69 protein-coding genes, 2 tRNA genes and 3 pseudogenes (1 of these 74 only partly in view) are annotated in these 56,451 nt (G+C 37.9%); 64 read left to right on the forward strand and 10 right to left on the reverse strand.

The features are described 5' to 3' along the window. Positions 1-158 precede the first annotated feature (158 nt). The 6 genes from CP368_RS00005 to rpoC all read left to right on the forward strand — a co-directional run bounded on the left by CP368_RS00005 (position 159) and on the right by rpoC (position 10,994). A tRNA-Gly gene (locus CP368_RS00005) sits at positions 159-233 on the forward strand. 35 nt (positions 234-268) lie between these two features. Beyond that, positions 269-342, forward strand: a tRNA-Pro gene (locus CP368_RS00010). 76 nt (positions 343-418) lie between these two features. Further along, a complete protein-coding gene (locus CP368_RS00015) occupies positions 419-874 on the forward strand; it encodes a GAF domain-containing protein (RefSeq protein ID WP_025005272.1) in 456 nt (151 codons plus the stop codon). A gap of 106 nt (positions 875-980) precedes the next feature. Beyond that, positions 981-3,461 carry an ATP-dependent Clp protease ATP-binding subunit gene (locus tag CP368_RS00020; RefSeq protein ID WP_098036400.1) on the forward strand — a complete coding sequence of 827 codons (2,481 nt, stop codon included), beginning with the start codon at positions 981-983 and terminating at the stop codon, positions 3,459-3,461. Between the two features lie 222 nt (positions 3,462-3,683). Next, positions 3,684-7,325: a DNA-directed RNA polymerase subunit beta gene (locus CP368_RS00025; protein ID WP_098043639.1), complete on the forward strand. Its 3,642-nt coding sequence runs from the start codon at positions 3,684-3,686 to the stop codon at positions 7,323-7,325. A gap of 15 nt (positions 7,326-7,340) precedes the next feature. Next, positions 7,341-10,994, forward strand: coding sequence for a DNA-directed RNA polymerase subunit beta' (rpoC, locus tag CP368_RS00030; RefSeq protein WP_025005269.1), 3,654 nt, complete (start codon positions 7,341-7,343; stop codon positions 10,992-10,994). A 52-nt stretch (positions 10,995-11,046) separates the two neighbouring features. On the opposite strand, the gene CP368_RS00035 is transcribed toward rpoC, so the two are convergent. Continuing rightward, positions 11,047-11,730, reverse strand: coding sequence for an A24 family peptidase (locus tag CP368_RS00035; RefSeq protein ID WP_087175957.1), 684 nt, complete (start codon positions 11,728-11,730; stop codon positions 11,047-11,049). A gap of 182 nt (positions 11,731-11,912) precedes the next feature. Between CP368_RS00035 and rpsL the strand changes: the two genes are divergently transcribed. The 38 genes from rpsL (at position 11,913) to rpsI (ending at position 33,228) form a co-directional block, all read left to right on the forward strand. Next, positions 11,913-12,320, forward strand: a complete 408-nt coding sequence (rpsL, locus tag CP368_RS00040) for a 30S ribosomal protein S12 (protein ID WP_025014719.1) — start codon at positions 11,913-11,915, stop codon at positions 12,318-12,320. 15 nt (positions 12,321-12,335) lie between these two features. Next, positions 12,336-12,806: a 30S ribosomal protein S7 gene (gene rpsG, locus CP368_RS00045; RefSeq protein ID WP_003549021.1), complete on the forward strand. Its 471-nt coding sequence runs from the start codon at positions 12,336-12,338 to the stop codon at positions 12,804-12,806. 33 nt (positions 12,807-12,839) lie between these two features. Further along, positions 12,840-14,933, forward strand: a complete 2,094-nt coding sequence (gene fusA / locus CP368_RS00050) for an elongation factor G (RefSeq protein WP_098043640.1) — start codon at positions 12,840-12,842, stop codon at positions 14,931-14,933. Positions 14,934-15,250: 317 nt separating this feature from the next. Continuing rightward, on the forward strand, positions 15,251-15,559 hold the full coding sequence (gene rpsJ, locus CP368_RS00055; RefSeq protein WP_013641475.1) for a 30S ribosomal protein S10: 309 nt from the start codon (positions 15,251-15,253) through the stop codon (positions 15,557-15,559). 23 nt (positions 15,560-15,582) lie between these two features. Beyond that, positions 15,583-16,221 carry a 50S ribosomal protein L3 gene (rplC, locus tag CP368_RS00060; protein WP_003625776.1) on the forward strand — a complete coding sequence of 213 codons (639 nt, stop codon included), beginning with the start codon at positions 15,583-15,585 and terminating at the stop codon, positions 16,219-16,221. 14 nt (positions 16,222-16,235) lie between these two features. Continuing rightward, positions 16,236-16,853, forward strand: coding sequence for a 50S ribosomal protein L4 (gene rplD, locus CP368_RS00065; protein WP_025005265.1), 618 nt, complete (start codon positions 16,236-16,238; stop codon positions 16,851-16,853). Next, on the forward strand, positions 16,853-17,158 hold the full coding sequence (rplW, locus tag CP368_RS00070; protein ID WP_025005264.1) for a 50S ribosomal protein L23: 306 nt from the start codon (positions 16,853-16,855) through the stop codon (positions 17,156-17,158). Before rplD ends, rplW begins: the two co-directional genes overlap by 1 nt. 15 nt (positions 17,159-17,173) lie before the next feature. Further along, positions 17,174-18,010, forward strand: coding sequence for a 50S ribosomal protein L2 (gene rplB, locus CP368_RS00075; RefSeq protein WP_025005263.1), 837 nt, complete (start codon positions 17,174-17,176; stop codon positions 18,008-18,010). Between the two features lie 18 nt (positions 18,011-18,028). Further along, complete coding sequence (gene rpsS, locus CP368_RS00080; RefSeq protein WP_025005262.1) at positions 18,029-18,310, forward strand: 30S ribosomal protein S19; 282 nt, start codon at positions 18,029-18,031, stop codon at positions 18,308-18,310. Positions 18,311-18,329: 19 nt separating this feature from the next. Then, positions 18,330-18,683: a 50S ribosomal protein L22 gene (gene rplV / locus CP368_RS00085; protein WP_003625788.1), complete on the forward strand. Its 354-nt coding sequence runs from the start codon at positions 18,330-18,332 to the stop codon at positions 18,681-18,683. Between the two features lie 13 nt (positions 18,684-18,696). Beyond that, the gene (rpsC, locus tag CP368_RS00090; RefSeq protein ID WP_057729734.1) at positions 18,697-19,371 is read left to right on the forward strand and encodes a 30S ribosomal protein S3; all 675 of its coding nucleotides are present in this window, start codon (positions 18,697-18,699) and stop codon (positions 19,369-19,371) included. Further along, positions 19,371-19,811, forward strand: coding sequence for a 50S ribosomal protein L16 (gene rplP, locus CP368_RS00095; RefSeq protein ID WP_003625792.1), 441 nt, complete (start codon positions 19,371-19,373; stop codon positions 19,809-19,811). The genes rpsC and rplP overlap by 1 nt, the downstream gene beginning before the upstream one ends. Continuing rightward, positions 19,801-19,998, forward strand: a complete 198-nt coding sequence (rpmC, locus tag CP368_RS00100; RefSeq protein WP_025005260.1) for a 50S ribosomal protein L29 — start codon at positions 19,801-19,803, stop codon at positions 19,996-19,998. Before rplP ends, rpmC begins: the two co-directional genes overlap by 11 nt. An 18-nt stretch (positions 19,999-20,016) precedes the next feature. Beyond that, on the forward strand, positions 20,017-20,283 hold the full coding sequence (gene rpsQ, locus CP368_RS00105; RefSeq protein WP_005721626.1) for a 30S ribosomal protein S17: 267 nt from the start codon (positions 20,017-20,019) through the stop codon (positions 20,281-20,283). A 31-nt stretch (positions 20,284-20,314) separates the two neighbouring features. Continuing rightward, on the forward strand, positions 20,315-20,683 hold the full coding sequence (gene rplN, locus CP368_RS00110) for a 50S ribosomal protein L14 (RefSeq protein ID WP_012211380.1): 369 nt from the start codon (positions 20,315-20,317) through the stop codon (positions 20,681-20,683). Between the two features lie 19 nt (positions 20,684-20,702). Then, entirely contained in the window at positions 20,703-20,936 is a 234-nt protein-coding gene (gene rplX / locus CP368_RS00115) for a 50S ribosomal protein L24 (protein WP_003549035.1), read from the forward strand. 14 nt (positions 20,937-20,950) lie between these two features. Then, the gene (gene rplE, locus CP368_RS00120) at positions 20,951-21,493 is read left to right on the forward strand and encodes a 50S ribosomal protein L5 (RefSeq protein ID WP_087175958.1); all 543 of its coding nucleotides are present in this window, start codon (positions 20,951-20,953) and stop codon (positions 21,491-21,493) included. Between the two features lie 12 nt (positions 21,494-21,505). Continuing rightward, positions 21,506-21,691, forward strand: coding sequence for a type Z 30S ribosomal protein S14 (locus CP368_RS00125; RefSeq protein ID WP_003549037.1), 186 nt, complete (start codon positions 21,506-21,508; stop codon positions 21,689-21,691). 24 nt (positions 21,692-21,715) lie between these two features. Next, on the forward strand, positions 21,716-22,114 hold the full coding sequence (gene rpsH, locus CP368_RS00130; RefSeq protein WP_003625802.1) for a 30S ribosomal protein S8: 399 nt from the start codon (positions 21,716-21,718) through the stop codon (positions 22,112-22,114). 24 nt (positions 22,115-22,138) lie between these two features. Continuing rightward, positions 22,139-22,669 (forward strand): 50S ribosomal protein L6, encoded by a 531-nt coding sequence (gene rplF, locus CP368_RS00135; protein ID WP_025005258.1) that lies wholly within the window; start codon positions 22,139-22,141, stop codon positions 22,667-22,669. 25 nt (positions 22,670-22,694) lie between these two features. Next, a complete protein-coding gene (rplR, locus tag CP368_RS00140; protein WP_007126808.1) occupies positions 22,695-23,054 on the forward strand; it encodes a 50S ribosomal protein L18 in 360 nt (119 codons plus the stop codon). A gap of 17 nt (positions 23,055-23,071) precedes the next feature. Continuing rightward, positions 23,072-23,578 (forward strand): 30S ribosomal protein S5, encoded by a 507-nt coding sequence (gene rpsE / locus CP368_RS00145; protein WP_003625807.1) that lies wholly within the window; start codon positions 23,072-23,074, stop codon positions 23,576-23,578. A gap of 16 nt (positions 23,579-23,594) precedes the next feature. Continuing rightward, positions 23,595-23,780 (forward strand): 50S ribosomal protein L30, encoded by a 186-nt coding sequence (rpmD, locus tag CP368_RS00150; RefSeq protein WP_025005257.1) that lies wholly within the window; start codon positions 23,595-23,597, stop codon positions 23,778-23,780. Positions 23,781-23,803: 23 nt separating this feature from the next. After that, the gene (rplO, locus tag CP368_RS00155; RefSeq protein ID WP_057729732.1) at positions 23,804-24,244 is read left to right on the forward strand and encodes a 50S ribosomal protein L15; all 441 of its coding nucleotides are present in this window, start codon (positions 23,804-23,806) and stop codon (positions 24,242-24,244) included. Next, positions 24,244-25,539 (forward strand): preprotein translocase subunit SecY, encoded by a 1,296-nt coding sequence (secY, locus tag CP368_RS00160; protein WP_025005256.1) that lies wholly within the window; start codon positions 24,244-24,246, stop codon positions 25,537-25,539. Before rplO ends, secY begins: the two co-directional genes overlap by 1 nt. 10 nt (positions 25,540-25,549) lie before the next feature. Beyond that, positions 25,550-26,206: an adenylate kinase gene (locus CP368_RS00165; RefSeq protein WP_025005255.1), complete on the forward strand. Its 657-nt coding sequence runs from the start codon at positions 25,550-25,552 to the stop codon at positions 26,204-26,206. Between the two features lie 71 nt (positions 26,207-26,277). Then, complete coding sequence (infA, locus tag CP368_RS00170) at positions 26,278-26,499, forward strand: translation initiation factor IF-1 (protein ID WP_002878178.1); 222 nt, start codon at positions 26,278-26,280, stop codon at positions 26,497-26,499. A gap of 16 nt (positions 26,500-26,515) precedes the next feature. Next, positions 26,516-26,632 (forward strand): 50S ribosomal protein L36, encoded by a 117-nt coding sequence (gene rpmJ, locus CP368_RS00175; protein ID WP_005721621.1) that lies wholly within the window; start codon positions 26,516-26,518, stop codon positions 26,630-26,632. Between the two features lie 28 nt (positions 26,633-26,660). After that, complete coding sequence (rpsM, locus tag CP368_RS00180; RefSeq protein ID WP_003625815.1) at positions 26,661-27,011, forward strand: 30S ribosomal protein S13; 351 nt, start codon at positions 26,661-26,663, stop codon at positions 27,009-27,011. Positions 27,012-27,035: 24 nt separating this feature from the next. Continuing rightward, positions 27,036-27,425 carry a 30S ribosomal protein S11 gene (gene rpsK, locus CP368_RS00185; RefSeq protein ID WP_003625817.1) on the forward strand — a complete coding sequence of 130 codons (390 nt, stop codon included), beginning with the start codon at positions 27,036-27,038 and terminating at the stop codon, positions 27,423-27,425. 45 nt (positions 27,426-27,470) lie between these two features. Beyond that, the gene (locus CP368_RS00190) at positions 27,471-28,409 is read left to right on the forward strand and encodes a DNA-directed RNA polymerase subunit alpha (protein WP_025005254.1); all 939 of its coding nucleotides are present in this window, start codon (positions 27,471-27,473) and stop codon (positions 28,407-28,409) included. Between the two features lie 26 nt (positions 28,410-28,435). Next, the gene (gene rplQ / locus CP368_RS00195) at positions 28,436-28,819 is read left to right on the forward strand and encodes a 50S ribosomal protein L17 (protein WP_003625821.1); all 384 of its coding nucleotides are present in this window, start codon (positions 28,436-28,438) and stop codon (positions 28,817-28,819) included. Positions 28,820-29,002: 183 nt separating this feature from the next. Beyond that, positions 29,003-29,854, forward strand: coding sequence for an energy-coupling factor transporter ATPase (locus CP368_RS00200; protein ID WP_098043641.1), 852 nt, complete (start codon positions 29,003-29,005; stop codon positions 29,852-29,854). Further along, the gene (locus CP368_RS00205; RefSeq protein WP_025005252.1) at positions 29,830-30,681 is read left to right on the forward strand and encodes an energy-coupling factor transporter ATPase; all 852 of its coding nucleotides are present in this window, start codon (positions 29,830-29,832) and stop codon (positions 30,679-30,681) included. The genes CP368_RS00200 and CP368_RS00205 overlap by 25 nt, the downstream gene beginning before the upstream one ends. Next, positions 30,681-31,478, forward strand: coding sequence for an energy-coupling factor transporter transmembrane protein EcfT (locus tag CP368_RS00210; protein WP_087175964.1), 798 nt, complete (start codon positions 30,681-30,683; stop codon positions 31,476-31,478). The genes CP368_RS00205 and CP368_RS00210 overlap by 1 nt, the downstream gene beginning before the upstream one ends. A gap of 2 nt (positions 31,479-31,480) precedes the next feature. After that, entirely contained in the window at positions 31,481-32,269 is a 789-nt protein-coding gene (gene truA, locus CP368_RS00215; protein ID WP_098045606.1) for a tRNA pseudouridine(38-40) synthase TruA, read from the forward strand. Positions 32,270-32,373: 104 nt separating this feature from the next. After that, positions 32,374-32,817 (forward strand): 50S ribosomal protein L13, encoded by a 444-nt coding sequence (rplM, locus tag CP368_RS00220; protein ID WP_025005250.1) that lies wholly within the window; start codon positions 32,374-32,376, stop codon positions 32,815-32,817. A 15-nt stretch (positions 32,818-32,832) separates the two neighbouring features. Further along, positions 32,833-33,228, forward strand: a complete 396-nt coding sequence (gene rpsI, locus CP368_RS00225) for a 30S ribosomal protein S9 (RefSeq protein WP_003625832.1) — start codon at positions 32,833-32,835, stop codon at positions 33,226-33,228. A gap of 98 nt (positions 33,229-33,326) precedes the next feature. Here the strand turns inward: rpsI and CP368_RS00230 are convergent, their stop codons facing one another. Beyond that, positions 33,327-33,911 (reverse strand): DJ-1 family glyoxalase III, encoded by a 585-nt coding sequence (locus CP368_RS00230; RefSeq protein ID WP_098045607.1) that lies wholly within the window; start codon positions 33,909-33,911, stop codon positions 33,327-33,329. A gap of 41 nt (positions 33,912-33,952) precedes the next feature. Then, entirely contained in the window at positions 33,953-34,612 is a 660-nt protein-coding gene (locus CP368_RS00235; RefSeq protein ID WP_025005248.1) for an HAD family hydrolase, read from the reverse strand. Positions 34,613-34,685: 73 nt separating this feature from the next. On the opposite strand from CP368_RS00235, the gene CP368_RS00240 reads away from it, so the two are divergent. The 6 genes from CP368_RS00240 to CP368_RS00265 all read left to right on the forward strand — a co-directional run bounded on the left by CP368_RS00240 (position 34,686) and on the right by CP368_RS00265 (position 39,049). Continuing rightward, a complete protein-coding gene (locus CP368_RS00240; protein WP_087175967.1) occupies positions 34,686-35,444 on the forward strand; it encodes a sulfite exporter TauE/SafE family protein in 759 nt (252 codons plus the stop codon). Positions 35,445-35,483: 39 nt separating this feature from the next. After that, positions 35,484-36,164: a histidine phosphatase family protein gene (locus CP368_RS00245; RefSeq protein ID WP_098045608.1), complete on the forward strand. Its 681-nt coding sequence runs from the start codon at positions 35,484-35,486 to the stop codon at positions 36,162-36,164. A gap of 62 nt (positions 36,165-36,226) precedes the next feature. Then, positions 36,227-37,126, forward strand: a complete 900-nt coding sequence (locus tag CP368_RS00250; protein WP_098045609.1) for a cation diffusion facilitator family transporter — start codon at positions 36,227-36,229, stop codon at positions 37,124-37,126. An 8-nt stretch (positions 37,127-37,134) separates the two neighbouring features. Further along, entirely contained in the window at positions 37,135-37,317 is a 183-nt protein-coding gene (locus CP368_RS00255) for a DUF308 domain-containing protein (RefSeq protein ID WP_025005245.1), read from the forward strand. Positions 37,318-37,329: 12 nt separating this feature from the next. Beyond that, positions 37,330-38,010 (forward strand): 2,3-diphosphoglycerate-dependent phosphoglycerate mutase, encoded by a 681-nt coding sequence (locus CP368_RS00260; protein WP_087175968.1) that lies wholly within the window; start codon positions 37,330-37,332, stop codon positions 38,008-38,010. 103 nt (positions 38,011-38,113) lie between these two features. Continuing rightward, positions 38,114-39,049: an AAA family ATPase gene (locus CP368_RS00265; protein WP_087175969.1), complete on the forward strand. Its 936-nt coding sequence runs from the start codon at positions 38,114-38,116 to the stop codon at positions 39,047-39,049. Between the two features lie 66 nt (positions 39,050-39,115). Here the strand turns inward: CP368_RS00265 and CP368_RS00270 are convergent. From CP368_RS00270 to CP368_RS00285, 4 genes and pseudogenes are all read right to left on the reverse strand, one after another. Next, positions 39,116-39,444, reverse strand: a pseudogene (locus tag CP368_RS00270) (hypothetical protein). A gap of 182 nt (positions 39,445-39,626) precedes the next feature. Then, a pseudogene (locus CP368_RS00275) lies at positions 39,627-40,462 on the reverse strand (RhaT/GlcU family sugar-proton symporter). 158 nt (positions 40,463-40,620) lie between these two features. After that, positions 40,621-41,970, reverse strand: coding sequence for an aminopeptidase C (gene pepC / locus CP368_RS00280; RefSeq protein WP_098045610.1), 1,350 nt, complete (start codon positions 41,968-41,970; stop codon positions 40,621-40,623). A gap of 330 nt (positions 41,971-42,300) precedes the next feature. Then, complete coding sequence (locus tag CP368_RS00285) at positions 42,301-42,603, reverse strand: hypothetical protein (protein WP_025005239.1); 303 nt, start codon at positions 42,601-42,603, stop codon at positions 42,301-42,303. A gap of 136 nt (positions 42,604-42,739) precedes the next feature. On the opposite strand from CP368_RS00285, the gene CP368_RS00290 reads away from it, so the two are divergent. From CP368_RS00290 to CP368_RS00330, 9 genes are all read left to right on the forward strand, one after another. Further along, positions 42,740-43,291: a dUTP diphosphatase gene (locus CP368_RS00290; protein ID WP_025005238.1), complete on the forward strand. Its 552-nt coding sequence runs from the start codon at positions 42,740-42,742 to the stop codon at positions 43,289-43,291. After that, positions 43,291-44,667 (forward strand): DNA repair protein RadA, encoded by a 1,377-nt coding sequence (radA, locus tag CP368_RS00295; protein ID WP_098045611.1) that lies wholly within the window; start codon positions 43,291-43,293, stop codon positions 44,665-44,667. Before CP368_RS00290 ends, radA begins: the two co-directional genes overlap by 1 nt. 75 nt (positions 44,668-44,742) lie before the next feature. Further along, on the forward strand, positions 44,743-46,242 hold the full coding sequence (gene gltX / locus CP368_RS00300; RefSeq protein WP_098036390.1) for a glutamate--tRNA ligase: 1,500 nt from the start codon (positions 44,743-44,745) through the stop codon (positions 46,240-46,242). A 91-nt stretch (positions 46,243-46,333) separates the two neighbouring features. Further along, the gene (cysS, locus tag CP368_RS00305; protein WP_098045612.1) at positions 46,334-47,767 is read left to right on the forward strand and encodes a cysteine--tRNA ligase; all 1,434 of its coding nucleotides are present in this window, start codon (positions 46,334-46,336) and stop codon (positions 47,765-47,767) included. Further along, complete coding sequence (locus tag CP368_RS00310) at positions 47,760-48,203, forward strand: Mini-ribonuclease 3 (protein ID WP_025005235.1); 444 nt, start codon at positions 47,760-47,762, stop codon at positions 48,201-48,203. The genes cysS and CP368_RS00310 overlap by 8 nt, the downstream gene beginning before the upstream one ends. Continuing rightward, positions 48,190-48,942: a 23S rRNA (guanosine(2251)-2'-O)-methyltransferase RlmB gene (gene rlmB / locus CP368_RS00315; protein ID WP_087175974.1), complete on the forward strand. Its 753-nt coding sequence runs from the start codon at positions 48,190-48,192 to the stop codon at positions 48,940-48,942. The genes CP368_RS00310 and rlmB overlap by 14 nt, the downstream gene beginning before the upstream one ends. Positions 48,943-49,084: 142 nt before the next feature. Continuing rightward, entirely contained in the window at positions 49,085-49,630 is a 546-nt protein-coding gene (locus tag CP368_RS00320) for a sigma-70 family RNA polymerase sigma factor (protein WP_025005233.1), read from the forward strand. A gap of 75 nt (positions 49,631-49,705) precedes the next feature. Beyond that, positions 49,706-49,924 (forward strand): hypothetical protein, encoded by a 219-nt coding sequence (locus CP368_RS00325; protein ID WP_098045613.1) that lies wholly within the window; start codon positions 49,706-49,708, stop codon positions 49,922-49,924. A 113-nt stretch (positions 49,925-50,037) separates the two neighbouring features. Then, a complete protein-coding gene (locus CP368_RS00330; RefSeq protein WP_098045614.1) occupies positions 50,038-51,540 on the forward strand; it encodes a gluconokinase in 1,503 nt (500 codons plus the stop codon). Between the two features lie 9 nt (positions 51,541-51,549). Here CP368_RS00330 and CP368_RS10660 read toward each other — a convergent pair whose 3' ends face one another. The 3 genes and pseudogenes from CP368_RS10660 to CP368_RS00340 form a co-directional block, all read right to left on the reverse strand. After that, on the reverse strand, positions 51,550-52,041 hold the full coding sequence (locus tag CP368_RS10660) for a hypothetical protein (protein WP_233185773.1): 492 nt from the start codon (positions 52,039-52,041) through the stop codon (positions 51,550-51,552). Positions 52,042-52,122: 81 nt separating this feature from the next. Next, positions 52,123-52,314: pseudogene (locus tag CP368_RS10665) on the reverse strand (helix-turn-helix transcriptional regulator); the annotation flags it as partial. A gap of 240 nt (positions 52,315-52,554) precedes the next feature. Next, positions 52,555-54,297: a 1-deoxy-D-xylulose-5-phosphate synthase gene (locus CP368_RS00340; RefSeq protein WP_098043652.1), complete on the reverse strand. Its 1,743-nt coding sequence runs from the start codon at positions 54,295-54,297 to the stop codon at positions 52,555-52,557. 197 nt (positions 54,298-54,494) lie between these two features. On the opposite strand from CP368_RS00340, the gene rpmG reads away from it, so the two are divergent. The 5 genes from rpmG to rplA form a co-directional block, all read left to right on the forward strand. Beyond that, entirely contained in the window at positions 54,495-54,644 is a 150-nt protein-coding gene (gene rpmG / locus CP368_RS00345; RefSeq protein ID WP_003549092.1) for a 50S ribosomal protein L33, read from the forward strand. A gap of 8 nt (positions 54,645-54,652) precedes the next feature. Continuing rightward, positions 54,653-54,820: a preprotein translocase subunit SecE gene (gene secE, locus CP368_RS00350; RefSeq protein WP_087175978.1), complete on the forward strand. Its 168-nt coding sequence runs from the start codon at positions 54,653-54,655 to the stop codon at positions 54,818-54,820. Positions 54,821-54,920: 100 nt separating this feature from the next. After that, positions 54,921-55,478, forward strand: a complete 558-nt coding sequence (gene nusG / locus CP368_RS00355; protein WP_087175979.1) for a transcription termination/antitermination protein NusG — start codon at positions 54,921-54,923, stop codon at positions 55,476-55,478. Positions 55,479-55,605: 127 nt separating this feature from the next. After that, a complete protein-coding gene (gene rplK / locus CP368_RS00360) occupies positions 55,606-56,031 on the forward strand; it encodes a 50S ribosomal protein L11 (protein WP_013853556.1) in 426 nt (141 codons plus the stop codon). Between the two features lie 82 nt (positions 56,032-56,113). Next, positions 56,114-56,451, forward strand: partial view of a 50S ribosomal protein L1 gene (rplA, locus tag CP368_RS00365; protein WP_056945458.1) — the beginning only. It continues 355 nt past the right edge of the window; 338 of the gene's 693 nt are visible here — the first part of the coding sequence; its start codon is at positions 56,114-56,116; its stop codon lies beyond the right edge, outside the window.

Genomic DNA, 56,451 nt, shown 5'->3' on the forward strand with positions numbered 1-56,451 from the left:
TCACCTTGCCATGGTGGGGGTCGCGGGTTCGAATCCCGTCTTCCGCTCCAAGATAAAAGCTCACGGAAGTGAGCTTTTTTTGTGCCTAAAATAAATTTATCTTTTTTGGCAAAATACCTTGCAATGAAAAATGCATTTGCTATAATAATAACTGTTGTGCGGAAGTAGTTCAGTGGTAGAACATCACCTTGCCATGGTGGGGGTCGCGGGTTCGAATCCCGTCTTCCGCTCCAAGATAGAAGGCTCACCGAATGGTGAGTCTTTTTTTCGGGAAATAGCTCAGTTTGGTAGAGCGCTACGTTCGGGACGTAGAGGTCGCGCGTTCAAATCGCGTTTTCCCGATTATATTTAAGCTGTCTTAATAGACAGCTTTTTTCTTTTTGCTATAATACACACTAAAACTATAGGAGACATGAGAATGACAGCTACTACGAAAGAAAATTATGAATTGTTAGTGCAGCAGGCAAAGGCACTAGTTGATGGCGAAGATGACTGGATTGCCAATACTGCTAATTTATCTGCGCTTTTGTTTAATTCGCTTAATAATGTTAATTTTGCTGGTGTTTATCGCTTTGAAAACGGCGAGTTGATTTTAGGCCCATTCCAAGGGATGCCAGCTTGTGTGCATATTCAAATGGGTAAAGGCGTTTGCGGAACAGCAGCTAAGGAAGAAAAAACGCAAATTGTGCCCAACGTCCATGAATTTGCTGGTCACATCGCTTGCGACAGTGCTTCGAATTCTGAAATCGTCGTGCCTATTTTTAAGGATGAAAAATTATGGGGCGTTTTCGATTTTGATTCTACTAAGCTAAACAATTTTGATGAAACAGATCAAAAATATTTAACTGAAATTGCCGCCGCAATTTTTGATTAATTGCGCGTTTTTGATCATAATGATCACGGAGATAAGTTAAATTATTTTACTTACTGACAAAATAAAAGTAAAATACCATAACGTATTTTAAAGGGGTGGTGTTTGTATGGAAAACTCATATAGTAAAAGCGTTAATCAAGTATTGGAAATTGCACGTGAACAAGCACAGAATTTCCATCATCGCTTAATCGGAACAGAACACGTTTTATTGGCTTTAGTAATTGAAACAGACGGTGAAGCAGGGAAGATACTTCGTTCATGGGGCTTAACTCCTACTGCTGTGCGTGAAGAAATTGAGCGCTACACCGGCTACGGTTCAGCACCTAAAACTAGTTATATGGAAATGTCACCTCGTTTAAGCTTGGCACTAGATTATGCAAAAAGACAAGCCGATCAAGGTGGATATAAAGAAATTGAAACTAATCATGTTTTGCTTGGAATAACAGCTAGTGAACAAGTCTTGTCGGCCATGATTCTCAAGAATTTAAATGTGGATATTGGTCGCTTACGTCAAGATGTTAATGATAGCTTAGATCAGGAACAAGATTTTGGCGACTCAGCAAGCTGGTTAGGTAATAGCAATACAGCTACAGGGCAAAAGAAACGTAAAAATAGTACTACACCAACTCTAGATAAAGTAGCTGTTAATTTGAATCAACGTACTCGTGAAGGCGGTATTGATCCAGTTATTGGCCGCGAAAAGGAAATTAAGCGAGTTATTCAAATTTTGTCTCGTCGTACTAAGAATAATCCAGTTTTAGTAGGTGAACCTGGTGTAGGTAAGACTGCAGTCGCTGAAGCAATTGCTACAGAAATTGTTAATAAAAGAGTGCCAGAGGATTTACTCAATAAACGAGTAATGGCTCTTAACATGGGCAGTTTAGTAGCAGGTACCAAGTATCGTGGCGAGTTTGAAGATAGAATGAAGAAGATTTTGGATGAAATTGCTAAAGATGGCAAGGTCATTCTGTTTGTTGATGAAATGCATACTTTGATTGGTGCTGGTGGTGCTGAAGGAGCAATCGATGCTTCTAATATCTTGAAGCCATCACTTGCTCGTGGCGATATTCAAATGATTGGTGCTACTACATTTGATGAATATCAAAAGTATATTGAAAAAGATCAAGCATTAGCCCGGCGTTTTCAACAAGTACGTTTGAATGAACCTACTAAGAAAGATACATTGGCTATATTGAATGGACTTAGACCTAAATATGAGAAGTTCCATCATGTAACTATTTCAGATGCCAGTCTTGAGGATGCTGTTGATCTATCTAGCCGTTACATTACCAATCGTTTCTTACCCGATAAGGCAATTGATCTGGTAGATGAAGCCAGTGCAGCTGTTAAAATTAAGACTAATGTTGGTTCAAATAAAGATTTAGTTCAAATTAATGAAAAAATAAAGAGTATTATTGAGCAAAAAAATGAGGCTGCTGCAAGTCAAAACTTTGTTCAGGCTGCGCAACTTCAAGAAGCACAAAATAACTTGCAAATGCAACGAGAAAAAATGGAAAATGCGCTGCAAGTTAAAGTTAGTGCTGAGGCTATTGTTGAACCAGAAGATATTGCCAAGGTAGTGTCTGATTGGACAGGCGTACCAGTTACTCAAATGAAGAGGGATGAGAGTCGCCAATTAGCTAACCTCGAAAGTATTTTGCACAAACGAGTTATTGGACAAGATAAAGCTGTCTCCGCTGTAGCTCGTGCAATTCGTCGTAGTAGAAGTGGTATTAAAGATGAACGACGCCCAATTGGATCATTCTTATTCTTGGGCCCAACTGGTGTAGGTAAAACGGAACTTGCTAAGTCAGTTGCAGCCGCAATGTTTGGCTCAGAAGATAATTTGATCAGATTAGATATGTCAGAATATATGGATCAAATCGCTTCCAGCAAGTTAATCGGATCAGCACCTGGTTATGTTGGTTATGAAGAGGGCGGTCAACTTTCTGAACAAGTTCGTCGTCATCCATATTCTGTTGTCTTGCTTGATGAAGTTGAAAAAGCTCACCCAGATGTATTCAATTTACTTTTGCAAGTCTTAGATGAAGGATTTTTGACAGATTCTAAAGGCAGAAAAGTTGATTTTAGAAATACGATTATTATCATGACTTCTAATCTGGGATCACGTACTTTATTTGACAGCAAGGCTGTAGGCTTTAATGCTGATAAGGTTGATCAAGCTAAGGCAAGACAAGCTAAGGTAGAGCAAGCAATTAAACAATTCTTCCGTCCAGAATTTTTGAATAGAATCGATGAGACGATTATCTTTGATGAATTAACTAAGAAACAATTGCGTGACATTGTTACCTTGTTGACTCATAAATTGGTAGTTCGTTTGCAGAAGAAAGGAATCACACTTAAGATTTCTCGCGCTGCTCTAGATAAAATCGTTCAAGATGGTTATGATCCCGAAAATGGTGCTCGACCACTTAGAAGAGCAATTCAAAATGATATCGAAGATAAATTGGCAGAAATGTTGATTACCAGTGAAGTAAAATCAAATGATACTTTAAAAATCGGTAGTCAACATGGCCATTTAAAATTTGATGTTGTTTCTGATAAAAAGCTGGTAAAAACTAAGTGATATCAGGCATTAGGCCTTGACAAAAAGTAGAAAAAGGCATATAATTTTTACTGGTTTAAAAAGACTGAGATTCAGGATTTTGCTGATCTATTGTCCAGCAAAATGATAAGGACAAAAACGAAAAAGCTTCGTTTTTGTCTTTTTTATGCCTAAAATTGCAGTTTTTTGAATTTGTAACAGAAATGTAATATTTGCTTTCTTAGACAGAAAGGATGTTTTTCCTTGTTAAATGGACACGTAGTGAACTACGGTAAGCATCGAACTAGACGTAGCTTCTCTCGCATTAAAGAAGTATTGAAGCTCCCTAACTTAACTGATGTTCAAACCGAATCATATAAGTGGTTTCTTGATAAAGGCATTAAAGAAGTCTTTGATGACATCATGCCTATTAGTGACTTCTCAGGTAAGCTTTCATTAGAATATGTTGGCTACAAGCTTCAAAAGCCTAAGTATACAGTTGATGAAGCTCGTGATCATGATGCAACTTATGCTGCACCAATGCACGTAACTTTGAAGCTTACTAACCAAGAAACTGGTGAAATTAAGACTCAAGATGTATTCTTTGGCGATTTACCATTAATGACTGAATCAGGTTCATTCATCGTCAATGGTGCCGAAAGAGTTATTGTTTCTCAATTAGTAAGATCTCCAGGTGTGTACTACACTGGTGATTACGACAAGAATGGTCGTCAAATCTTTGGTACTACTGTTATTCCTAACCGTGGTGCTTGGCTTGAATATGAAACTGATGCTAAGAATGTTTCATTCGTTCGTGTAGACCGTACTCGTAAGTTGCCACTTACTGTTTTAATTAGAGCTATGGGTATTGGCTCAGACAGTGACATCATCGATATGTTTGGTCAAAGCGATACTTTGCAATTTACTTTGGACAAAGATGTTCACAAGAATCCAGCAGATTCTCGTGTAGCCGAAGCTTTAAAGGATATTTACGAAAGATTACGTCCAGGTGAACCTAAGACAACTGATTCATCACGTTCACTTTTGTATGCTCGTTTCTTCGATCCACGTCGTTATGATTTAGCACCAGTTGGTCGTTACAAGATCAACAAGAAGCTTTCTCTTAAGAATCGTTTGTATGGTCAAACTTTAGCTGAAACTTTGGCTGATCCAGATACTGGTGAAATCATTGCTAAGAAGGATACTGTTGTTACTCACGAAGTAATGGACAAGTTGGCTCCATACCTTGATCGTGATGACTTCAAGATGGTAACTTACCAACCTTCAAAGGAAGGCGTATTACCAGATCCTATTACAGTTCAAGAAATTAAGGTTTACTCAAAGATAGATCCTGAACGTGAAGTCAAGTTAATGTCAAATGGTCACATTGCTGCAGATGTTAAGCATTTAACTCCAGCAGATGTTTTGGCTTCAATCAACTACTTCTTCGCATTGCAAGACAAGATCGGTACAACTGATGATATTGACCACTTGGGTAACCGTCGTATTCGTCGTGTTGGTGAACTTCTTCAAAACCAATTCAGAATCGGTTTGGCAAGAATGGAACGTGTTGTTCGTGAAAGAATGTCAATCCAAGATCCTTCAACTGTTACTCCACAACAATTGATCAATATTCGTCCAATTGTTGCAAGTATCAAGGAATTCTTCGGTTCATCACAACTTTCACAGTTCATGGATCAACACAACCCATTGGGTGAATTGACTCACAAGCGTCGTATGTCAGCTTTAGGGCCTGGTGGTTTGACTCGTGACCGTGCTGGATATGAAGTTCGTGACGTTCACTATACTCACTATGGTCGTTTGTGTCCTATCGAAACTCCAGAAGGTCCTAACATTGGGTTGATTAACTCACTTGCTTCATACGCAATCATTAACAAGTATGGTTTCATCGAAACTCCATACCGTCGTGTATCTTGGAAGACCCACAAGGTTACTGACAAGATCGACTACTTGACTGCTGATGAAGAAGATAACTACATCATTGCTGGTGCTAACACTCCTTTGAATGATGATGGTTCATTTAAGAGTGATTTAATCTTAGCTCGTCAAAAGGAAGATAACGTCGAAGTTACTCCAGACAAGATTGACTACATGGACGTTATTCCTAAACAAGTTGTTTCTGTAGCTTCAGCATGTATCCCATTCCTTGAAAACGATGACTCTAACCGTGCTTTGATGGGTGCCAACCAGCAACGTCAGGCTGCTCCTTTGATCAACCCACATGGCTCACTTGTTGGTACTGGTATGGAATATCGTGCAGCTCACGATTCAGGTGCTGCCTTAGTAGCTAAGGATGCTGGTACTGTTGAATACGTAGATGCAAACGAAATCCGTATTAGACGTGAAGATGGTACTTTAGACAAGTACACTCTTGAAAAGTATCGTCGTTCAAACAACTCTAAGTCATACAACCAAACTCCTAATGTTAAGTTGGGTGATCATGTTGATGCTAGTGATGTTATTGCTAACGGTCCAACTATGGATCATGGTGAACTTGCTTTAGGTCAAAACCCACTTATTGCCTTCATGACTTGGAACATGTACAACTATGAAGATGCCATCATGCTTTCAGAACGTTTGGTTAAGGATGATGTTTATACTTCAATTAGTATTGAAGACTACGAATCAGAAGCTCGTGATACTAAGCTTGGTCCTGAAGAAATCACAAGAGAACTTCCTAACATCGGTGAAGATGCTTTGAAGGACCTTGATGCTGATGGTATTGTCCGCGTTGGTGCTGAAGTTCACGATGGTGATATTTTGGTAGGTAAGGTAACTCCTAAGGGCGTAACTGAATTATCTGCTGAAGAAAGATTACTTCACGCTATCTTTGGTGAAAAAGCTCGTGAAGTTCGTGATACTTCACTTCGTGTACCACACGGTGGTGGCGGTATCGTTCAAGACGTTAAGGTTTACACCCGTGAAGCCGGCGATGAACTTTCACCAGGTGTTAATACTATGGTTCGTGTTTACATTGCACAAAAGAGAAAGATTCAAGTTGGGGACAAGATGTCTGGTCGTCACGGTAACAAGGGTACTGTTGCTGCTGTCGTTCCAGAAGAAGATATGCCATACTTACCAGATGGTACTCCAGTAGATATCTGTTTGAACCCAATGGGTGTTCCATCACGTATGAACATTGGACAGCTTCTTGAATTGCACTTGGGTGCTGCAGCACGTCAATTAGGTATTCACGTAGCTACTCCAGTATTTGATGGTGCCAACGAAAGTGATGTTTGGGACACTGTTCGTCAAGCTGGTGTTGATAAAGACGGTAAGACTGTTATCTACGATGGTCGTACCGGTGAACCATTCCACAACCGTGTTTCAGTTGGTGTCATGCACTACTTGAAACTTACTCACATGGTTGATGACAAGATCCACGCACGTTCAATTGGGCCTTACTCATTGGTTACTCAACAACCTTTGGGTGGTAAAGCTCAGTTTGGTGGTCAGCGTTTCGGTGAAATGGAAGTTTGGGCCCTTGAAGCTTATGGTGCAGCTTACACATTGCAAGAAATCTTGACCTATAAGTCAGATGACGTTGTTGGTCGTGTAAAGGCATATGAAGCAATTGTTAAGGGCGAAAGAATTCCTAAGCCAGGTGTTCCAGAATCATTCCGTGTGCTTGTTAAGGAACTTCAATCATTAGGTTTGGATATTCGTGTTCTTGATATGAATCATAATGAAATTGAACTTCGTGATATGGATGAAGATTCAAGTGAACATTTAAACATTGATTCATTGTCACGTATGGCAGAAGAACAAGAAAAAAAGAAGTTAGCCGAAGAAACTGGAAAATCAGAAGATAAAAAAGACGATAAGAAAGATGCAGATAAGCCAGTAGCTCCTGCAGATGAATCTGACGACAAAGTTTCTAAATAGTAGGAGGTTAAACTTTTGATCGACGTAAATAAATTTGAAAGTATGCAAATTGGTCTTGCATCACCTAACAAGATCAGAAGCTGGTCATATGGTGAAGTTAAGAAGCCTGAAACCATCAACTACCGTACTTTAAAACCTGAAAAAGATGGTCTATTTGATGAAAGAATCTTTGGACCAACTAAAGATTGGTCATGTGCCTGTGGTAAATATAAGGGTGTTAGATACCGTGGCATCGTTTGTGACCGTTGTGGTGTTGAAGTTACTTCTTCAAAAGTAAGAAGAGAACGTATGGGACACATTGAATTAGCTGCCCCTGTAACCCACATTTGGTACTTCAAAGGTATCCCTTCAAGAATGGGTTTAGTATTGGATATTTCTCCAAGATTGCTTGAAGAAGTTATCTACTTTGCTGCATATATCGTAATTGATCCAGGTGATACTGATCTTGAGCCTAAGCAATTATTAACTGAAGCAGAATACCGTGAACAAAAAGCTAAATACGGTAACCGTTTTGAAGCTAAGATGGGTGCTGAAGCTATTCGCGAATTGCTCAAGAAAGTTGACCTTGATAAAGAAGTTAAAGATTTGAAGAAAGAGCTTCAAACCGCAACTGGTCAAAAACGTACTCGTGCAATTAGACGTTTGGATATTTTGGACGCATTTAAGAATTCAGGTAATAAGCCTGAATGGATGGTTATGGATGCAGTTCCAGTTATTCCACCAGATCTTCGTCCAATGGTTCAACTTGAAGGTGGCCGTTTTGCTACCTCAGATTTGAACGATTTATATAGACGTGTAATTAACCGTAACAATCGTTTGAAGAGATTGCTTGATTTGAACGCTCCTAACATCATCGTTCAAAACGAAAAGCGTATGCTTCAAGAAGCTGTTGATGCTTTGATTGACAACGGTCGTCGTGGTCGTCCAGTTGTTGGACCAGGTAATCGTCCACTTAAGTCACTTTCACACATGCTTAAGGGTAAGCAAGGTCGTTTCCGTCAAAACTTGCTTGGTAAGCGTGTTGACTACTCCGGTCGTTCAGTTATCGATGTTTCACCAAAATTGAAGTTCTATCAATGTGGTGTTCCACGTCCAATGGCTTTGGAATTATTTAAGCCATTTGTAATGCACGAATTGGTTAAGCGCGGTATTGCTTCTAACATTAAGAATGCTAAGCGTAAGATTGATCGTGAAGATGATGATATTTGGGATGTACTTGAAGACGTTATTAAGGAACGTCCAGTTCTTTTGAACCGTGCACCTACTCTTCACCGTTTGAGTATTCAAGCATTTGAACCAGTTTTAGTACCAGGTAAGTCAATCAGACTTCACCCATTAGCTTGTGAAGCCTACAATGCCGACTTCGATGGTGACCAGATGGCCATCCACGTACCACTTTCTGATGAAGCTGTTGCTGAATCTCGTTTACTTATGCTTGCTGCTCACCACATCTTGGCTCCTAAGGATGGTAAGCCAATCGTTACTCCATCACAGGATATCGTTTTGGGTAACTACTGGTTGACTCAAGCTGAACGTGGTCGTGAAGGTGAAGGCATGATCTTTAGTTCACCAGCTGAAGCAACTGTAGCTTATGAAAATGGTGATATTCACTACCATACTATTATTGGTATGTCAGCTGATGCTATGCCTAAAAAGCCATGGCCACAAGGTCATGAACATGGCATTTTCATTACTACATACGGTAAGCTTGTCTTTAACCAATTATTCCCAGATGATTACTTCTACATCAATGAACCAAGTGAAGAAAACTTAAATAATCCTTTGGATGCTAAGTACTTCTTAGGTGAGGGTCAAGATATTCATGACAAGATTGATGAAGTTGGCGATGATTTAATTGCTACACCATTCAAGAGTAGTTTCTTGTCAGACTCTATTGCTACTATCTACAAGTACTACAAGGTTCAAAGAACTTCAGAATACTTGGATGACTTGAAGAAGTTAGGTTACACTAGTTCAACTACTTCAGGTATTACTATTGGTATGAATGACGTCCCAGAAATTCAAGATAAGGATGAAAAGGTAGCTAAGGCACGTAAGCAAGTTGATATTGTTTCTAAGCAATTCAGACGTGGTTTAATTACTGAACAAGAACGTCACGACCGGGTAATTAGTATTTGGAATGCATGTAAGGATGAAATCCAAAACGAAATTGCTCAAATTCACTCACCACGTAACCCAATTTCAATCATGGCCGACTCAGGTGCCCGTGGTAACATTTCTAACTTTACTCAGTTAGCTGGTATGCGTGGTTTGATGGCTACTCCTAACGGTGGTTTGTTCGAAATTCCTGTTACTTCAAACTTCAAGGAAGGTTTGTCAGTATTGGAATTATTCATGTCCACTCACGGTGCTCGTAAGGGTATGACGGATACTGCCTTGAAGACTGCTCAGTCAGGTTACTTAACTCGTCGTTTGGTTGATGTTGCTCAGGACGTTATTATTCGTGATGATGATTGTGGTACTGATCGTGGTATTACAGTTAGCGCCATCATGGAAGGTGACGAAATGATCGAACCATTATTTGATCGTTTGGTTGGTCGTTTCACTGCTGAAACAGTTAAGGATCCTAAGACTGGTGAAGCTATTGTTGGCAGAGATGTCATGATGGATGAAAACATGGCTCATAAGATCTGTGATGCGGGAGTAACCCATGTTAAGATTCGTTCAATTCTTACCTGTGATACTCCACACGGTGTATGTCGCAAGTGTTACGGTATGAACCTTGCTACTGGTGAAGAAGTTGAAGTTGGTGAAGCAGTAGGTACTGTTGCCGCTCAATCAATTGGTGAACCTGGTACTCAGCTTACTTTGAGAACTTTCCACAACGGTGGTGTTGCCGGTGCCGAAGATATTACTCAAGGTTTGCCTCGTGTGCAAGAATTGTTCGAAGCACGTAACCCTAAGGGTCGTGCAACCATTTCTGAAGTAGATGGTGTAATTGATTCAATTCAAGAAAATCCAGCAGAACATACTCGTGAAATTACTGTTAAAGGTAAGATTGATACTAGAAGTTACAGTGTTCCTTACACTGCTTCTGTTGCTGTATCTGAAGGCGATTATGTTCACCGTGGTGATAAGTTGACTCTCGGTTCTGTTGATCCTAAGGAATTGATCCAAGTTACTGATACTTTAACTACTGAAAAGTACATCTTGGCTGAAGTTCAAAAGGCATATAGAATGCAGGGTGTAGACATTGCCGACAAGCACGTCGAAGTATTGACTCGTCAAATGCTTCAAAAGGTACGTGTCCTTGATCCAGGTGAAACTGACATCTTGCCAGGTGAAGTTATGGATATCGGTCAATTTAGAGACCGTAACAAGGAAGTTATTATTTCTGGTGGTATTCCAGCAACTGCACAAAGCGTTATCTTGGGTATTACTAAGGCTGCTTTGGAAACTAATAGTTTCTTGTCAGCTGCTTCATTCCAGGAAACTACTCGTGTTCTTACTGATGCTTCAATCAGAGGTAAGAATGATCCACTTCTTGGACTTAAGGAAAACGTTATTATCGGTAAGATTATTCCAGCTGGTACTGGTATGCCTGTATACCGCAGCATGGAACCTGAAGCTGACGTTAAGAAGCCAGATTCAGTTTACTCAATTGCTGATATTGAAAAGCAAATGAAAGAAAAAGAACAAAGTAAGTAAAATTTAGTTCTTATAAAAAGCGTTTCTATTCATAAAGAATAGGAACGCTTTTTTAGTTTAAAAATTGTGTTAGAACTAAACCTAAGAAAATAAATGGTATGAAAGGATAATGATAGTTGGAATCTTTATGTTCAATTACGAAAAATAATAAAAGTGAGAAGCAAGCAAATAAAAATATTATGTTAGCAATAGAAGGAGTTAAGTAACTGGCAATAGTGAGATAAATTAATAGGTCGCCTAGCCCCATTTTATGCTTAAAAATATTCCAACTGAAAATTGAAATAATTAATATAAGAGAAATAAAATCTAAGGTCGTAAAAGCAGAGAACTTATTTTCTAAGATAGCGATAGTTATTGCAGGAAAAAGAAAGAAAAGATCAAATTCTTTTTCATAAAAATCAGCGATAGCCGTCAAAAGAAGAGAGGAAAGAAACACAGAAGATGTGATGCCACTAATAGAGCTGAAGTCAATCAAAGAAAAGGCAAATCCTCCAACTAATTCAAACAGAAATAATTCACTTGGAATAGATTGTTTACAATAATGACAACGTCCTTTCAATAATAAGTAAGAAATAAGAGGAATCTCGTCCAGCAAAGATAATTCAAAGTGACAATTTTTGCAATAAGAGCGAGAAAAAATGAAATTTCTGTTCTCCCATCGATCAAAAACTACTGCCATGTGGGATGCAATACAAGTTCCAATTGCAAAATTAGTAAAAGTATAAATTAAATTCAAAAAATCACCTCACTATTTAATACGCAAAAAATCATTGTTTTTCTTTTTTTATTTTGAAAAAGTTTGATTTCTATTAAAAACCGAGTACAATAGTGTTTGTATGTTTTGAACAGTCTGTTCGTGAGTATAAAAAGAAACTCCCGGATGTGTGAACAAAATAGTAATTTTAGGAGGAAATTTTAATGCCAACCATTAATCAATTGGTAAGAAAAGGCCGTCATTCAAAGGTTACTAAGTCAAAGTCACCTGCTTTGAATTACAGCTACAACAGTATGAAGAAGGAATCAGTATTCAACCCAGCTCCACAAATGCGTGGTGTTGCAACTCGTGTGGGTACTATGACTCCAAAGAAACCTAACTCAGCTTTACGTAAGTACGCTCGTGTTCGTCTTTCAAACTTAATCGAGGTTACTGCTTACATTCCAGGTGAAGGACACAACTTGCAAGAACACTCAGTTGTTTTAATTCGTGGTGGTCGTGTAAAGGACCTTCCTGGTGTTCGTTACCACATCATTCGTGGTGCCCTCGATACTGCTGGTGTTGATGGCAGAAAGCAAGGCCGTTCTAAGTACGGTACTAAGAAAGATTAAAGGAGGAGTTAAATAATGCCTAGAAAAGGTCACGTAACTAAAAGAGACGTTTTAGCAGATCCAGTTTACAACTCAAAGCTTGTTACCAAGTTAATTAACCACTTGATGATTGATGGTAAGAGAGCTAAGGCATCTTCAATCCTTTACGATGCTTTCAACATTGTTCAAGACAAGACTGGTAAGGAACCACTTGATGTATTTGAAGAAGCTATGAACAACGTTATGCCAGTTTTGGAAGTTAGAGCTCGCCGTATCGGTGGTTCAAACTACCAAATCCCAGTTGAAGTACGTCCTGAAAGAAGAACTACTTTAGGTTTAAGATGGCTTGTTTCATACGCTCGTTTACGTAACGAACACACTATGGATGAACGTTTAGCTAACGAAATCATCGATGCTTCAAACAACACTGGTTCAGCAGTTAAGAAGCGTGAAGACGTTCATCGTATGGCTGAAGCTAACCGTGCATTTGCACACTACCGCTTCTAATTCGTTCGTTTTATTTTAAGGAGAGAATAATTTATGGCTAACAAGCGTGAATTTCCATTAGCAAAGACACGTAACATTGGTATTATGGCCCACATCGATGCGGGTAAGACTACTACTACTGAACGTATCCTTTACTACACTGGTAAGATCCACAAAATTGGTGAAACTCACGAAGGTGATTCACAAATGGACTGGATGGATGAAGAAAAGGAACGTGGTATCACCATTACTTCTGCAGCCACTACTGCACAATGGAAGGACTACAGAATTAACATCATTGATACCCCAGGACACGTTGACTTCACTATCGAAGTTGAACGTTCACTCCGTGTTCTTGATGGTGCCGTAACTGTTCTTGATGCCCAAGCTGGTGTTGAACCACAAACTGAAAACGTATGGCGTCAAGCTGAAACTTACGGTGTTCCTCGTATTGTTTTTGTTAACAAGATGGATAAGATTGGTGCTGACTTCGATAAGTCAGTTAAATCATTACACGAACGTTTAAATGCTAACGCTCATGCTGTTCAAATGCCAATTGGTTCAGCTGATACCTTCGAAGGTGTTATCGACTTGATCAACATGGTTGCTGATATCTACGATGAAGACAAGCTTGGTTCAAAGTGGGATACTGTACCAGTTCCTGATGAATACAAGGAAGAAGCTGAAAAGCGTCGTGGTGAGTTAATTGAAGCTGTTGCTGACGTTGACGACGGCATCATGGAAAAATACCTTGGCGGTGAAGAAATTTCTAACGATGAATTAAAGGCAGCTATCCGTAAAGCTACTTTGAACTTGGAATTCTTCCCAGTATATGCTGGTTCAGCATTCAAGAACAAGGGTGTTCAAATGATGCTTGACGGTGTTATTGACTACTTGCCATCACCACTTGACGTTAAGCCTTACGTTGCTCACGATCCTAAGACTAGTGATGAAGTTGAACTTATGGCTGACGATAAGAAGCCATTTGCAGCTCTTGCATTCAAGATCGCTACTGACCCATTCGTAGGTCGTTTGACTTTCATCCGTGTTTACACCGGTTCTCTTGAATCAGGTTCATACGTATTGAACGCTTCAAAGAACAGTCGTGAACGTGTAGGTCGTTTGCTTCAAATGCACGCCAACTCAAGAACTGAAATTCCAGAAGTATTCTCAGGTGATATCGCTGGTGCCATCGGTTTGAAGAACACCACTACTGGTGACTCATTAACTGACCCAGATCACCCACTTATTTTGGAAAGCTTGAAAGTTCCAGATCCAGTTATCCAAGTATCAGTTGAACCTAAGTCAAAGGCTGACCGTGATAAGATGGACGTTGCTTTGCAAAAGCTTACTGAAGAAGACCCAACTTTCCGTGCTGAAACTAACCCAGAAACTGGTCAAACTTTGATCTCAGGTATGGGTGAACTTCACCTTGATATCATGGTTGAACGTATGAGACGTGAATTTAACGTTGATGCTAAGATCGGTGAACCACAAGTTGCTTACCGTGAAACCTTCACTAAGGAAGCTAAGGCACAAGGTAAGTTCGTTCGTCAATCAGGTGGTAAGGGTCAATACGGTGACGTTTGGATTGACTTTACTCCTAACGAAGAAGGTAAGGGTTACGAATTTGAAGATGCCATTGTTGGTGGTGTTGTTCCTCGTGAATTCATTCCTTCAGTTGACCAAGGTTTACAAGAAGCTATGAAGAATGGTGTTCTTGCAGGTTACCCATTGATCGATGTTAAGGCTAAGCTTTACGATGGTAGTTACCACGAAGTCGACTCATCAGAAGCTGCCTTCAAGGTTGCTGCTTCACTTGCTTTGAAGAACGCTGCTTCAAAAGCTGGCGCTGTTATCTTGGAACCAATTATGAAGGTTCAAGTAACCACTCCAGAAGAATACTTAGGTGATGTTATGGGTTCAATCACTGCTCGTCGTGGTACTATGGAAGGTATGGAAGACAGAGCAGGTGCTAAGATCATCAACTCATTTGTTCCACTTTCAGAAATGTTTGGTTACGCAACTACTTTGCGTTCATCAACTCAAGGTCGTGGTACATTTACTATGGTATTTGATCACTACTCACCAACACCTAAGTCAATTCAAGCTGACATTATTAAAAAGCGCGGCGGCGAAGCTGAATAATTTTTAATAGTGAAAAGCTTTATGCTTTTAGCTTAATTGAAAACAATTACATATAAAAAAGAGTTATTGAGAATTTTCAATAACTCTTTTTTTGTAAATCTTTTTTAGAAAAAATGCCCTTAAGCCTTGATATTTAAGGAAAGACAAAGTAAAATAGTCTTTGTGCTTAAGGGACGATTGTGCCTTGAGTAATTAAAATTGTTGTAAAGCGTTGACGCAAAAGGTTGCGGCACGCCAGGCTGCATTGCCACAGTGGCGTGCGGGGAATTTTTGCCGAGCGAGTCATCTTTTAAAGAAGACGTTAAGGAGGTAATTTAATGGCAAGTCAAACAATTCGTATTAGACTTAAGTCATACGAACACGGTATTCTCGATGAATCAGCTGCTAAGATCGTAGCTACTGCAAAGAGAACTGGTGCTGAAATTTCAGGTCCAGTTCCTCTTCCAACAGAAAGAACTTTATTCACTGTTCTTCGTTCACCACACATGAACAAGGACTCACGTGAACAATTCGAAATGCGCACTCACAAGCGTTTAATCGATATTTTGAATCCAACACCTAAGACTGTTGATTCATTAATGAAGCTTGATCTTCCAAGCGGCGTAGACATCGAAATTAAGTTGTAATTTAAATAGAAAGAGGTGTAAACATGACCAAAGGAATCTTAGGAAGAAAAGTTGGTATGACTCAAATCTTTACTAAAGATGGTGTCCTTGTTCCTGTAACAGTTGTAGAAGCAACTCCTAACGTTGTTATGCAAGTTAAGACTGTTGAATCAGACGGTTATGAAGCTGTTCAATTAGGTTACCAAGACAAGCGTGAAGTTTTGAGCAACAAACCAGAAAAAGGTCATGCTGATAAGGCAAAGACTTCACCTAAGCGCTTCATTCGGGAAATCCGCGGTGTTGAGCTTAAGGACTATGAAGTCGGCTCAGAAGTTACTGTGGATACATTCAAGGAAGGTGACGTTGTAAACGTTACTGGTACTTCAAGAGGTCATGGATACCAAGGTAACATCAAGCGTTGGGGCCAATCAAGAGGACCAGAAACCCACGGTTCAAGATACCATAGAATTCCTGGTTCAATGGGTTCCATCATTAACCGTGTACCAAAGGGCAAGCGTTTGCCAGGTCACATGGGTATGAAGAAAGTTACCATTGAAAACTTAGTAATTGAAAAAGTTGTAGCAGACAAGAACGTATTGATGATCAAGGGCAATGTTCCAGGTGCTAAGAACTCATTAATCGTTGTTAAGACTGCTTCTAAAGCTGTTAAGGCTGATAAATAGGAAGGAGGACTAGAATGGCTAATTTAAAAGTTATGGATCAAAACGGTAAAGATTCTGGTGAAGTTACTTTAAACGATAAAGTTTTTGGTATTGAGCCTAACGAAAGTGTCGTTTTTGAAGCAATCATTAGACAAAGAGCCGGTAAGCGTCAAGGTACCTCAAAGGTTAAGAACAGATCTGCCGTTCGCGGTGGTGGTAAGAAGCCTTGGAGACAAAAGGGTACTGGTCGTGCTCGTCAAGGTTCTATCAGATCTCCACAATGGCGTGGTGGTGGTACAGTATTTGGCCCAACACCTCGTTCATACGCATACACGATGCCAAGAAAGCAACGTCGTTTGGCTATTAAGTCAGTTCTTTCCCAAAAGATGATTGATAAGGATTTGATCGTTTTAGATAAGTTGACTATGTCAGCACCTAAGACTAAAGATTTAGTATCAATGTTAAACAGCTTAAATGTTGATGGTAAGGTTTTAATTGTTTCAGATGATAACAATGTACAACTTTCCGCAAGAAACTTAGCTAAGGTTAAGGCTGTTCCAGTTAACGGTTTGAACGTTGAAGATGCAGTTAACTATGATAAGTTAATCTTGACTCAAGATGCTGTTAAGAAGATCGAGGAGGTTTTGGCTTAATGGACGCACGCGATATCATTTTAAGACCTGTCATTACTGAAAAGTCCACGAACTTAATGGATGATAAGAAGTACACATTCGACGTGCTTTTAACTGCAACCAAGACACAAGTTCGCAATGCTGTTGAAGAAATCTTCGATGTTAAGGTAAAGAGCGTTAACATTATGAATGTTCGCGGTAAAGACAAGCGAGTAGGTCGTTACACTGGTAAGACTGCTCGTCGTAGAAAGGCAATCGTCACTTTAACTAACGATTCAAACGACATCAAGATTTTCCAAGACGAAAATAAAGAAGACAACAAGTAATAGGAGGTCAGTCAATTGGCTATTAAGATTTACAAGCCAACCACTAATGGTCGTCGTCATATGACTTCTTCCGACTTTGCTGAGATTACCAAGACAAAGCCTGAAAAGACTTTACTTGAATCACAATCACATACTGCAGGTCGTAACTCATATGGTCACATCACTGTAAGACACCGTGGTGGTGGTCACAAACAAAAATACCGTATCATCGACTTTAAGCGTAATAAGGATAATGCAAAGGCAGTTGTAAAGGCTATCGAATACGATCCAAACAGAACTGCTAACATCGCATTACTTCACTACACTGATGGTATTAAAGCTTATATCTTAGCACCTAGGGGATTAAAGGTTGGCGATATCGTTGAATCAGGCGATTCAGTTGACATTAAGCCAGGTAACGCATTAGCATTAAAGAATATCCCATCTGGTACTTCAATCCACAACATTGAATTGAAGCCAGGTAAGGGTGGCCAACTTGTAAGAAGTGCTGGTACTTCTGCTCAAGTTTTGGGTGTTGATGGTGATTACACTTTAGTAAGATTACAAAGTGGTGAAGTTCGTAAGATCTTGTCATCATGCCGTGCAACTATTGGTGTTGTAGGTAATGAACAACATTCATTAATTCAATTAGGTAAAGCTGGTCGTAAGCGTTGGTTAGGCAAGCGCCCACAATCACGTGGTTCCGTAATGAACCCTAACGATCACCCACATGGTGGTGGTGAAGGTAAGGCTCCAGTTGGTCGTCCACAACCTATGACTCCATGGGGTAAGAAGGCTCGCGGTATCAAGACTAGAGACACCAAGAAGGCTAGCGAGAAGTTAATCATTCGTCACCGTAAAGGTAGCAAGTAATAGAAGGAGGGTTAATTAATGAGCCGTAGTATTAAAAAAGGTCCTTTTGCTGATGCATCATTATTAAAGAAGGTTGATGCACAAGCAGATGCAGATAAGAAGCAAGTTATTAAGACTTGGTCACGTCGTTCAACTATTTTCCCTTCCTTTGTTGGTTTGACTATAGCTGTTTACGATGGTAGAAAACATGTTCCAGTATACATTACTGAAGACATGGTTGGTCATAAGTTAGGTGAATTTGTTCCAACAAGAACTTTCCATGGACACAAATCCACTGAAGATAAAACCACAGCACAATAGAGGAAGGAGAAACATCTAAATGGCAGAACAAATTAGTTCAGCTAAGGCAGAAGCAAGAACTGTTCGCATCGCTCCAAGAAAAGCTCGTTTGGTCGTTGACTTAATTCGTGGTAAGAGCGTTGCCGAAGCATTAGCAATCTTAGAATTTACGCCTAGAGCTGCTTCCCCAATCGTTGAAAAAGTTTTACGTTCAGCAATTGCTAACGCAGAACACAACTACGATCTTGAAAGTGCAAATCTTTACGTATCAGAAGCATATGTAAACGAAGGTGCTACTTTAAAGAGATTCCGTCCCCGTGCTAAGGGTATGGCTTCCCCAATTAACAAGAGAACCAGTCACGTAGTTGTAGTAGTTTCAGAAAAGAACGATTAAGGGAGGTATATTAATGGGTCAAAAGATTAACCCAAACGGTTTTCGTCTCGGTGTCATCCGTGATTGGGAATCAAAATGGTATGCTGACAAAGGATACAAAGAAACTTTAAATGAAGACCTTCGAATCAGAAAGTTTATTTCAAAGAAATTGAAGGATGCTTCAGTGTCTACTGTTGAAATTGAACGTGCAGCTAACAGAATTAACATTTCAATCCACACCGCAAAGCCTGGTATGGTAATTGGTAAAGGTGGTTCTGAAGTTGAAGCTTTAAGAAAACAATTAAATGCTTTAACTGGTAAGCAAGTTCACATTAATATTGTTGAAATTAAGAAACCAGATCTTGATGCTGAATTGGTAGCAGATAGTATTGCTCGTCAACTTGAAGCTCGTATTGCTTTTAGACGTGCTATGCGTCAAGCTACTCAAAGAGCTATGCGTGCTGGTGCCAAGGGTATCAAGGTTCAAACTTCTGGTCGTTTGAACGGTGCCGACATGGCAAGAAGAGAATGGCACACAGAAGGTCGTGTTCCATTACAAACTTTGAGAGCTGATATTGATTATGCTTGGGTAAATGCTTTCACTACTTATGGTGAAATTGGTGTTCAAGCTTGGATCAACCGTGGCGAAATCTTACCTACTCGTAAGAACAAGCCAGCTTCAAAGCCAGCGAAGGGAGGAAATAGATAATGCCTTTAGTACCAAAACGAGTAAAACACCGTCGTGAATTCCGTGGTAAGATGCGTGGTGCTGCTAAAGGTGGTAAATATATTGCCTTTGGTGAATATGGTCTTGAAGCCCTCGAATCACATTGGATTACTAACCGTCAAATCGAAGCAGCCCGTGTTGCTATGACACGTTACATGAAGCGTGGCGGTAAAGTTTGGATTAGAATTTTCCCTCAAAAGTCATACACTGCTAAAGGTGTAGGTGTACGTATGGGTTCTGGTAAAGGTGCACCTGCAGGTTGGGTAGCTGTAGTTAAGAGAGAAAAGATTATGTTTGAAATTGGTGGTGTTGATGAAGCAACTGCTCGTGAAGCTTTGAGACTTGCTTCAACTAAGTTACCAATTAAGACTAAGTTTGTAACTAGAAGTTCGGAAGTAGGTGGCGAATCTAATGAAGGCTAAAGATATCAGAGCATTAACCACTGATCAAATGTTAGAAAAAGAAAAGCAATATAAAGAAGAACTCTTTAATTTGCGTTTCCAACAAGCAACGGGTCAATTAGAAAATACCGCTCGCTTGAGTAAAGTCCGCAAGAATATCGCCAGAATCAAGACTGTTCTGAGCGAAAAAGCATTAGAAAACAATTAATGGAAGGGAGCTATTAACTTGAGCGAAACAAACGAAAGAAATCGTCGTCACGTATACCAAGGTCGTGTAGTTTCTGATAAGATGGACAAGACTATCGTAGTCGTTGTTGATACTTACAAGAACCACCCAGTTTACAACAAGCGTATTAGATATTCTAAGAAATACTACGCACAAGACGAAAATAACGAAGCTAAAGTTGGCGATACTGTACGTATCATGGAAACCCGTCCATTATCTCGTAAGAAGCGCTTCCGTTTAGTAAAGATTGTTAAGAAATCTGTTTAATTTGCGGATTTAGTGAGGGGAGGATTCTACAGTGATTCAAAACGAATCTCGTTTAAAGGTTGCTGATAACTCTGGTGCCAGAGAACTTTTAGTTATTAGAGTCTTAGGTGGATCAAAGCGTAAGACCGGTAACATTGGTGACATCGTTGTATGTACTGTTAAGCAAGCAACACCAGGTGGCGTTGTCAAAAAGGGCGACGTTGTAAAAGCTGTAATTGTCAGAACAAAGTCAGGTGCACGTCGTGAAGATGGTTCATACATCAAATTCGACGAAAATGCTGGAGTAATTATTAACGCAGATAAGAGCCCACGTGGTACTCGTATCTTTGGGCCAGTTGCACGTGAGTTACGTGAGTACGACTTTATGAAGATCGTCTCTCTTGCTCCTGAAGTCTTATAATTGATAGTGAGGTGCACTGATGTTCGTTAAAACTGGTGACAAGGTAAAAGTTATTGCCGGAAAAGATAAAGGTAAAGAAGGTACTGTTCTTTCTGTTAATGTTAAGAAGAACCGTGTAGTTGTTAAGGGTGTTAACAAGATTAAGAAGCACCAAAAGCCTTCTCAAACCAACGCTAATGGTGGTGTAGTTGAATCAGAAGGTTCAATTCACGCATCAAACGTTAAAGTTATTAGTAAAAAAGAAGATAAGTAGAAGGGAGGACACAAATGGCAAGTTATTTAGCTGAAGAATACAAAGAAAAAGTAGCTCCTGCATTGGCAGAAAAGTTTGATTACAAGTCATCAATGCAAATTCCAAAGATCGACAAGATCGTTTTGAACATGGGTGTCGGTGACGCTGTTTCTAACGCCAAGAACTTGGACGAAGCTGTTGAAGAATTAACTTTAATTTCTGGTCAAAAGCCATTAATTACTAAGGCAAAGAAGTCAATCGCTAACTTCCGTTTACGTGAAGGTATGTCTATCGGTGCTAAGGTAACCCTTAGAGGCGACAGAATGTACGACTTCTTATACAAGTTAATCAATGTTTCTCTTCCACGTGTTCGTGACTTCCGTGGTGTATCAACTCGTTCATTTGATGGTCGTGGTAACTACACTTTAGGTGTTAAGGAACAATTGATTTTCCCAGAAATCGATTTTGATAAGGTTAACCGTACTAGAGGTTTAGACATTGTTATCGTAACTACTGCCAACACTGATGAAGAAGCTCGTGAACTTTTGACTCAATTTGGTATGCCGTTTGCAAGATAGTGGAGGACATTAATGGCTAAAACATCACAAAAAATCAGAAATCGTCGTCCTGCTAAGTTCTCTTCACGCGAATATACACGTTGCGAGAGATGTGGTCGTCCACATTCCGTATACCGTAAATTCGGTTTATGCCGTATTTGCTTAAAGGAATTAGCACACAAGGGTCAAATCCCTGGTCTTAAAAAGGCTAGTTGGTAGTATACGGTTAGGAGGATAGCTTAAATGGTCATGACAGATCCAATCGCAGATTACTTGACTAGAATCAGAAATGCCAACATGGCAAAGCACGATTCAGTTGAAATTCCTGCATCAAATATTAAAAAGTCTATTTCAGAAATTTTGAAACGTGAAGGTTTCATCCGTGATTACGAAGTTGCTGATGATAACAAGCAAGGCGTTATCAAGGTATTCTTGAAATATGGTCCAAATGGAGAACGCGTTATTTCAGGCTTAAAGCGTATTTCTAAGCCAGGTCTTAGAAACTACGTAAGTGCTGAAGACTTACCTAAAGTTCTTAATGGTTTAGGCATTGCCATCGTTTCTACTTCTGCTGGTGTTATTACTGACAAAGAAGCAAGACAAAAGAACGTTGGCGGCGAAGTAATTGCCTACGTTTGGTAATACTGACAGAAAGGAGAACAATTAATGAGCCGAATCGGTTTAAAGACTATTGAAGTCCCTGACAGTGTCACTGTTACCAAGGAAGGCGACAACATTACTGTTAAGGGCCCTAAGGGTGAATTAACTAGATACTTCGATCCAAAGATCACTTTTGAACAAAAAGACGGTGAAATTAACTTTTCACGTTCAAGTGAAAATGATAAAGCAATTCACGGTACTGAAAGAGCTAACTTAGCTTCAATGATCGAAGGTGTAGTTAACGGTTATAAGAAGACTTTAAAGTTAATCGGTGTTGGTTACCGTGCACAAGCACAAGGCAACAAGATTACTTTAAACGTTGGTTACTCACACCCAGTTGTATTGACTGCACCAGAAGGTGTTTCTGTTAAGGCAACTTCAGCAACTGATGTAGAAGTTGAAGGTGTTTCAAAGCAAGATGTAGGTCAATTTGCAGCTGAAATCCGCGCCGTACGTCCACCAGAACCTTACAAGGGTAAGGGTATTCGTTATGTTGATGAATACGTACGTCGTAAGGAAGGTAAGACAGGTAAGTAATAAGTAGTTATTTTGAGGTGAAATTGTGATTTCTAAACCAGATAAAAACAAGTTACGCTTAAAGCGTCATAAACGTATTCGTGGTAAGATTTCTGGTACTGCTGAGCGCCCACGCTTAAGCATTTTTCGTTCAAATAAAAACATCTACGCTCAATTAATTGATGACGTAGCGGGTGTTACGCTTGCAAGCGCCTCAACTTTGGATGAAAACGTATCAGAAGATGCAACTAAGGTAGAACAAGCTGCTGCTGTAGGTAAGGCTATTGCTGAAGCTGCAAAGGCTAAGAACATTTCTACAGTTGTATTTGATAGAAGTGGTTACTTATACCACGGCCGTATTCAAGCGTTAGCTGATGCTGCTCGTGAAAACGGATTAGATTTCTAGGAAAGGAGAATTAACACATGGCAAACCGTAATGATTCTCGTAATAATCGCAGAAACAAAGACGATATCGAAGATCAATTAGTCGCTGTCAACCGTATCACTAAGGTTGTTAAAGGTGGTCGCCGTATGAGATTTGCTGCTCTTGTTGTTGTTGGCGACAAGAAAGGCCGTGTAGGTTTTGGTACTGGTAAAGCTCAAGAAGTCCCAGAAGCAATCCGTAAGGCTGTAGAAGACGGTAAGAAGAAGATGATTAACGTACCTAAAGTTGGTACTACTATTCCTCATGAAGTTATTGGTCACTACGGTTCAGGTAACATTTTATTGAAGCCTGCTGAAGCTGGTTCCGGTGTTGCTGCTGGTGGTGCCGTACGTATCGTTATGGATATGGCTGGTATTTCAGACGTAACTTCAAAGTCACTTGGTTCTAATACTCCAATCAACGTTGTTCGTGCAACTATCGATGGTTTGAAGAAGCTTAGAACTAGCGAAGAAGTAAATAAACTTCGTCAACCTGAAAGAGCTTAGATTAGGGAGATCATAGATGACTGATTTAAAGATTACTTTAATTAGAAGTGCTGCTCACCGTCTACCTGAACAAAGAAAGATTGTTAAAGCTCTTGGCTTAGGTAGAGTAAATAGTACTGTTGTTCTTCCAGACAACGCTGCTACTCGCGGTGCATTATTGAAAATTGCTCACTTAATCTCTGTTGAAGAGATTAATAAATAAGATATCAAGGAGGTGCCAAATTAATGAAGCTTCATGAATTACATTCTACTGAAGGCTCACGTCGCAATAGAAAACGTGTTGGTCGTGGTACTTCAAGTGGTTACGGTAAAACTTCTGGCCGTGGTCAAAAGGGTCAATTAGCTCGTCAAGGCGGTCATACACGTTTAGGTTTTGAAGGTGGTCAAATGCCATTATTCAGAACTATGCCAAAGCGTGGTTTTAAGAATATTAACCGTAAAGAATATGCAATTGTAAACTTAGATGACTTAAATAAGTTCAATGACGGTAGTGAAGTAACTGTTGAAACTCTTAAGGAAAACGGTTTGGTAAAGAAAGAATTATCAGGCGTTAAGTTACTTGGCAACGGTGAATTGAAAGTTAAATTAACTGTAAAGGTTAACAAAGTTTCCGCAGCTGCTAAGAAGGCAGTTGAAGCCGCTGGCGGAACTGTTGAGGTGATCTAATGTTTTCGACCTTGAAGAACGCCTTTAAAGATAAAGAAATTAGAAATAAAATTTATTTTACACTCTTTATTCTTTTAATATACCGGATTGGTGCTAATATTGCTGTTCCTGGTGTTAATGCAAAGGCGATCACTCAGGTTGCTCAAACTGGATTAGTTCCAATGCTAGATACTGTATCTGGTGGTGGACTAGATAACTATTCAATATTTTCCTTGGGTGTTTCTCCCTATATTACGGCCCAAATTGTAATTCAATTATTACAAATGGATATCGTACCTACATTAGTAGAATGGGGAAAACAAGGTGAAGTTGGGCGTCGTAAGACTAATCAAGTAACTAGATATTTGACATTAGTTGTTGCTTTTGTTCAAAGTATTGGTATTACATTAGGTTTTAACGCCTTGACTGAAATGGGGTTGGTAAAGAATCAAACTCCACAAACTTATATAGAAATTGCTATTATCATGACCGCCGGAACTATGTTATTAACATGGTTAGGTGATGAAATCACAGATAAGGGACTTGGAAATGGTGTATCAGTAATTATCTTTGCTGGTATTATTGCAAGATTACCTAGTGGATTATGGCAAATCTATAAAGAAGGAATTATTAATAATAGTGCCAGTGATCGTTGGCAAGGTATTTTGTTCTTCATCGCGGTTATAGTTGCAATCCTTATTGTAACCCAATTGGTTACATGGGTTGAACAAGCTGATCGTCGTATTCCTATTCAATACACAAGAAGAGCGACGATTAGTGGTTCTGAAAGTTTTCTACCATTAAAGGTTAATGTATCTGGAGTTATTCCAGTTATTTTTGCCAGTTCTTTTATTGTTACACCGGCAACAATTTTAATGGCCTTTCAAAGAACCCAAGGTGATCAGCAATGGTTTAAAGTAATGAACCAGATCTTTAGTTTACAAACTACACCTGGAGTTATTATCTACACCTTTTTAATTATTCTATTTACATTCTTCTACGCTTTTGTACAGGTTAACCCTGAGAAGCTAGCAGAAAACTTACAAAAACAAGGTGCTTATATTCCTAGCGTTTGGCCAGGTAAAGATACCCAGAATTATATTTCAAAAATGTTGATTAAATTATCAACTGTAGGTTCAGTATTTTTAGGCTTAGTTGCATTATTGCCTCAATTAGCTACTAACTTTTGGAATCTCCCAAGTTCCATTGGTTTAGGAGGAACAAGTCTTTTAATTGTTATTGGGGTTGTTCTTGAGTTATCTCGTCAAATTAACGGATTGTTAATGAAGAGAGAATATGTTGGATTCATCAGATAGGAACGGATAAATGATTAACTTAATTCTTTTAGGTTTACCGGGTGCTGGTAAAGGTACAGCATCAGAGAGAATCGTCGATAAATATCACTTAACTCATATTTCAACTGGAGATATGTTTAGGGAAGCAATGGCTAATAAGACTAAGGTTGGTCTTGAAGCTAAAAGTTACATTGATAAAGGTAACTTGGTACCAGATGAAGTTACTGCTAAGTTAGTTGAAGAACGTTTAAGCCAACCTGATATTAAAGAAGGTTTCATCTTAGACGGTTTCCCAAGAACTACTGTACAAGCAGAACTTCTTGATGGTATTACTAAACGCTTAAAGAAACCATTAACAAATGTTATTGCGCTTGAAGTTGATGAAGATACTTTGATTAAGCGTTTATCAGCTAGATACATGTGTAAAAATTGTGGTGCCACTTATAATAAACTTTCAAAGCAACCTAAAGTTGAAGGTACTTGTGATCGTTGTGGTGGTCATGAATTTTATCAACGTGAAGATGATAAGCCAGAAGTTGTTAAGAATCGTCTTGAAGTTAATGAAAAGATGAATGCACCTTTGAAAGACTTTTATCAAAAGAAAGGTTTGCTTACTGTAATTAATGGTGAACAAACTCCAGAAAAAGTCTTTGAAGATATTGATGCGGTATTGAGTAATAATCAATAGAATAAATTTGTATAATTTTTTATCCGTGTTATAATTTCAAAGTATGACTGTTTAATTGCGGAGGAACAACTTTGGCAAAAGATGATGTCATTGAAGTAGAGGGTAAGGTAGTAGATACCTTACCTAATGCTATGTTTAAAGTTGAATTAGAAAATGGGGCTACTATTTTAGCACATGTTTCAGGTAAAATCAGAATGCACTATATTCGCATTTTGCCTGGAGACCGTGTAACAGTAGAATTATCTCCATATGATTTAACTAAAGGTAGAATTACGTATCGGTTTATAAAGTAATATAACGGAGGGAAACATGAAGGTTAGACCATCTGTTAAACCAATGTGCGAACATTGTAAAGTTATTAAGAGACATGGCCGTGTAATGGTTATTTGCTCAGCAAATCCAAAGCACAAGCAACGTCAAGGTTAATAGTGTAGAAAAAGAGGAGGTGTAGTTTATGGCTCGTATTGCTGGTGTTGACTTACCAAGAGATAAAAGAATTGTTGTTGCTTTAACATACATTTATGGTATTGGTGATGCAACTGCTAAGAAGATTTGTGCTGATGCTGGTGTTTCTGAAGACGTTCGTTCAAAGGATTTAACTCCAGAAGATCAAGAAAAGCTTCGTACTGAAGTTGATAAGTATCGTGTTGAAGGTGACTTACGCCGTGAAGTAAGCATGAACATTAAGCGTTTAGTTGATATTGGTTCTTATCGTGGTATTCGTCACCGCCGTGGACTTCCAGTTCGTGGTCAAAATACCAAGAATAATGCTCGTACTCGTAAGGGTACTAAGAGAAATCGTTAATTTTATTTATAAGGAGGTTTATTGATGCCTGCAAAGAAAACAGCACGTAAGCGTCGTGTGAAGAAGCATGTTGAAAGCGGTGTGGCACACATTCACTCAACGTTTAATAATACTTTAGTCATGATTACTGACGTTCAAGGTAATGCAGTTGCTTGGTCTTCAGCTGGTGCATTGGGCTTTAAGGGTAGTCGTAAGTCTACTCCATTTGCAGCTCAAATGGCAGCAGAAGCAGCAGCTAAGAGTGCAATGGACCAAGGTATGAAACATGTAGAAGTTTCTGTAAAAGGTCCTGGTGCTGGTCGTGAATCTGCTATTAGATCACTTCAAGCAACTGGTCTTGAAATTACTGCAATTCGTGACGTTACGCCAGTTCCCCACAATGGTTCCAGACCACCAAAACGTCGTCGTGTTTAATATTGTCCTTGATATAGGACGTTACGTTTTGAAAGGGGCCCAGTAATGATTGAATTTGAAAAACCAAATATTACCGTTGTTGAACAAGAAGATTCTTACGGTAAGTTTGTTGTTGAACCACTTGAGCGAGGCTTTGGTACTACTTTAGGTAACTCTCTAAGAAGAGTCTTACTTACTTCTATTCCAGGTACTGGACTTGTTTATGTGCAAATTGATGGCGTTTTACACGAGTTCTCAACAGTTCCTGGCGTCAGAGAAGATGTAACCAAGATTATTCTTAATTTGAAGAAACTTGAATTAAAGTCTCTTTCAGATGAGAGAAAGGTTATTGAGTTAGACGTTGAAGGTCCTGCCACAGTAACTGCTGATGATCTTAAAGTTGATGCAGACGTTCAAGTCTTAAATCCGGATCAATACATTTGTACCATTGCTGAAGGTGGACACTTGCACATGGAAATTGCCGTGCAAAATGGTAGAGGTTATGTTGCTGCAAGTGACAATAAGAGTGATGACATGCCAATTGGAGTAATTCCTGTTGATTCTCTATTCTCACCAATTAAAAAGGTTAACTACCAAGTTGAATCAACTCGTGTTGGTAAGAGAGACGATTTTGACAAGCTCACTTTTGAGATTTGGACTGACGGTTCAATCAAGCCTAATGACGCCCTTAGTTTTGCTGCTAAGATTTTAGTTGAACATTTCAAGGTATTTGAATCAGCTGATGCAGATACTAAATTCAGCGAAGTAATGGTGGAAAAGGAAGACGATAAGAAAGAAAAGAAACTCGAAATGACAATTGAAGAGCTTGATCTTTCTGTTCGTTCATATAACTGCCTGAAACGTGCCGGCATTAACACTCTTCAAGAGTTAACTGATAAGACAGAATCAGATATGATGCGTGTACGTAACTTGGGACGTAAATCATTGGAAGAAGTTAAGAATAAATTAACCGACTTAGGTCTTTCACTTCGTCAAGAAGACTAAAGTAGGTAAATAAAGGAGGCAAACCCATGGCATACCGTAAATTAGGTCGCGATAGTGCTCACAGAAAAGCAATGCTAAGAGAAATGACTACTCAATTAATCATGAACGAACGTATTGTTACTACTGAAACTCGTGCTAAAGAAGTTCGTAAGACTGCCGAAAAGATGATCACTTTAGGTAAGCGCGGCGATTTAGCTTCAAGAAGAAAGGCTGCAGCATTCGTACGTAACGAAGTTGCAGATGTTCATGAAGAAAAAGATGCAGTTGTTGTTAAGTCAGCATTGCAAAAGCTTTTCAGCGATGTAGCACCTCGTTACAAGGATCGCAATGGTGGTTACACCAGAATTTTGAAGTTAGCTGTTCCTCGTAAAGGTGATGCTGCTCCAATGGTTATTCTTGAATTAGTTTAATTCAGAATTACCACAACTTAATACGTATTAAGAATTATCCATGAAAGTGAGAAAAAGCGTAAAGATGATGGCGAAAGCTTAGTCTAGCTTAGATGATAGAAATCATCCCTCTTCATGGATGATTTTTTTTGCTCTTTTTTCTGTTACAATTACTAATAAGTAGTTTAGAGGGGAAGTGTCAGCATGCCTAAGGATGATGCTGTTGAGTTTCAACATGTCAAGTTTACTTATCCAGATACAAAAAAAGCTGTTTTAAAGGATGTTAATTTTACAGTAAAAAAAGGGTCATGGACGTCTTTAATTGGACATAATGGTAGCGGAAAATCAACAATTTCCAAGTTGATCAATGGGTTACTGTTACCAGATGAGAATTCTAATAGTAAAATTACAGTTTTAGGTACACCTGTGACGGCTGAAAATATCTGGAATATTAGAGAAAAAGTTGGAATAGTTTTTCAAAATCCAGATAATCAATTTGTTGGTGCTACTGTAGGGGATGACGTAGCTTTTGGCTTAGAAAATCGCGGCGTACCTAGAGAAGAAATGATAAAAACAGTAAGGAACGTTTTATCTGAAGTAGGCATGTTGGAATATATTGACTCTGAACCCGCTAATCTCTCTGGTGGACAAAAGCAAAGAATAGCTATTGCTGGAATACTAGCTGTCGAACCCAAAATTATTATTTTAGATGAATCTACTTCTATGCTTGATCCGAGTGGGAGAAAACAAGTTCTTAAAATAATTAGTGAGTTGATGCAGAAAAAGGATTTAACGGTTATTTCCATTACACATGATATCGATGAAGCCAGTATGGCAGATAGTGTGATTGTTTTAAATGATGGTGAAATAATTGATCAGGATCCACCAGAAAAGATTTTTAATAAAACTTCTATGCTTAAACAAATAGGGTTAGATATTCCATTTACTAATAAATTAATACTGGAATTAAATAAAAATGGGATTCGAGTGCCCCAGAATGTAAAAACGAAAGATGAGTTGAAGCAATATCTATGTCAATTAAATTTGAAAATGTAAATTATGTTTATTCTCCTGGAACAACAATGGAGAAAAAAGGGTTAGACAATGTTTCTTTTGAATTATTAGACAATAGTTTTATTGCATTAATCGGACATACAGGTAGTGGAAAATCGACTTTAATGCAGCATTTTAATGCATTGCTAAAACCGAGTTCAGGAACAATTGATATAGCGGGATATCATATTACGTCCCAAACTGGAAATAAGAACTTAAAAAAACTGCGTAAAGAAGTAGGATTAGTGTTTCAATTTCCAGAAAGTCAATTATTTGAAAACACTGTACTTGATGATGTGAAATTTGGTCCAAAAAACTTTGGAATGAGTGATAAAGAGGCCGAAGCTAAAGCAAAGAAATGGTTAGAGCAAGTGGGGTTGTCAACGGATGTGATTTCTAAGTCTCCATTTGAGCTTTCTGGGGGACAGATGAGACGCGTTGCAATTGCAGGTGTAATGGTCAATGAACCTCAAATACTCTGTCTGGATGAGCCTGGAGCGGGATTAGATCCACGAGCTCGAGAAGAAATGATGCAGATTTTTGTGAATTATCAAAAGGCCGGTCATACTGTTATTTTGGTTACTCATAATATGGATGATGTTGCTAAATATGCGGATGATGTTTTAGTAATGGAACACGGAAAATTAATTAAACATGATAAACCACAAAAAGTTTTTGAAAATGAGGAATGGTTAAAAAAGCATTATTTAGATGAACCTACTTCTAGTTTGTTTGCATCATCGTTAAAGGGCTTCAGATTTAAAGAAAATCCGTTGACAATCAAAGAATTAGTTGATGGAATTAAGGAAAATGTGCAGGGGGGAGTTTAATGAGTAAGATAATTATTGGACGATATATTCCAGGTGATTCTCTTGTTTATAAAATGGATCCCCGAGGTAAATTATTAATCACTATTTTGTTTATTTTGGCCATCTTTTTAGCCAATAATCCTATTACTTATGCAATTATTACCTTATTTTGCTTTTTAGCGATAATTGCTACAGGATTAAAAGCTCGAGTGTTTTTGAATGGTGTTAAACCTTTAATAGGCTTAATTTTCTTTACTTCCCTATTACAATTGTTTTTTATGACTGGTGGCAAAGTTTTTTGGCATTGGTGGATATTTAGTATTTCAAGCTATGGTATCGTAAATGCGATATATATTTTTGTCCGTTTCACGTTAATCATTTTGATTTCCACAGTAATGACGGTGACGACTATGCCTCTGGAGATAGCAGATGCAATGGAATGGTTACTTAAGCCTTTAAAAGTGGTGAAAGTTCCTGTAGATAAAATTGCACTCGTCATTTCGATTGCTTTACGTTTTGTTCCGACTTTATTTGATGAGACATTAAAAATCATGAATGCTCAAAGATCACGTGGAGCGGATTTTAATGATGGTGGCTTAATAAAAAGAGCTAAAGCAATCGCACCGATTCTTATCCCATTATTCATTCACTCACTTGAGACAGCGATTGATCTCTCTACTGCGATGGAATCACGTGGATATCGTGGGAGTGAAGGAAGAACCAAATATCGAGTTTTAAATTGGTCAAAATATGATTTGATTTCTTTGGCATATTTTGTTTTGTTGGTAGGACTATTGTTAATTTTTAGGACACATTAATTATGGCAACTAGATATAAGATGACAATGGCATATGATGGTCATTTATTTCATGGCTTTCAGCTGCAGCCAGATCAACGTACAGTTCAGGGAACCGTTGAAGATGCATTAAAGAAAATGACTAAGGGAAAACGCATTATTGTTCAAGGCTCTGGTAGAACAGATGCTGGAGTTCATGCTGTTGGACAGGTAATTCATTTTGATTATCCTGGTAAAACTATTCCAGCTAATCGAATGATCTTGGCGTTAAATTCAATGATGCCAACTGATATTATTTTTAATGATTGTGAAATAGTTAATGAAAATTTTCATGCTAGATATTCTATTAAAGGTAAATGGTATCGCTATCGTGTAAGTTTGGATCATTTTGTTAATCCATTTAAACGGTTTTATACAGGACATTTTCCATATGTGCTAGACGTAGAAAAAATGCAAGAAGCTGCGCAAGACTTGTTAGGCAAACATGATTTTACTAGTTTTGCGGCAAGCGGTGGGCAAATAGAAGATAAAGTTAGAACAATTTATTATGTAAACATTGTTAAGGACGAAAAAGAGAATGAAATAATATTCGATTTTATTGGTTCTGGTTTTTTATACAATATGGTTCGAATTATGGTTGCTGCATTGCTTGAAATCGGCAATGGACGGCGTCCAATTCATGATTTAAAGCGTGTAATTGCCGCTAAAGATAGGCAGGAAGTACGACAAACGGCTCAAGCAAGTGGTCTTTATCTTTATCATGTTTTTTATGATGAAATACCACAAAAATATAGATTAGACCAGCATTTATAATTGACTTTTTAGCAAAAAGGACGTACTCTAGTATAGTATGTTTGTCCACGATAGGCCCCGGAAACTTATTGTTTTCAAACTGCAAATAAACGGAGGAATTTAAATTGCGTACTACACCATTAGCAAAATCTAGTGAAATCGAACGTAAGTGGTACATTGTTGATGCAACCGACGTATCTTTAGGTCGTCTTTCTGCAGCTGTAGCCACTATTTTGAGAGGTAAGAACAAGCCTCAATACACACCTAATGTTGATACCGGTGATAACGTTATTGTTATCAACGCTTCAAAGATTAAGTTGACTGGTAAAAAGGCTTCAGACAAGTTCTACTACCACCACTCAGAATGGCGTGGTGGCTTGAAGGCTGTTTCATACGGCGAGTTGCTTGCTAATAACCCAGTTAAGATGGTTGAAATCTCAGTTAAGGGTATGCTTCCAAAGAACACTCTTGGTCATCATGAATTCATGAAGATGCATGTTTATGCTGGCGAAGACCACAAGCACGAAGCACAAAAGCCTGAAAAGTTAGATATCAACAAGTTAATTTAATTAGGAGGTTAAATAATGGCACAACAAGCTGCATACACAGGTACTGGTCGCCGCAAGGATTCAGTTGCGCGTGTTCGTTTAGTACCAGGTAACGGTAAGATCACTGTTAACGGTAAAGATGTTGATCAATACATTCCATACCCTAACTTGGTTAAAGATTTAAAGCAACCTTTAACATTAACTGAAACTGAAGGTCAATACGACGTTCACGTTAATGTTAACGGTGGTGGTTTTTCTGGCCAAGCTGGAGCTATCCGTCACGGTATTGCACGTGCTCTTCTTGAAGTTGACCCAGACTTCCGTGGTCCACTTAAGAAGGCAGGTTTCTTAACTCGTGACCCAAGAATGAAGGAAAGAAAGAAGCCAGGTTTGAAGAAAGCCCGTAAAGCTTCACAATTCTCAAAGCGTTAATCTTTGGATTTACGTTTATACAAAAAGCATCCCAATCAGGGATGCTTTTTTGGTGCAATAAAAAACTAAGAACATTTTAGCTCTTAGTTTTCCACAAATTATAAACTATCTTGAATATTATTAGCTAAGTAGTCGTAAAGCATACCATGCTTCAATTGCTTAGTATCAACACCAAGTGCTTCTGCAATAGCGTAAGCAAATGCCCAAGCAGTAGCTGGACCACGGCTAGTCAAAACTTTGTGTTCTTTGTCAGTGACAGTAATTCTTTCACTGAAATGAGCGCTTGGATCATACTTAGCACATTCTTCTTCAATACCTGGATAGCAAGTGAACTCAGCATCTTTTAATACACCATAGCGAGCTAATGCACGAGGAGCAGCACACATTGCAGCATCCCACTTTCCAGCTTCATGACGCTTAACCATTAAATCGCGTAACTTTTCATCATCACGTAAGTTAGCTGAACCAGTCATTCCACCTGGAAAAGCAACTAAATCGTAGTCAAGCAAACTGTTGTCCACAACTTTGTCACAAGTTAACTTAATGTGGTGATCACCATCTACGTCTTTACTGTGCAAGCCGACCATATCACATTCAACATTTAGACGGCGTAATACATCGACTACACTTAAACCTTCAACTTCTTCACAACCATCTGCAAAGATAACAGCAACTTTTGTCATCAAAATCATCCTTTCTAAGTGACATATATTTATTATAACTATTAATCAAGGTCTAGATAAAAATCAAGGTCTGCTAATTTGCTTAAATGTAGGGTAGGACGAGGTGAGATAGGAATTTTATCCTTTTTTGGTGCAAGCCATAAAGATTTTAGATTTGCGTTTTCTGCGCCTTGAATTTCTTCATCTAGATTTGTGCCAATCACGAGAGTACTGTCAGGATCAATCTCAGGATGATCCTTCAATATTTTGAAAAAGATATTTTTACTAGGCAGTTTATCTTTAAAATCGTCTGCAAAATAAGCAAAGTTAAAAGAACTGAGTAATTCAGTTGGCGCAAGACGTGGCTCAATTTGAGCTTTGGTTTCTTTAGCAAGTAGAATTAGACGAAGAGAACCAGTAATTTCATCTAAAAAATCTGTAGCGCCTTTAACTAAGCGAGTTTGTTCTTGCATTTTTTGTGCAAAAACAGCTCGTGTTTCAGCTAAATCTTCTTTTAGGTATGTGGACAAAGCTAGATCGATTTGTTCATCTGTGGATAAAAGCTTAAATTGCTTTTGCAAACTAGTATATTTAATCCGTTCAGCTGGTCCCCAATCTATGCCGTAATGTTTTAAAGTTTGGCGAAGAGCATTTTTTTCAGCTAATTTTTCATTTAAAAGACTGCCCTCAGGAATAAAAATTAAAGTATTGAATGTAGACATTTGATAACTTCCTTTATGTTAGTAACTACTAGAATTATAATGGATTGGATGGTGTAAAGAAAGGGAATAGAAAATGACGATTTGGACGATAATCTTTTTATTGTTAGGTGGAGTAGCTGGCGGCTTACTTTCTTCTATTGCATCAATGGCATCACTTGCCTCGTATCCGGTGCTTTTAGCTGTGGGTATTCCGCCGGTTTTTGCCAATGTAACAAACGATGCCGCATTAATTTGGACTAGTATAGGTTCAACTGTCTCCTCTACGAAAGAGTTAAAGGGACATTGGAAACAGGTCTGGTTTTACACTATTTTTACTGTAGTCGGTTCAATTATTGGTTGCATGCTTTTACTTTCATTTCCATCCAGTGTCTTTGAAAAAGCAGTACCATTTTTCATAGCATTTTCTGGAATTATGATCATTGTTTCAGGCAAACATCATAGTTTGAATACCAAAAAGCAGCCGATGTGGTTAAAGGTGATCTATTTCATTGCGCTTTTAATAATGGGAGCCTACACTGGCTATTTCGGTGCAGCCGGTGGTGTAATAGTACTCGTGCTTTTGACCTACATTACTAATGAAAAATTCATCGTGATTAACGCAATCAAAAATGTGATTTGTGGTTTTGCTAATTTAGTGGCTCTTATTATTTTTATGTTTACTTCGCATATCTATTGGCTGCAGGCAATACCATTAGCCATAGGGATGTTTGCTGGTGGCTATATTGGACCTGCAATTTTAAGGCGAGTGCCAGAGAAGCCAGTTCGAATTTTCATTGCTACACTTGCATTTGTTCAAGCATCATATTTCTTTTATACAGCATATATTCGTTAAGTTTGATACAATGTTTATTAATGTAAAGGGAGGGTTAATATGTCAACAGAAGTTTATTTAGTTCGTCATGGTGAAACCATGTTTAACCAATTGAATAAGGTGCAAGGCTGGTGTGATTCACCACTGACTGTTAAGGGAATTAACGATTTAAAAGTGACTGCTAATGCTTTGAGTCAAGTTCACTTTGATAATATGTATTCATCTGATTTAAAAAGAGCAATTGATACTGTTCATTTAATGAAAGATGCTAACTTGGTCTCAGATATTGGTAAAATTAAAAAGTTGCCTGAATTTCGTGAAGTATTCTTCGGAACTTTTGAAGGTGATGATATTAACCAAACCTGGGATCAAGTAGCAATGGCAGCAGGTATAGGGCATGAAGATAATGTTGCTAAGATTATCAACCAAGTAGGTTTGCGTGAATTTCGTGAAGCTACTAAGAGAGCTGATCCAAGACACTTAGCCGAAGATAAAGATGAGTTAGATAAACGTATGGTTCGTGCCATCGATGTGTTAAAAGATATGACTAAAAATGAACAAAGAGTTTTATTAGTAACTCATGGTGATTTTATCAAGACTTTATCTATTAAATATTGGAATAAGAGCGATGGTAAGCACGATATCATTTTCCCAGATAATGGAAGTGTCACTCGTGGAATTTTGCACGATAATGGTAAATTTGAAATTGTAGATTACAATGTCAATGCCGAAAAACTGTAAAAATAAGTCCTACTGCATAAGTAGGGCTTTTTTGGTACACTGATAACGGAAGGAAAATATTTATGAATAAAGATCATACAACAAAGCGTTATGTATTTGTTACATTGCTTAATGTGATAATTACTATTGCGGAATTTTTAGGTGGTATTTTATCAGGTTCACTGGCATTGCTTTCAGATGCTGTGCATAACTTAAGCGATGTGGGGGCCATTATTTTATCTTTTGTAGCTCACTTAATTAGTAGAAGAAGTCGCAATCAACGAAAGACTTTTGGCTATGATCGAGCCGAAACCTTGGCTGCGTTTACTAATGGAGTTGTGCTAATAGTTATCAGTGTTGTATTATTCGTCGAAGCTATTCAAAGATTTTGGCAACCGGAACATATTCATGGTGGAATTATGTTAGTTGTATCAATTATCGGACTAGTCGCCAATATTATTTCTATGTTAGCGATGCATCATGATGCTAAAGGAAACTTAAATGTCCGTTCAACATTTATCCACATGCTTAGTGATGCACTATCTAGTGTGGCCGTTGTAATTGGTGCGATTTTTATTTACTTTTGGAATGTAACTTGGCTTGACCCTGTTTTGACAATTCTAGTTTCAGTCTTTGTTTTACATGAGGCTTATGAGATCACGATGAAGGCTGCTAATGTATTGATGGAATCAAATCCTGATATTGATTTAAATTCGGTTAATGACATTGTGCTTTCTTTTCCAGAAGTAAAGAATATTCACCATGTCCATGTATGGCGCTATAGTGATGACTTTATTATGATGGATGCCCATATTAATGTTGATCGCAATCTTCATGCAGATGAGCTTGAGAATCTTTATCAAGATATTGGTAAAAAACTTAAAGCCAAATTGGGTATTAACCATGTGACGTTACAAGCGGAATGCGAACGTGGACGCAATGATAAAATGATCTTTCCAGGCCGTGGGACTAATGAGGATTAGGTGAAAAGATGTTCTCAGTTAATATTTTTACAGCGATAATTGTTTTAATCATGGGAATCTATGACATGTCTTATGCCTTTAATAGACGCAAGCAGCCCAATAATAAGGGCGGCATTAAGGCGTTTATGATTTTGGGGATAATTTTTACAATTGCTGGTATAGTTATGATTGTTAGATGTTTACTTAAATAAAGGATCGATAAAATGGCGAAATTAGTATTGGTTCGACATGGTGAAAGTGTTGCTAACGCCGCAAATGTTTATACAGGCTGGAATGATGTGCCATTAACTAAGAAGGGCGAGCAACAAGCTAAAAAAGCAGGTGAATTGATTAATACTATTTCTGATTTTGCACCAACGCATATTCATACTTCTGTCTTATCTCGTGCCATTGTGACGGCCAATATTGTAGCTGAAACATGCGATTTTTTGTGGCTACCTATGACTAAGACGTGGCGCTTAAATGAACGGCATTATGGCGCCTTGAGAGGCCTCAACAAGGATATCTCACGTAAAGTCTTTGGTGTAGAACAGGTTTTATTATGGCGGCGCAGTTTTGATTCCATTCCGCCCAAGCAGGGATCGCCAATTATTGATCGTCGCTATAAGTTGTGTGATCAACATTTAATGCCGCGTGCAGAGAGTTTGCATCAAACGCAAAAGAGATTGATGCCATATTATTATGATCACATTGCCTCAAGATTGCTTAATGGAGAAGATCAATTAATAGTAGCTCATGGTTCAAGCCTGCGAGCTTTAATCAAAAAACTAGAAAATATTAACAATCACGATATTGTAAACTTGGAAGTGCCTAACGCAGAACCAATTGTTTATACTATGGATGATCAGTTAAATATTGTTAAAAAAGAAATACTTCGGGGGTAAAATGCAGCTTGCTGCATTTTTTTAGTGCTCTTAATAATGATTTTCGCGTATCTATGGTAAAATCTATAATGATTTCTAGTATATTTAGTTTGGAGTATTAGGCATGCGTAAATTATTTTTATTACGAGGTGCACCTGGCTCCGGTAAATCTTCTTTTATTGCACGCCATCACTTAACGCCTTATGCGATTAGTCGAGATCAAATAAGGTTATTATTGGCGGATTTGACAGTTTATTATCAAGAGGATGCGGATGTATTACACCAAGTTATTCCGCGGCACGTAACAGTGCGTACTGAGCAAATGGTGGATCACCTTGTAGAACACAAGATGGAACATGGGGAAACCGTAATTGTCGATGGAACGCATATTGTTCCAAGTGCAATTGAACATTTTAAGTCATGGGTGGATAAGTATCATTATGAATGTTTTGTGGTTGATTTGATGCAACACAATACATTAGAGAATTTGCTTAAACGTAACCAGACAAGAATACATTATGACTGGGTAAAACCAGAAGTAGTTAAGCAAATGTATCGTTCATATGAAGCCCATCCTGAAGTACCATATTGGGCACACAAGATTGTCCCTAATCAGATGGATCACGCTTTGTCCCAAAGAGAAAGTAATTTAGATAGTTATGCACATGTGATTGCAGTTCCAGATCAAGTGGAAGAAGAAGATTTTCCACATGTGCATATCTCTAATTTCTATTTTTCATTTAATGAAAAGTTTACTGAAAAATATGGTACATATCGCAATGTAGTTTCAATTGCTAAGACCGAAGATGAAGCTGTAAAACAATTTAAGTTACCATACTTTGTATTCAAGTTTCATCACAAGCATTTCTTGATTTCTGCTTACCCAATCAGAAATGAAATGCTAGATCCGATTAGAAAAATTAAGGGAGTTTGGACATATTCAACAGGGCTCTACAACGTAGCCGATTTTGTTAAGAAATTTCCAGAAAATTCTAAGCAGCACGTTCATCAGTTTAACTTAAGCAAGTTAGACCCAACACGTTTGTTACATATTTGGTAAAAACAAAAAAACACAGTTGGTAAGATTTTCTTACCTAACTGTGTCTTTTTTATTTTGCTGAATAAATTATTCTAATTTACCAGCTTTTGCTAAAACTTCCTTAGCTTTTTCAAGTGAGTGGTGTTCTTCACGATAACGTTTAATATCGTAGCCATCAGTATCACTTAACTTATCAAGCTTTTCATCAGCTTTAGCTCGATCTTAGCGTCATATTCACCGACTTTTCTAGCATGCTTTAAAATGGACTTAATGTCCTTAATTGTTTCATGTTGTGCAGTACGGTGACGACGGTCAGGAACTGAATCTTCGATTCTAGCTAAGTGACTTTCAGCGTCACTAATCTTCTTAGAAAATCTGTCTAAAGCTTTCAATTGTCTCTTTGAATAATCTGTCATGTTTATTACCTCCTAGGTAAATGATAATCTCTACTAAATACGCTTTCATTGTATGGTTCATTTTTGAATAAAGCAAGAATATGCACTTGGAAATGTGAAAGCATTATAGATTTATGATATTGATAGTAAATACAAAAAGACTTCAGAATAAATCATCTGAAGTCTTCGTTAGTTTTAGTATTTCATTGAATAGCTGCACCAATGATAATTAAGATCAAGCCAACGAAAGTTGCAACTAATTCTAACTTAGTCTTATTTTCACCAATGAAGAAAATACCGCCTAAGGTAGAAATTATTACGCAAAGTTGACTATAAATAAAAGCAGTAATAACACCATTTAGTTGAGCTGAAAAGATATATGCGAATGCGGCAATACCGAATGAAAAGCCGGAAAAGATATTAAGCCAGGTAGCTTTTTCTTTTAATACCTTGGTTTGATGAGATACCAATAAAAAGATGATACTACCAATAAAAATACCGATCATTTGTGGTAAAAATAGGGTCTGCGCATCGGCTGTAATAGCTTTTGGAAATGATAAATAAATCCAATAACCAACTGATGTGAAGAGCAATAAAATAATATCTCTTATTTTGAGCTTTGCACTTTTATCTTTGCTGAGAGCGGTCAAGCTAACGTAATTAATACCAAGGCTAAAGTACCAATTAAATATTGAGAACCGCTAGTCCATTCTCCGAAAATTATGGCTCCAATTAAGGTATTACCAATCAACTGTAAACCTGTCGATAAAGGCATCGTTTTACTGATGCCAATATTGCGCATTGAAATAAATTGTCCAGATTGTCCAATCGTCCAAAAGATTCCGGAAATCAATGATAATGAAAATATCGTAAGGTTGGAATTGGTAGGATGGATAATGGCTGTAATAATACCGACTATTAATGCACCAGTTCCCAATCCCATTAATTCATTAGCAGGTTGACCGTTTTTGATTTTACCAGCAATGAGCGGAAAAATACCCCAACCAAGTGCTGGAATTAAAGCAATGAGTATATTCATAAATCACCATACTTATTTTTTGTAAGTATAAACATAATAATAAACTAAATAAAATAAAATTAAATTGCTAGCAAATTATTTTGATTTATGGAGAAAAAAGACTAGGAATGCCTAACTTACATTCCTAGTCTTTCAAGTATGTTGAATAAAATTATTTATTAATACTTAAATGCTAAAGCACCCATTGGGTCCCATGGCAATAATTGAATTGGGTTATCCTTGCCTTCGTCGTAAGCCTTCTTGAGGTCTTCTGGCAAGATATCCTTGTTGATAACTGCTTGGTAAACAAATGAGTCAAACCATGAATCACTCATTACGAAGTAGCCCTTAAAGCCTGGCTTTTCACCCCATGAATTTTCAATTTTCCACTTAGTTGGCTTGCCGTCAACAATGTCAACACCAGTGATGACCATTGCGTGGTCCATCATGCTTTCGCCTGAGTCAAGCTTGTCAGCCTTAGACATTGAGAAGTCAACATCAAACAATTGATCACGGCGGTAAAGGTTAGTGTCAAGCAGACCAGCACGACGTTCAGAATCCTTAACAACGTTTGAACCAAACCAAACAACTTCACCGCTCTTCAATTGCTTGATGATTAAATCCTTCATTTCATCAACCTTTAAGTTCAAGTGACGAACTTGACGACCGCCCTCAACGTTACCCAAGTATTCAACTGAGAATACCTTGTGGAAAGGCTTATCGCTGGTTGGGGCATTGATAGTTGAAATGTGGTTAGCTAAATCCATACCAACATATTTATCGAAGAATTCTTTAGGTGTAATGTCCTTGTCGATGTGATAATTGTGATCATCATCACGGTATTCAAAGTTGAACTTCTTTGGTGGAACACCAAGTGAAATTGCGAGAACACGGAAGACATCGTTTAACATTTCTTCTTTGCGAGCTTGTACTTCGTCTTCTGATTTGCCAGCATTAACAAGTCTGCGTAATTCAAGACCGTCCTTACGAAGCAAAGTGTTCAAAGTATCGTTTAATGCACTTGAATTAGTTGCGTTAGCAGTTTCTGGGTAAACGCTCTTTGGCACAATACCGTATTTTTCGATGATGCCGCAAAGCATGTCCCATTGACCACCATCTTGTTGTGGGGTAGTGAATAAGAATGAAACCTTACGATCGCCTAAGTCTTTATCAGCTGTTGCAATTACGTTTTCAAAGAACCAGTTAGATTTTTCAAATTTATCCCAGAAGTTAGTGTAGTTTTGAGATAATTCAAAGTCCTTTAACTTAAACTTCTTTTGTAATGGGTGGCGCATAGTGTTTAAAGCACTAAACATCCAGCAACGGCCTGATTGTTTTTGATCAGCTGGCTTACCAGTATCAATTTCAATTGAGAAAGTTGGGTCTAGGTCGATCTTAGTTTGTAAGTTTTGACTTGCTTTGTAAATGCCGTTTTCTTGTGCTGCGTGACTTGCAACGTTAAAAACAGGATGATTGTTTAAATCATTTTCAAATTTTGCAATGGTATCATTATTAATTTCTTTTGCCATTAAAAATCCTCCTTTTAATATATACCTCTTCATTCTATATTTTAGCTGATAAAAAGGAAGTAGTCTATTACTAGTATTGATATACCTATTTTAGATAAGATATATAAAAATTTTATATCACGATAAAGATTAATTAAAAAGTTCGGCCTATCTCGATTTTAGTAATGGGTACGATGCAGGGGTATTAAGATGTAGTAGTGAAAATAATGGAACTAAATTGGTAGAGCAACAAACGACTTGGAATGGCTATAACAAAATAGATTTCAAGTTACCAGATGGTGCAAAATATAATCAATTGCAAAGAAAATAAGAGCCCACGTATGTGGACTCTTATTTTGTGTAAGGCTGATGATACCAAATACTGTGAAATTCGGGATGCTTTTCAAAATAGTTGATAACTATTGGATCAAGTGGCCAAATAGGGTAGCCGGATTCTTGGGCAACGGATAAAGCGGTAGGCATTTCTTTTTCTAATGCCTCTTCTAAATTAGAATTAGGATTAATAAAGAAATGATTCATCACCCAAACGGTACCGTCATTTCTTTTTATTTTATCCATCGTCCAGCTACTGGTTAAAACGTTGCTATCATCATGATCTTCAAATGATAGATGTGATTTATTAATGTCAAACATAAAATTTCACCTTTTTAAAAGAAAAAATCACTCTTTTTTGCGTAATAAATAATAGAGAGTTAAATATTTTGTGTTTACTCAAAACATTGTAGAATATATATCTGTTAAATGAAAAGTAGTAAATGGAGTTATCGAAATGAAAACACGCGGATTTGAAGTAGTAAAGAAGTATCAAGATAAGGAAATTAATTTACCACGTCGTCAAACTTTAGCTAGTGCGGGTTATGATATTGAAGCTGCTGAAGATATCACTATTCCTAGCATTTGGCGCTTGGATTTCGTTAGAATCTTTCGCTTGATTCGTAATGGACATCAACTGTATCAACGCGATTTTGAAATGGCTGATAAAATTTTAAAGCCGATTTTGGTGCCAACTGGTTTAAAAGTTTATATGCCAGAGGATGAAGTGTTAATTTTGGCTAATCGCTCATCCAATACATTTAAGAAACACTTATCTTTACCTAACGGTATCGGTGTGATTGATGCAGATTATTACAATAATCCCAATAATGAGGGTGAGTTATTTGTTCAAATGTTAAATTACGGAGTTTGTCCACTGCATATCCATAAAGGCGATCGAATTGCACAAGGAATTTTTATGAAGTATTTAAAAACCGATGATGACAATCCGATTAGTCGTGCGCGATTAAGTGGCTTTGGTTCAACTAATGAAGAGGAAGATGATTAATGGCTAGAGTAAAAACACAATATAAATGTCGTTCCTGTGGCTATATCTCTGCTAGTTACTTAGGACGCTGTCCTAATTGTGGTGCATGGAATCAATTTGAAAAAGAAACTGAAGAAGTGCAAAAGCGTTCTACTAAGGCAACCGCCAGTCGTTTAATTCAAAAAACGGGAATTAATGAACCAGTTCATTTGGATAAAATTAAGGCGGAAAAAGAAGAGCGAATTCCAACTAAATCTGAGGAATTAAACCGTGTCTTAGGTGGCGGAATTGTCCCCGGATCTCTTGTCTTAATTGGTGGTGACCCTGGAATTGGTAAATCAACTTTAATGTTACAGATTATGAGTGATTTGGCAGAAAAATATAAGGTTCTTTATGTTTCAGGGGAAGAGTCAGCTAACCAAATTAAATTGAGAGCGGACCGTCTTGGAGTCGGTCAAAGCAATATGTTGCTTTATCCAGAAACGGATATGCATGATATTCGCGAACAGATTAATGATGTTAAGCCGGATTTTGTCGTTATTGATTCTATTCAAACGATGAATGAACCAAGTCTTGATTCAATGACCGGTTCTGCTTCACAAGTACGTGAAGTCACTAGTGAATTGATGAAAATTGCTAAAATGGACGCGATTACCGTTTTCGTAATTGGACACGTGACTAAAGAAGGTGCAATTGCTGGTCCAAAAATTTTGGAACATATGGTGGATACTGTCCTTTATTTTGAGGGGGATGAACATCATACGTATCGGATTTTGCATTCCGTGAAAAATCGTTTTGGTGCTGCTAATGAAATCGGGATGTTTGAGATGGAAAATGAAGGATTACGTGAAGTAACTAATCCATCATCGATTTTTCTTGATCAAAGACTGCCTAACTCAACCGGTTCAGCCGTGGTAGTTTCACTAGAAGGAACACGTCCGCTTTTGGCAGAAATTCAAGCTTTGGTAACACCAACTGCATTTGGTTATGCTAAAAGAACTACTTCAGGAATTAGTTTTAATAAAGCATCATTATTGTTAGCCGTACTTGAAAAAAGAGGCAATTTGATGCTTCAAAATCAGGATGTCTATTTAACGGCTACCGGTGGTATCAAGTTAAATGAACCGGCAATCGATTTGGCAATTGCAATGTCAGTTGCATCAAGTTATACCGATAAAGAAATTTCGCCTACTGATTGTTTCGTAGGTGAAGTAGGGTTGACCGGCGAAGTACGCCGCGTTGATAAAATCGAAGCAAGAGTAAAGGAAGCTGCCAAGGTAGGTTTTAAACGTATTTTTATTCCTAAACACAATATGTATCAAAGCTTAACGGAAAACGGGATTGAAGTAATTCCGATTTCCAGTATTCCACAAGCATTAAAATTAGTTTTTGGTTAGCACAGATTGAATTCTTCCTATATAACGAGTAAACTAAAATTGTTTGAATTTACTATTTTGAAAGAGGCATGAATTTTGGCTAAAGAAAAAATCCGTGTAAGATATGCACCAAGTCCAACTGGTCACTTGCACATTGGTAACGCACGTACTGCACTTTTTAACTATTTATTCGCCCGTCATAACAAGGGTACTATGGTATTGAGAATTGAAGATACCGACCAAAAACGTAACGTTAAGGGTGGTTCCAAGTCTCAGATGGAAAACCTTCACTGGTTAGGTATTGACTGGGATGAAGGTCCAGATAAAGGTGGAGACTACGGTCCATACCGTCAATCAGAAAGAAAAGAAATTTACCAAAAGTATATTGATCAATTGATCGATGAAGGTAAGGCATACTACTCATACAAGACTGAAGAAGAACTTGAAGAACAACGTGAAGAACAACGTGCTATGGGTGTTGCACCTCACTACACTTATGAATATGAAGGCATGACTGCTGATGAAATCAAGCAAGCCCAAGAAGAAGCTAAGGCTAAGGGCTTAAAGCCAGTTGTTCGTATTCATATTCCAGAAATGGAAACCTACTCATGGGATGATATCGTTAAGGGCCACCTTGAATTCGAATCAGACACCATCGGTGGTGACTTCGTTATTCAAAAACGTGATGGTATGCCAACTTACAACTTCGCCGTTGTAATTGATGACCACTTGATGAAGATTACCCACGTACTTCGTGGTGATGACCACGTTTCAAATACACCTAAGCAATTAGTTGTTTATGAAGCACTTGGTTGGGAACCACCTAAGTTCGGTCACATGACTTTGATCATTAACTCAGAAACTGGTAAGAAGCTTTCTAAGCGTGATGAATCAGTTCTTCAATTTATTGAACAATATCGTGACCTTGGTTACTTGCCAGAAGCTATGTTTAACTTCATTACTCTTCTTGGTTGGTCACCAAAGGGTGAAAACGAAATCTTTAACAAGCGCGAATTCATCAAGCAATTTGATCCAGCTCGTTTGTCTAAGTCACCTGCTGCATTTGACCAAAAGAAGCTTGAATGGATTAACAACCAATACATCAAGAAGGCTGATCGTGATACCTTGCTTGACCTTGCTTTGAACAACTTGCAAGAAGCAGGTTTAGTTGATGAACATCCAGCTCCAGAAAAGATGGAATGGATTCGTCAATTGGTTAACATTTACTCAGTACAAATGTCATACACTAAGCAAATCGTTGACATGGCTAGGATCTTCTTTGAAGATACTAAGGATCTTTCAGATGAAGAAATTGAAGAAATCAAGAATGATGATGGTCGTGGTGTAATTGAAGAATTCAAGAAGCAATTAGACCTTATCCCAAGATTTACTTCAGTTCAAATTATGGGTGCTATTCAAGCTACTCGTAAGGCAACTGGCGTTAAGGGCAGAAAGCTCTTTATGCCAATCAGAATTGCTACTACTCGTTCAATGGTGGGCCCTGGTATTGGTGAAGCTATGGAACTTTTGGGTAAGAAGCGTGTGGTTGAACACATCGACTTAACCTTAAAGCAAATGAGTGAAAATGGTCTTTAATTAAAGACGATTAGAAAAAGAAGCTGCAGATAACTGCAACTTCTTTTTTCATTTGCTAAAATAAGGATAGCTATTTTTACAGAAGGGATAAGTGTTAGCCGTGAAAGTATATAATACACTGACGCGTAAAAAAGAAGAATTTAAACCTTTAGTTCCAGGACAAATTAGCATGTACGTCTGTGGACCTACTGTGTATAACTATATTCACATCGGAAATGCTCGTAGCTCAATTGCCTTTGATACTATTAGACGCTATTTGGAGTACAAGGACTATAAGGTTAAGTATGTTTCTAACTTTACTGATGTTGATGACAAGATGATTAACGAAGCCCGTGCTGAAGGTACCACGGTTCCTAAGTTAGCTGAAAAGTTTATTAATGCGTTTTTAGAGGATACAACTGCTTTAAATATCGAGCCGGCAACACTGCATCCCCGTGCTACTCATGAAATTAAAGAGATCATCAATTTTGTTCAAACTTTAATTGATAAGGGCTATGCTTATGAGAGTCATGGTGATGTTTATTACCGTGCTAAGAAATTTAAGCATTATGGACAGCTCAGTGATCAAAATATTGAACAACTTGAAGAGGGCGCTTCAGAACATATCAATGATGAAGAACAAAATCGAAAGGAAGACCCAATTGATTTTGCTCTTTGGAAAGCTCAAAAAGAACCAGATGAAATTGCTTGGGATTCTCCATGGGGCAAGGGGCGTCCAGGTTGGCATATTGAATGTTCAGTAATGTCTACTAAATATTTAGGTGACACAATTGATATCCATGGCGGTGGTCAAGACTTGGAATTTCCGCACCATGAAAATGAAATTGCCCAAAGTGAAGCTAAAACTGGTAAAAAATTCGTTAATTACTGGCTTCACAATGGTTTTGTGACTGTGGGTAAGGATCAAGAAAAAATGTCTAAGTCATTACACAACTTTGTGACTGTACACGACATTTTAAAAGAAGTTGATCCACAAGTTTTGCGTTTCTTTATGGCAAGCGTACAATATCGTCGTCAGATTAATTATTCTGCAGAAAACTTGCAACAAGCTGCTACTATTTTAGATAGATTTAAAAATACTTTAGTTAACATCAATTACCGTCTTGAAGATGACACGCCAAGTGAAGATTCAAGTGAGTTAGCAACTGCTATTAATAAAACAAATGAAGAATTTGAAGCTGCAATGGATGATGACTTTAATGTTCAAAATGCTTTAACCGCTATTTATGATTTGTTGCCAGTAATTAACGCTAATGCCAATGCAGAAAAAGCTGATAAAGAATCATTGAAGCTTTTTAAGGATAAGCTTTCCGCATGGCTGTTGGTATTTGGTATCGATACTGAAAAGCTCTGCAGTCAAAGTGCAGGTTCAAATGATGATGAAATTGATCAATTGGTTAAAAAGCGTGATGAAGCACGTAAGAACAAGGATTGGGAAACTAGTGATCAAATCCGTGATCAATTAAAAGAAATGGGTATCACTATTCAAGATACTCCACAAGGGACAAGGTGGACTCGTGATTAAAATAAAGAAATTAACGGAAGAAGAAGTAAATCCGGATACTTTGAATGGACAAACGCTTGCCTATTTGGGGGATGCAGTTTATGAAGTAATCATTCGCCGTCATTTAGTTAAAGGCGGAATTGTTAAGCCGCAGGTCTTGCAGCGTGAAGCGACTCATTATGTTTCAGCTAAAGCTCAAGCCGGCTTAGTTACTAAATTGCAAGATGAAGAGCGATTAACTGAAGCTGAATTAACAGCTTTCCGCCGCGGTCGTAATGCCAAGAGTCATACTAAAGCTAAAAATACTAGTTTAAAGACCTATCAATTATCCACTGGTTTTGAAGCTATGATTGGTTATCTTGATTTATTGAATAAAAATGATCGCGTTCAAGAGTTGACTGAATGGTGCATTAATACCGTAGAAGAGGATGGATTAAAAGATTATGACTTCAAGTAAAGATTTCGTTTTTGGACGCCATGCTGGTCTTGATTATTTAAAGACACAAAGTGCTGATAAAATTAATAAAGTATTTTTACAACATGGTATTCAAGAAGATTTTGCTAATCAGGTTTATGCTATTTGTAAAAAGAAGCGATTAGTAATTCAAAATGTGCCTAAAAATAAACTTGATCGTTTGGTTGATGGTGGTAATCATCAAGGCTTAGTTTTGGCTATTTCTAGTTTTGAATATGCCGATTTAAGCAAATTATTGGATCAATTTGATGATGAAGGTAAAGAACCATTTTTATTGATGCTTGATTCAATTGAAGATCCTCATAATTTAGGTTCAATTTTGCGTTCTGCTGATGCCACTGGTGTTGACGGGATTATTATTCCTAAGCGCCATGCAACAGGATTGACCTCAGTTGTAGCAAAAACTTCAACAGGGGCAATCGATTATGTGCCAGTTGCTCGCGTCAATAATTTGGTACAAACTACCAAAGAATTAAAAAAGCGCGGCTATTGGGTATTCGGAACAGATATGGCTGGTACGGATTATCGTGAATGGAATGCTAAAGGAAAAACGGTTTTAGTAATTGGTAATGAAGGTAAGGGAATTGCGCCATTGCTTAAAAAGCAAATGGATCAAACAATCACTTTACCAATGATTGGGCATGTGCAATCTTTGAATGCGAGTGTGGCTACAGGAGTTTTACTTTATCAGGCTTATAATAGTAGACACCCGTTGCATTAATTAATAGAGGTGGACAAAGAGATAGCTTTGTCCATCTTTTTTTATACAGGGAAATAGTTGTGTGACAATAAACGTTTGTTTTCTTCTCGACTTCAGAGGGATGCAGGTATTCTCAACGAAGAAAAGTTGAGAGGAAATATAAATGCAAGCTAAAGAAAAGAAGTTGATTAAGCAAGTTAAAAGAGGAGATGACGAAGCCTTAAAGGAGTTGTTTACTTTATATCAACCCCTAGTCAACAAAGTGCTGAAGGGATATTATTTACGTCATTATGATCAAAATGATTGGCAGCAAGAGGCGATGATTATTTGTTATGAAGCGGCCATGGTTTATTCTGAGCGTAAAGGCAATTTTGCGGGTTTATATAAAGCTAAGTTGACTAATCATGCGCGAACTTTGGTACGCTATCATACTGCATTAAGGCGGCGAACGTATAATAATTCGGTTTCTTTAGAGAGACTTGATTTGCAAAGTATTAATGAGCCTAAACGTTCTGAACTCGCGATTCCAATTGATGATACTTATAATAATTTTGTCAAAAGCTTATCCCGGCTTGAACTAATTGCATTATTAACAATTTTAGGTGAGATGAGCGTTGAGTATGTAATTAATCATTTGAATATTGGAGCTGCCAAACTATTACGGGCGAGATCTAGAACGATTCAAAAGATGAGGAATGTTCTTTTTTAATATTTCAATTTGTAGCTGATCAAAAGAAAGTGCGGTATAATACTAAATGTAGAATATTTTAGGAGGTAATTTAAGATGGCAGACGAAATTATTAAGACTGCATTGTTAGACCGTCACATGAAGGAAGCTTTTGACTGGAGTGATTCAAACATGCCAGTTAGAGATGCCCTTTGGGACTACTTTATGGAAAAGAATGGTAGAGATACCATGAAGACGGAAGAAGATATGCTTCCATTTTTGAAAGACTCAGATGATAAAATCGAAGCCTTCGTTAACGAAAATCTTAAGAAGTAAATCCGACTAAAAAACAATGTTCTACGCACCGTGGTCACGCATGTTTGACTACCAAGGCAGCTGCTCTCCAGCAGCTGTTTTTTTGTTGCAAAAAATGAATAAGGATTAAATTTATGAAATACATAATTGGCATAGATATTGGAACAACTGCAACTAAGGGAGTGCTATATGATTTAGATGGTCAAACTATTATGATTGTAAGTCAAAGCTATCCATTAATTCAAAAGGAATTAGGGCAAGCAGAAGAAGATCCACAGGTAATCTTTAATGCGGTGCAAAAGATTATTTTTAAATTGGCTAAAGAAGTGCAGGGGAAAATTGCAGCAATCTCATGGTCGAGTCAAATGCACAGTTTAATTGGGCTAGGGAAAAATAATCAAGTTTTGACTAATAGCATTACCTGGGCAGATAATCGCTGCACCACTGTAGTTGAAGAAGCAAAAGAGACTGACTTAGCACAGAAGATTTATCAAAAAACGGGAATGCCGCTCCATCCGATGGCTCCGATTTATAAATTGATATGGCTAAAGCAGAGTAATCCTGATCTTTTTCACCTGGTACAAAAATGGATTGGGATTAAGGAATATATTATTTATCGTTTGACTGGCAAAATTGTAACAGATACAACGATGGCAGCTGGAACAGGGATGCTTAATCTAAAAACATTAGATTGGGATCAAGATTTGTTAAAAGCGGCAGAAATTGATGCAGCTAAATTACCGAGTTTAGCTGATCCAGCAACGGTTGTTGGAGAAATTTGTGCAAAATATGTGCATAACCTGGGGATAAGTTCGGACGCGAAGATTGTTTTAGGCGCAAGCGATGGCTATTTGTCCACGGTAGGTGTAAATGTTGTGGACGAAAATCATTTTGCATTAAATGTTGGTACTTCTGGTGCCGTGCGAACGATTGTTAAAAATTCACAAATAGATCAAGATGCGCGTTATTTTTGTTATCCAGCAAGCAAACAGCAATTTTTATTAGGCGGTCCAGTAAATAATGGTGGAATTGTACTGGATTGGGCAAGACGAACTTTGCTAGATGAAAAAGCAACAGTAGAGGATTTCCTGCAATTGGCTAAAAATGCACCGGTTGGTAGTAAAGGCTTGATCTTTTTACCATATTTAGGTGGAGAGCGTGCACCTATTTGGGATGCAAAGGCTCGTGGTTCTTTTGTTGGCCTGACTCGTCAGCATACCAAGGCTGAGATGGCACAAGCAGTAATCGAAGGGATTATCTTTAATCTTTACGATGCAGCAACGGGGTTAATTGAGAGTACTAAAAAACCAGCTGCGATAAATGCAACTGGCGGATTTATGCAAAGTGATTTTATTAGACAGATGTGTGCTGATATTTTTGATGTGCCGATTGTCACGATGAAGGAGCAACAAAGTGGAACGCTTGCAGCTATGTTTTTAGCAAGACAGGTATTAGGGCTAAATAAAAAGATTGATGAAATAGGACAATTTGTTGAAAATGACAAAGTTTATTATCCCCACAAAAAAGAAGCAGCTATTTATCAAAAAATGGTTCCACTTTATCGTGAAATTGAGAATGATTTAGCTACTTCTTATCAAAAATTATCTTCTTTTCAAAAGATGCATTCTAAAAATTAGAGGATATGTCTAATCTATTTTCTTAATAGGCAGCATTTCAATGTAACCTCTGCTTCCGATAGGTTCAAGTTGAATTCTTGGATTGGATTCATCCCAAAGATAGCCTTTAGTTTTAGGATCATATTCTTTAATTGCTGCTCTTACATCTTCAATAGTTGCACCGCAGTTTTCTTCTGCAAATGGTGCACTTTTAAACATTAAATATTTAGCAGCGGGTAATTCAATAATGTCAAACCCTTTTGGTACTGCAGCGTTATAATCTGTTGCTACTTCAACACCTTGAACATATTCGGAAGTGTTGGGTTTACGATATTTAGTGGGTAGCCAGAGGCAAACAGGGTCTCCACTAATTGATTTAATACTTTTAAGCAATCCCCATACTTCACAGCCAACTTCATCACAGTAGTCTAAGTAGTCAGTTGCCTTAATGCCGCGTTTAATAATTACTTTTCTTTTAGGTTTATCAACAACCTGAATAGAAATTTTCTTAGTAGTGTTCATGGGAGACTCCTTTCTATATCTATTAGGTTTGTATTTAACGCCATAAGGATTAAATAGATAAATTGGAACAGGATGTGCAGCCTATTCACTAGGATTGCATTTAAATTCGCGGTAGAAAGCTCGCTGAAAACCATCTACACTCTTAAAGCCACTTTCTAATGCAATGTCAGTAATGCGATCTTGATAATCTCGCAATTTTAACGCAGCTTGTGATAAACGCACCCGTCTGATATATTGTGCTGGCGTCATGTTGAGATAGCTTACGAATAGACGATAGGAATACCAAGGTTAATATAATGAAACCTTTGATAATGCAGTAAGTGTGATCTGCTCAGACAAATGATTTTGAATAAATTCTTGCATCTGTTGAACTGATTCAATTTGTTCCAAAATTTTTACCTCCTTACAGCTTGTATTATGCAGGATTAATTGAAAAACTACTCGACTTATTTTGCCATGAAAAAATCTTCGGATAAATCACCCGAAGATTTTTTTAGATATAATTATTAATTTCTAAGCATTTTTGATATCTTCAACAATTTGGTCAACTGTCATTCGGTTCTCCTTTAAAATATCCTTTAATGGCGTTTGATCAGTGTAAACTCTCTTTTGACCATAGTTCAAAACTTTGACATCTTTGTCGCCTAAGTAGGAAGCTACCTTCTCACCAAAACCACCATCTAAAGTATTGTCTTCAATAGTGACGATGACTTTATTTTCTTTAGCTAATTTATCTAGAGCGTCTTTGTCTAAAATATTAGCTGAAACTGGGTTAACTAAGGTCGCGTTAAGTTCTTGCGCTACTTTTTCACCAAATATTGCATACATGTCGCCCAAAGCTAAGACAGCAACGTCTTTACCTGGCTTAATTTGGTAGGTGATTTTACTGTAATCTTCTTGAGCGTCACCATTTTCAGGGACAGCCTTAGTTGGCATCTTAATAGCCACAGGGTGTTTTCTTTGCTTGATCGCCCACGTCATCATGGCTTTTTCTTCAGCTAAATTAGTAGGAGCTAAGTAAATCCAGTTAGGCAAGTTAGAAATCATTACTTGGTCAAAAATACCCAGGTGAGTTTTACTGGTGCCTGAGATTCCGCCGCCAGCAACCATCATGACTACTGGTAAATCATTAGCTGCGACATCATGTGATAATTGGTCAAATGCACGTTGCAAGAAAGTGGAATTTTCAAATAAAACTGGAACTGCACCTTCCTTAGCAGCACCAGCTGCAAAAGCAACAGATTCTTGTTCAGCAATACCAACATCTGTGTAGTGGTCTGGATATTTGTTCTTAATTTTATCTAAGCCAAAGACACCAGGAATAGCAGCGTTGATTGCCATTAAGTTAGTGCCTTTTTCGATTTCTTCACTAACAACATCTAAAGCAACTGAATTAGCAGTTGGTGCCTCACTAGCAGGTGCTAATGGCTTATCAGTCTTTAAATCGAATGGCATTACCCAGTGGTGAGCCTCTTCTTCATCAATTGCTGGTTTGTAGCCTTTACCTTTTAAAGTATTGATATGCAAAAGAATAGGGTGATCAACATCTTTGACTGCTTTAAAGGCCTCAATCATTGATTTAATATCATTACCATCGGCAACATAGCGATAGTCGAAGCCCATTGCAATAAATGGATTTTCCTTAGTTTCACCATTTGAATCACGTAACTTCTTTAAAGCAGTGACTAAACCACCGACGTTTTCATCGATGGACATTTGGTTATCATTAACTACCACAACTAAATTATGTTTTTCAATTGCGGCATTGTTTAAGCCTTCATAAGCAAGACCACCAGTCATTGAACCATCACCAATTAAGGCCATGATGTTTTCGTGATTACCCATTAGGTCTCTAGCCTTTGCCATTCCAGTTGCAAGTCCAATTGAAGTAGAGGTGTGGCCAACGGCGTAGTAATCGTATGGACTTTCATCAGGATTGCTGTATGGAGTAACATCTTCATAATGATCAGGGTCAAGCCAAGCAAGAGCACGGCCGGTTAACATCTTGTGTGGGTAGGTTTGGTGAGATACATCCCATACAATCTTGTCTTTTGGAGCATCGAAAACATAATGATAAGCAATAGTAGCTTCGACAATTCCGAGATCAGGTCCTAAGTGCCCACCTTCAGTAGCGTCTTTTTCTAAGATTAAGGTTCTAATTTCTTGTGCCAATTGTTGCATTTGAGCGATAGATAATTTCTTTAAGTCTTGTGGACCAGAGATTTTATTTAATAAATATTCTGGATGTTTGTTCATTTAAAGTAGTCCTTTCTAAAAACTCGTTAAACTTATTATAGATAAGTGATAGAACTATTTGAAATATTAAGTTGCTATGGATTAGGATAGGTTTTAGTTATTGGTAATTCTAATTTAGAATATTGACGTAATTGCATTTGACAGTATAAAATACTGAATAAGTATGTGTTTTTATATAAAAGTTTGGAAGTGAGATTATGGCAGTGAAAAAAGCAGCTTTAGCCTGCAGCGTATGTGGGTCACGCAACTACTCAATCACCGCAAGTAAAAATCGCACTCAGCGACTTGAACTGAAGAAGTTCTGCAAGCATTGCGGTAAGATGACTTTACACAAGGAAACGAGGTAAAAAGGTTAATGATTAAGTTCTTTAAGAGCGTTGCCCATGAAATGAAATTGGTTACTTGGCCAACTGCAAAACAAAATAGACATGATACTATGACTGTTATTACAAGTTCAATTTTGTTTGCTGCATATTTGGGTGCACTTGACTGGCTCTTTAGCTGGTTAACTCAACATATGTAATCAGAATAGAAATTATTATTGGTTCATGTTATAATAATGACAGCTAAGAAAAACCTCTGTGGGAGGTTTTTTTGTTTACCCAAAAACAAGGAGAAGAATTATGGTCGAAACTGCAAAAAAGCAATGGTACGTTTTACATACTTATTCTGGCTATGAAGACAAGGTTAAGTCAGATTTACTTTCTCGTGCTCAAAGCATGGGGATGCAAGATTATATCTTTCGTGTAATGGTTCCCGAAGAAGAAAAAGTCGAAACTGTTCGCGGTAAGAAACAAGAAATTGAAGAAAAGATTTTCCCAGGTTATGTTTTAGTCGAAATGGTTATGACCGACGAAAGTTGGTTTATCGTTAGAAATACCCCTAACGTAACTGGCTTTGTTGGTTCACACGGTGGTGGTTCAAAACCTTCACCACTTCTTCCTGAAGAAATAGAACGTCTTCTTAGAAATCAAGGCCAACCTGCTAAGAAGCCAACTGAAAACTTTGAAATTGGTGAATCAGTAACTATTATTGAAGGTGCATTTAATGGCATGGTAGGTAAGATTACTGATATTCAACCTGATAAATACAAGTTATATGTTTCAGTTGATATGTTTGGTCGTGCTACTACTGCTGAACTTGATTACGATCAAGTTAAAAAGCTAGATGTAAACGAATAACTATAAATTTTAGTTGTAATTGTAGCTAAACGATGTTATTCTAATACGGTACGTTTATTATTGTGGGAGGAGAAAAAAGGAAAATTCTCCATTTTAACCGCATCACGGAATCAAGGAGGTTTTGACCGTGGCAAAGAAAGTTATTAACGTAGTTAAGTTACAAATCCCAGCTGGTGCTGCTACCCCAGCTCCTCCAGTTGGTCCTGCTTTGGGTCAAGCTGGTATTAACATTGTTGGTTTTACTAAGGACTTCAATGCTAGAACTGCTGACCAAAAGGGCATGATTATCCCTGTAGTTATTACAGTATATGAAGATCGTTCATTCGAATTCATTACTAAGACTCCACCAGCACCAGTGCTTTTAAAGCAAGCTGCTAAGATCAAGAAGGCTTCAGGTGAACCTAACACCAAGAAGGTTGGTAAGGTAACCAAGGATCAAGTCAAGGAAATTGCTGAGACTAAGATGAAAGACCTTAACGCTGCTGATATTGAAGCTGCTATGCGCATGGTTGAAGGTACCGCTAGAAGTATGGGTATCGAAGTCGAAGACTAATCCTGTTAATTTTATTTAGTTAACACTTTAGGTGGGAGAGTTAGAGAAGCTCGTTTGACCACATATACAAGGAGGAAATCACATGCCAAAGCATGGTAAGAAATATTTAGATGCTGCCAAGAAGGTAGACTCAAATAAATTATACTCAGTAGCAGAAGCTATGAAACTTGTTAAGGAAACTTCATACGCTAACTTCGACGCTACAATTGATGTAGCTTACAACTTAAGCGTAGATCCTAAGCAAGCAGATCAACAAATTCGTGGTTCACTTGTTTTGCCAAATGGTACTGGTAAGACTCAAACCGTTGTAGTATTTGCTGAAGGTCCACAAGCTGATCAAGCTAAGGCTGCAGGTGCTGACTTTGTTGGTTCAGATGATTTAGTACAAAAGATCCAAGACGGTTGGTTGGACTTTGACGT

Origin of the sequence: Lactobacillus sp. UMNPBX17, from assembly GCF_002553735.1 — a bacterium.
Taxonomy (GTDB): domain Bacteria; phylum Bacillota; class Bacilli; order Lactobacillales; family Lactobacillaceae; genus Lactobacillus; species Lactobacillus gallinarum.

Bases quoted from the DNA above. Each gene is read 5' to 3' on its own strand.
- CP368_RS00015 (WP_025005272.1), top strand. From the start codon at position 419: ATGACAGCTACTACGAAAGAAAATTATGAATTGTTAGTGCAGCAGGCA.
- CP368_RS00020 (WP_098036400.1), top strand. From the start codon at position 981: ATGGAAAACTCATATAGTAAAAGCGTTAATCAAGTATTGGAAATTGCA.
- rpsL (WP_025014719.1), top strand. From the start codon at position 11,913: ATGCCAACCATTAATCAATTGGTAAGAAAAGGCCGTCATTCAAAGGTT.
- rpsG (WP_003549021.1), top strand. From the start codon at position 12,336: ATGCCTAGAAAAGGTCACGTAACTAAAAGAGACGTTTTAGCAGATCCA.
- fusA (WP_098043640.1), top strand. From the start codon at position 12,840: ATGGCTAACAAGCGTGAATTTCCATTAGCAAAGACACGTAACATTGGT.
- rpsJ (WP_013641475.1), top strand. From the start codon at position 15,251: ATGGCAAGTCAAACAATTCGTATTAGACTTAAGTCATACGAACACGGT.
- rplC (WP_003625776.1), top strand. From the start codon at position 15,583: ATGACCAAAGGAATCTTAGGAAGAAAAGTTGGTATGACTCAAATCTTT.
- rplD (WP_025005265.1), top strand. From the start codon at position 16,236: ATGGCTAATTTAAAAGTTATGGATCAAAACGGTAAAGATTCTGGTGAA.
- rplW (WP_025005264.1), top strand. From the start codon at position 16,853: ATGGACGCACGCGATATCATTTTAAGACCTGTCATTACTGAAAAGTCC.
- rpsS (WP_025005262.1), top strand. From the start codon at position 18,029: ATGAGCCGTAGTATTAAAAAAGGTCCTTTTGCTGATGCATCATTATTA.
- rplV (WP_003625788.1), top strand. From the start codon at position 18,330: ATGGCAGAACAAATTAGTTCAGCTAAGGCAGAAGCAAGAACTGTTCGC.
- rpsC (WP_057729734.1), top strand. From the start codon at position 18,697: ATGGGTCAAAAGATTAACCCAAACGGTTTTCGTCTCGGTGTCATCCGT.
- rplP (WP_003625792.1), top strand. From the start codon at position 19,371: ATGCCTTTAGTACCAAAACGAGTAAAACACCGTCGTGAATTCCGTGGT.
- rpmC (WP_025005260.1), top strand. From the start codon at position 19,801: ATGAAGGCTAAAGATATCAGAGCATTAACCACTGATCAAATGTTAGAA.
- rplX (WP_003549035.1), top strand. From the start codon at position 20,703: ATGTTCGTTAAAACTGGTGACAAGGTAAAAGTTATTGCCGGAAAAGAT.
- rplE (WP_087175958.1), top strand. From the start codon at position 20,951: ATGGCAAGTTATTTAGCTGAAGAATACAAAGAAAAAGTAGCTCCTGCA.
- CP368_RS00125 (WP_003549037.1), top strand. From the start codon at position 21,506: ATGGCTAAAACATCACAAAAAATCAGAAATCGTCGTCCTGCTAAGTTC.
- rpsH (WP_003625802.1), top strand. From the start codon at position 21,716: ATGGTCATGACAGATCCAATCGCAGATTACTTGACTAGAATCAGAAAT.
- rplF (WP_025005258.1), top strand. From the start codon at position 22,139: ATGAGCCGAATCGGTTTAAAGACTATTGAAGTCCCTGACAGTGTCACT.
- rpsE (WP_003625807.1), top strand. From the start codon at position 23,072: ATGGCAAACCGTAATGATTCTCGTAATAATCGCAGAAACAAAGACGAT.
- rpmD (WP_025005257.1), top strand. From the start codon at position 23,595: ATGACTGATTTAAAGATTACTTTAATTAGAAGTGCTGCTCACCGTCTA.
- rplO (WP_057729732.1), top strand. From the start codon at position 23,804: ATGAAGCTTCATGAATTACATTCTACTGAAGGCTCACGTCGCAATAGA.
- secY (WP_025005256.1), top strand. From the start codon at position 24,244: ATGTTTTCGACCTTGAAGAACGCCTTTAAAGATAAAGAAATTAGAAAT.
- CP368_RS00165 (WP_025005255.1), top strand. From the start codon at position 25,550: ATGATTAACTTAATTCTTTTAGGTTTACCGGGTGCTGGTAAAGGTACA.
- rpmJ (WP_005721621.1), top strand. From the start codon at position 26,516: ATGAAGGTTAGACCATCTGTTAAACCAATGTGCGAACATTGTAAAGTT.
- rpsM (WP_003625815.1), top strand. From the start codon at position 26,661: ATGGCTCGTATTGCTGGTGTTGACTTACCAAGAGATAAAAGAATTGTT.
- rpsK (WP_003625817.1), top strand. From the start codon at position 27,036: ATGCCTGCAAAGAAAACAGCACGTAAGCGTCGTGTGAAGAAGCATGTT.
- CP368_RS00190 (WP_025005254.1), top strand. From the start codon at position 27,471: ATGATTGAATTTGAAAAACCAAATATTACCGTTGTTGAACAAGAAGAT.
- rplQ (WP_003625821.1), top strand. From the start codon at position 28,436: ATGGCATACCGTAAATTAGGTCGCGATAGTGCTCACAGAAAAGCAATG.
- CP368_RS00200 (WP_098043641.1), top strand. From the start codon at position 29,003: ATGCCTAAGGATGATGCTGTTGAGTTTCAACATGTCAAGTTTACTTAT.
- CP368_RS00205 (WP_025005252.1), top strand. From the start codon at position 29,830: ATGTCAATTAAATTTGAAAATGTAAATTATGTTTATTCTCCTGGAACA.
- CP368_RS00210 (WP_087175964.1), top strand. From the start codon at position 30,681: ATGAGTAAGATAATTATTGGACGATATATTCCAGGTGATTCTCTTGTT.
- truA (WP_098045606.1), top strand. From the start codon at position 31,481: ATGGCAACTAGATATAAGATGACAATGGCATATGATGGTCATTTATTT.
- rpsI (WP_003625832.1), top strand. From the start codon at position 32,833: ATGGCACAACAAGCTGCATACACAGGTACTGGTCGCCGCAAGGATTCA.
- CP368_RS00230 (WP_098045607.1), bottom strand. From the start codon at position 33,911: ATGACAAAAGTTGCTGTTATCTTTGCAGATGGTTGTGAAGAAGTTGAA.
- CP368_RS00235 (WP_025005248.1), bottom strand. From the start codon at position 34,612: ATGTCTACATTCAATACTTTAATTTTTATTCCTGAGGGCAGTCTTTTA.
- CP368_RS00240 (WP_087175967.1), top strand. From the start codon at position 34,686: ATGACGATTTGGACGATAATCTTTTTATTGTTAGGTGGAGTAGCTGGC.
- CP368_RS00245 (WP_098045608.1), top strand. From the start codon at position 35,484: ATGTCAACAGAAGTTTATTTAGTTCGTCATGGTGAAACCATGTTTAAC.
- CP368_RS00250 (WP_098045609.1), top strand. From the start codon at position 36,227: ATGAATAAAGATCATACAACAAAGCGTTATGTATTTGTTACATTGCTT.
- CP368_RS00255 (WP_025005245.1), top strand. From the start codon at position 37,135: ATGTTCTCAGTTAATATTTTTACAGCGATAATTGTTTTAATCATGGGA.
- CP368_RS00260 (WP_087175968.1), top strand. From the start codon at position 37,330: ATGGCGAAATTAGTATTGGTTCGACATGGTGAAAGTGTTGCTAACGCC.
- CP368_RS00265 (WP_087175969.1), top strand. From the start codon at position 38,114: ATGCGTAAATTATTTTTATTACGAGGTGCACCTGGCTCCGGTAAATCT.
- pepC (WP_098045610.1), bottom strand. From the start codon at position 41,970: ATGGCAAAAGAAATTAATAATGATACCATTGCAAAATTTGAAAATGAT.
- CP368_RS00285 (WP_025005239.1), bottom strand. From the start codon at position 42,603: ATGTTTGACATTAATAAATCACATCTATCATTTGAAGATCATGATGAT.
- CP368_RS00290 (WP_025005238.1), top strand. From the start codon at position 42,740: ATGAAAACACGCGGATTTGAAGTAGTAAAGAAGTATCAAGATAAGGAA.
- radA (WP_098045611.1), top strand. From the start codon at position 43,291: ATGGCTAGAGTAAAAACACAATATAAATGTCGTTCCTGTGGCTATATC.
- rlmB (WP_087175974.1), top strand. From the start codon at position 48,190: ATGACTTCAAGTAAAGATTTCGTTTTTGGACGCCATGCTGGTCTTGAT.
- CP368_RS00320 (WP_025005233.1), top strand. From the start codon at position 49,085: ATGCAAGCTAAAGAAAAGAAGTTGATTAAGCAAGTTAAAAGAGGAGAT.
- CP368_RS00325 (WP_098045613.1), top strand. From the start codon at position 49,706: ATGGCAGACGAAATTATTAAGACTGCATTGTTAGACCGTCACATGAAG.
- CP368_RS00330 (WP_098045614.1), top strand. From the start codon at position 50,038: ATGAAATACATAATTGGCATAGATATTGGAACAACTGCAACTAAGGGA.
- CP368_RS10660 (WP_233185773.1), bottom strand. From the start codon at position 52,041: ATGAACACTACTAAGAAAATTTCTATTCAGGTTGTTGATAAACCTAAA.
- CP368_RS00340 (WP_098043652.1), bottom strand. From the start codon at position 54,297: ATGAACAAACATCCAGAATATTTATTAAATAAAATCTCTGGTCCACAA.
- rpmG (WP_003549092.1), top strand. From the start codon at position 54,495: ATGGCAGTGAAAAAAGCAGCTTTAGCCTGCAGCGTATGTGGGTCACGC.
- secE (WP_087175978.1), top strand. From the start codon at position 54,653: ATGATTAAGTTCTTTAAGAGCGTTGCCCATGAAATGAAATTGGTTACT.
- nusG (WP_087175979.1), top strand. From the start codon at position 54,921: ATGGTCGAAACTGCAAAAAAGCAATGGTACGTTTTACATACTTATTCT.